The organism is Novosphingobium sp. AAP83, from assembly GCF_001295795.1.
In the GTDB taxonomy this organism is placed as follows: Bacteria; Pseudomonadota; Alphaproteobacteria; order Sphingomonadales; family Sphingomonadaceae; genus Novosphingobium.
Genome location: NZ_LJHY01000020.1, coordinates 113,283 through 170,953, shown reverse-complemented (window position 1 = coordinate 170,953; position 57,671 = coordinate 113,283). Strand labels below are relative to the sequence as shown.

The window sequence follows — 57,671 nt, the reverse complement described above, 5'->3', positions numbered from 1 at the left end:
CCATGTACTTTTCGATGGTTTCGATGGTGGCCGGATCGCGCCAGCTTAGCGGCAGGTGGACGATGCGCGAGGGGGTGGTGAAATCTTCAAGATCGCCCAGCCGTTCTTCAGCGGCAATCAAGGTGGCGAGCGCCGCGCTTTGCGTCATCGTCACGCCATCGAAGTGGAATTGCAGCGAGCGGATGCCGGGAACGATGTCGATCACGCCGGGCAGCGCGAGGCGTTCGAGTTCAGTCATCAAGGCCTGGACGCGGATGCGCAATTCGATGTCGAGCACGATCGGGCCGTATTCGACGAGGATATTGCGATCCCCCTGCTGGCGATAGACCGTGCGCGGGCGCTGCGGGCCTTCGGGGATTTCGCCAAGGATCGGGGTGAGCGTTTCGATGGGCCGCGCAGGACCGGTGCCGTGGCCTTCGCCACTTTCCAGCAAGCGGCGCTGGAAGGTATCGGCCATAGCGGCATCGACCGCGTTGACGGGCACGAAGCGCAGCTTGTCACCGGGGGCGAGTTGCCCGATTTTCCAGCGGTCTGCCGCGATGACCACGAACGGGCAGACGAAACCGCCGAGCGATGGGCCATCGGGGCCAAGGATGATCGGCATATCTCCGGTGAAATCGACCGCGCCGATGGCGTATGGGTTATCGTGGATGTTGGAGGGGTGCAGCCCTGCCTCGCCACCGTCCTTGCGCGCCCATTGCGGCTTGGGACCGATCAGGCGAACGCCGGTTCGGTTGCTGTTGTAATGGACCTGCCATTCTGCGGCGACGAAAGTATCGACATCTTCATCGGTGAAGAAATCGGGTGCGCCGTGCGGACCATAAAGGACACGCAAGGCCCATTCATTGGACAAGGCGGGAAGTGCCGCCGATGACAGCGCGGTTTCTGCACTATCACCAGCGAGGTGGATCGTATCGCCCGCGAGCAGACGGCGCGCGGCGTGGCCGCCGAATTGCCCCAGTTCAAAGGTGCTGCGGCTGCCGAGATAGGGCGCGATATCGAGCCCGCCTGCGAACAGGATATAGCCGCGCAAACCGCCGCCGACCAAACGGCCAAGCGCGAGGGTTTGACCGGCGGCAACATCAATCGCCACGCCCCGCGACAGGGGAACGCCATCGAGCGTTGCGCCAAAGTCCGCCCCGGTCAGGCAGATGCGGGTGGCGGTGTTGAAGGTGAGTGTGGGGCCGGTGATCGTGACTTCGAGGCCCGCCGTGCCTTCCGGATTGCCGAGCAGGCGGTTGCCGAGGCGGAACGACTGATCGTCCATCGGGCCGGATGGTGGGACACCGATGGACCAGAGACGCTGGCGGCCCGGCCAATCCTGCACGGTGGTGGCGGTGCCGCCGCTGATGATCTGGAAGCTGCGCGGCTGATAGACAATATCGGCCAGTGCGCGGGTGGAAACCTCGCCACTGGTGAAAGCGTGGCTGCGGACCACATCACGCAACCAGCGCAAATTGGTTTCGATGCCATCGATGCGCGATTGATCGAGCGCTGTTTGCATCGCCTGAACCGCAAGATCGCGCGTGGGGGCGTGGACGATCAGCTTGGCCAGCATCGGATCATACCACGCGCTGACCGTGCTACCCGCCATGCACCATGTTTCGGCTCGGATATCGGCGGGGAAATCCACAGCGGTCAGCGTGCCCGAGGTGGGGCGATAATCGAGCGCGGGGTCTTCAGCATAGAGCCGGACCTGCACCGAATGACCACGGGGTTCGGTGGGTGCGGTATCAAGGAAGCCGAACTCCCCTGCCCCGCCGCGCACCATCCATTCGACCAGATCGATGCCCGTGACCTCTTCGGTCACGCCATGTTCGACCTGAAGGCGGGTGTTCATTTCAAGGAAGAAGAATTCCTGCCGTTCGGAATCATAGAGGAATTCGACCGTGCCTGCGGACCGGTATTTTGCGGCCTGCCCCAAGCGGATGGCAGCGGCGATCAGATCCGCGCGTACCGTTGCAGGAAGCAAGGGCGCGGGCGCTTCTTCGACGACTTTCTGGTTGCGCCGTTGCAGCGAGCAATCGCGTTCGCCCAGCGCCACGACTTTGCCTTTGCCATCGCCGAAAACCTGCACTTCGATGTGGCGCGCGCTGCGGATGTAGCGTTCAAGGAAAACGCCCGCATCGCCAAAATTGCCAAGGCCCTGACGCGCGACCGTGGCGAAACCTTCGCGCACCGAAGCTTCATCTTCGCAGACGCGCATGCCGATGCCGCCGCCGCCAGCGGTGGCTTTGAGCATGATCGGGTAGCCGATGGCTTGTGCAGCATTTGCTGCTTCATCTTCATCGGTGAGCAGGTTGGTGCCCGGGGCCAACGGCACGCCATGTGCGGCGGCCAGTTCGCGCGCGCTGTGCTTCAGGCCGAAAGTGCGCATGTTTTCAGGCGTGGGGCCGATGAACACGATTCCGGCCTCGGCACAGGCTTCGGCAAATTCGGCGTTTTCGGCAAGGAAGCCGTAGCCCGGATGGATTGCGCCCGCGCCGGTTTTGCGCGCGGCATCAAGGATGGCAGCGACGTTGAGATAGCTCTCGGTCGCGCGGGCCGGGCCGATGCACACGGCTTCGTCAGCTTGCGAGACGTGGAGCGAATCCGTGTCAGCCTCGGAATAGACCGCAACGGAGCGCAGGCCCATAGCCTTCAAGGTGCGGATGATGCGCGTGGCGATGGCGCCACGGTTCGCGATCAGGACAGTATCAAAGCTCATGCGGTGACAATCATCCGGACGGGGGTGGGATTGAAGCCGTTGCAGGGGTTGTTGATCTGCGGGCAATTGGAGACGACGACGGTGACATCCATCTCGGCAAAGAGATCGACGGTGAGGCCGGGGGCGGAAATCCCGTCAACAATGCCAAGCGCGCCATCGGGTTCGACCGGCACGTTCATGAAGAAGTTGATGTTCGAGACGATATCGCGCTTGCCCCGGCCTTCGGTGAGGTTGGCTTCGAGGAAATTCTCGACGCAGGCATGTTCGGACTTGGTGTGATGACCATAACGCAAGGTATTGGATTCACACGAACATGCGCCGCCGATGGTATCGTGATAATCGACCGAGGTGGCCGCGATGGTCATCATCGCGCGGCCTTCGTTGGATCGCAGGACCGTGCCTTTGCGCAGGAACAGGTTGGCTTGTGCGGCGACGGTATCTTGCGCGCTGTAGCGTTCGGCATCGTCTGCCGTGGCATAGAGCAGGAAATCGACGGCCTGATTGCCTTCCAGATCGACGATGCGCAGGGTTTGGCCTGCGGCGATATGGTGCAGCCAAGGTGCGCGGGCGGGCACGATAACATCGTGGACAACAGTGCCGGCAAGTTCGGCGAGATGGGGATCGACGCTCATGGGAAAGCTTCCTTCTTAGCGGCGGAAATAGTCTTCGACGTTCAAGAAGGCGCGCAGGCCTTCGGGCGTGGCAGTGCGGATGGGATCATCTTCTGCCGTGACGGGGCCGCGCCATGCGGTGGCGCGCAGGGGTGTGACCGTCCACTGATCGCGCGGATCAAGCACGTGGGGGCAATTGGCGATGACCACGATCACATCCATCTCGGCGCGCAGAACGACTTGGCGACCGGGGGCATAGGGGCCGATTTGCGGGACGATTGCGCCGTCTTCCGCGATCTTGGCGGCTTTGAACAGGTTGACGCAAGGGTGGACATCGCGGCGCTGGAGGCCGTGTTTGGCAGTGCCCAGCAGGAAGCGGTCACGCCCGTTGGGATAAGCCCCGCTGTTGCTGCCATCGCCATATTTTGCAGCATTGGTTGCAGCATTCGAGGTGCCGCAGAAGGCATCATGCGTGGCTGCGGTGTCTTCGATCATGCTCATCATGACGCGGCCCATATCGGACAGGAGCAGCTTGCCCTGACCGAGATAGGCGTTCCACTGGACCTTCACCGTGTCAGCCACGTTGAGGCGTTCGGTGGGCATTTCGGCGTTGAACACGAGCAGCGAGGCGCAGGCATCGCCTTTGAGATCGATCAGGCGGAGGCGCGAGCCGCGCGAAAGGCGGCGGGTGGCATAGCCGCCTGCGGCAATGGTCTCTTCCCACACCAGATCGGCGGGCGCTGTGCCTTCGGGCAGATCGGCGGCAACGGGCGGCAGGACCGGCATGGCTTCGACCACGGTGCCTGCCATAGAGCGCGCATGATCGCGGGCGGCAAGAGGATCGGCGAGAGGTGCGCTCATGCGGCGGCTCCTTCGTTAAGATCGCCTGCGTCCGGCTCATAAAGCGGCGGCAGCAGGGCGGTGGTGGTGACGAGCTGGAGCTGGTGCACGCCACGCACCCGGCGCAGCGCATCGCACAGGGCCTTCAGGCGGACGGCGGGGCCTTGGACCAGCAGGACTTCGAGCGACTGATCATCTTCCAGAAAGACGTGCTGCGAGGAGATCACCTCTTTGAGGTATTCGGCCTGCGTCTGGGCGAGCTGGTGGCGTACGCGGCCGCGATCCCCGCGATAGACGATGGTGACCGTGCCGGCGAGCATCTCTTCGGGGCGGGTATAGGCTTCGTGTTCGGCCAGCGCGTGGCGGATCAATTCGGCGATCAATTGCGAACGCGATGGCAGGCCGCGCTCTTCGACCATGTTATCGAGCTGGCGGAACAGTTCGCCCGGAAGGCTCATCGAGAGCCGGGCAAGGCTTGCGGGTTCGGTACTCACGTCAGGCCCTCTCTTCGCTGGGTTCGGGTTCTGCATCTTTGCGCAGGGTCAGATCGTAGACCGCCGTGGCACCGAAGCGGTGCGGGGCGTGGGGATCGTGGCGGCGTTTATCGAGCGCGAGGACGCGGGTGCCGAGGCTGAACGCCTCGCGGATATCGTGGGTGACTATGATGATCGTGAGCGCATAATCGCGCCACAATTGCTTGATCAGCAGGTGCATATCGGCGCGGATGCCGGGATCGAGCGCGCCGAAGGGTTCATCGAGCAGGAGGATGCGCGGGCGCTTGATCAGGGCCTGCGCGATGGCGAGGCGCTGTTGCATGCCGCCCGATAGCTGCGCGGGAAATTGGTGCAGGGAATCGCCGAGGCCGACGGCTGTGAGCATCTGCGTGGCTTCTGCGATGGCGGCGCGGCGGGCGGAGCCGAACAGGCGGGCGGTGAGCGGCGCTTGTTGGCATTCGAGGCCGAACATCACATTGCCCAGCGCGGACAAGTGCGGGAACACCGAATAGCGCTGGAACACCACGCCGCGATCGGGACCGCATTCGGGGGCGAGCGGCGCTCCATCGAGCATGATGGAGCCGCGTGTGGGGCGTTCCTGGCCGAGGATGATGCGCAGCAGGCTACTTTTGCCTGCGCCCGAGGGGCCGATGATCGAAACGAAGGAGCCTGCCTCGATATCGAGATCGACCTTTTCGAGAACGACCTTGTCGCCATATTCGACCCAGACGTTTTGCAAGCTGAGGATGGGTGCGGGAATGGCGCTCAATGGTTTGCTCCATGGGCCCAAGGGAACGCGCGTTTGCTAAGTTTGGCGAGCGCGACGTCCATGATGATGGCGAGCAGCGCGATCCACGCGACGTAGGGGATGATCACGTCCATCGAGAGATAGCGGCGGACGAGGAAGATGCGGTAGCCAAGGCCGATGTCCGAAGCGATCGCTTCGGCCGAGATCAGGAACACCCATGCCGGGCCGAGCGAGAGGCGCACTGTCTGGATGAGGCGGGGCATGGCTTGCGGCAGGGCAACGCGGATCATGATCTGCCACGAACTGGCGCCGAGCGTTTGCGCCTTGATGATCTGTTCGGTGGGCAAGGCGGCCACGTGGGCGGCGATATCGCGCACCATGACGGGCGCAATGCCGATCACGATGAGCGCGACTTTGGCGGTTTCCCCAAGGCCCAGCGCGATGAACAGGATTGGCAGCAATGCGATGGGCGGGATGACAGCGATGCCGGTGACAAGCGGGCCGAAGGTGGCGCGCACCGGAGGCAGAACGCCGAGCACGAGGCCGACCACCAGCGCGGTGAACGTGGCGATGCCGAGGCCGAGGCCGAGCCGTTGCAGGCTGGCCATGGTATCGACCCAGAACACGAACTGACCGCTGAGCTGATCGGCCTGGAACATGAGCGTGGCCATGCCTTGCGCCATGCTGTTGGGCAGCGGCAGGATCTTGTCCATGGGGTTTGCGGCATGGCGCTGTGCCGCCAAGAACAGGTAGAGCAGCACCAGCAGCAGGATCGGCACAGCACCCAGAAGAATGCTGTTGTTCCGGCGCACGTGACGGTTGACCCAACGCATGATTGTGTTCGTACCTTAAGCTAAGCCAGTGGGCTTGCGCGGATCAGAGTTTGCCATCGGCGGCGAGCTTCATGAAGCTATCGTCGAAGCGCAGGGTGACGCGGGCGGGATCGCCCAGTGTTTTGCCACCGGGGAAGCCGATCCCCACCGCATCAGCCGATGCCGCGCCTTTGAACAGGCCCTTCGAGAAGCTGAAATCGCGCACGAGCGTCATCTTGGTGACGAGTTCGGGGGCGTTGGTGGCGGCAACGGCAGCCTTGGGGTCGGCGTAGAGGAACGTCGTTTTGAGCTGGCTGTCGAACATTTCGGGCGTTGCGCCGGAAAGCTTGGCCATAGCCGCGCGCGCCTCTGCTCCCTTGGCGTCTTGCTGCTGCATCAACGCGACGGTTTCATACCAGATGCCCGCCAGCGCTTTGCCCAGGTTGGGATTGGCTTTGAGTGTGGCGGTATCGACGACCATGAGATCGAGGATTTCGCCCGGAATATCGGCGGAGCTGAACACTTGCGTGACGCCCGCCTGCCCTTTCATCACCGAAAGCTGCGGGTTCCATGCGACGGCGGCGCTGACATCGGGGGCACCAAAAGCGGCGACGATATCAGCATCGGAGGTGTTGACGGTGGGTACGTCGGTTGATTTGAGGCCGACCGATTCAAGCCCGCGCGCCAGCAGATAATGCGATACTGAAAGTTCGACCAGATAGGTCTGTTTGCCCTTGATCGCTGCCAGCGAGTTTGCGCCTTTCAGCAAGATGCCGTCATTGCCATTCGAGTAATCGCCGACGATGATAGCGCTGGTATCTTTGCCGCCAGCAGCAGGGATTGTCAGCGCATCCATGTTGGTGACGGTGACGCCATCGAACTTGCCCGCGGTATACTGGTTGACCGATTCAACGTAATCATTGACCTGCACCAGATTGATCTTGATGTCGTATTTGTCGGACCACTTTTTCACGATCCCGGCCTGCTGTGCATAAGGCCATGGCATCCAGCCGGCGTAGATCGACCAGCCGATATTGAACTCTGTCTTGGGTTCGGCCTGAGGACTTGGTGAGGCCGAACAGCCCGCCAGCATGAGTGCTCCAGCCATCAGCACTGCGGTGCCGAATTTGCCAACAAGCTTGATCATGATTCGATCCCCTTTCGCATTGCAGCATCACCATACGCACCGCCCTTGTCTATCAAAATTATTACCACGGATAAAAAAAGTAATACCCATGAAGGTCGGGTTTCAGGCAAAGCGCAGCGCATGGCATCGGACAGAAGATGCATCTTTACGGGGCTTTCGCGCGCAGCAGCGCCGATATCGCCAGCAACACCGGCGTAAATTCTGGCCGAAACAATCCATGTTCGCAAATCGGCGTATTGACCCAAGAGTTCTGATCCCTTGCAGCCCCCGGTGAGACACCTGACCCCTGCCCGCACTATCCCACCGCGTTACGAAACCTTAGCGTTTCCGCCAATTTTGCAGTGCAACATGACTTTTACCCTCTGGTGAGCAGGTGCGAAATTATTACGCTTGACGCAATGTGTAATATCCATACCGTAAAGCACATCGCCACCGATGCGGCGAATGAGGGACTAAGCAAGACTTTACAGTGAGGGTTCGTGGATCGAAAACTGGCCTGCACGAGTGAATTTCCAGGGGATACTTCGCCGGTTTTGGTCGACGTTATTCAACCTGGCCGCAGGCTTTCGCTCTTCGACCTTTTCCGGGTTCACGGCAACGACACTGACCACCGGCAGTGTCAGATGATGCGCCACGCCACCAGCGTTGGCGGGACTGGAATATTCTGGCTGACAAGGTGCCAGCCCGGCTGAACAGCCAAGGGTTAGAGCACCACAGGGAAGGATGTCACTTAACGACAGGCTCACCATTCAAGGGAGTCGGAGTGACTATGAAACTGTTTCGAAACACGCTGCTGAGCGCAACCATGCTGATGGGTGTGAGCGCTGCTCCGGCTTTCGCGCAAGACACGGCCCCGCAAGCGGTAGATGATGGCAACGCAGGCGAGATTGTGGTGACCGCCACCCGCCGCGCCACTTCGCTGCAAGACGTGCCGATCAACATCAGCGCGGTTGGCACCGAACAGATCAATCGCCAGCGGCTGGATGACGTGCGCGATATCGGGGACTTCACGCCGGGCCTGACTATTGTCGACACTGGCCCTGGATCAACCGGCTCGATCGTGCTGCGCGGCCTGAACGCTTCGGACTCAACCGCGGGCGGTGCATCTTATGATAACGCTTTGGGCGTTTATCTTGGCGAAGTGCCGCTGTATTACGATTTCAAGTTGCTCGACATTGCACGTGTGGAAGTGCTGCTTGGCCCACAAGGCACGCTTTATGGCCTTGGCACGCTGGCCGGCGCGATCCGCAATATTCCCAATCGTCCGAACCTTGATGCTGTCGAGATGGAAGTGCATGGCCGCTTCTATGGCAAGAGCCAAAGCGGCGATGTCGGCATTCAGGCAGATGGCGTGATCTCGATCCCGATCATCAAGGATCACGTGGCGTTCCGCACCTCTACCGGCTATTACTTCGATCCGGGCTTTATCGATTACACGCTGCTATTGCAGGAACCGGGCGTTTCGCTGCCGCAACCGAGCGGCTCGGTTAGTGTAACCGACGCTGCTTATGCAGCCAACCTGACCCGTCGCAATGATCTCAACTTCGAAAAGACGCTTTCCAGCCGCAACCAGTTGCTGGTCCAGTTCAGCGAAGACCTGAAGGTAAACTTCACTTACGCCTATCAGGAAACCAAGACAGACGGCGGACAGTACAACAGCAACGGTGTGCTGGGCACCGGCCGTTATGAAAGCGCTTCGCGCTTTATCGAACCGGTTTCTCGCCGTGCACACCTCGGCAGCATGGAAATCAACGCCAATCTTGGAGGCATCGCCGATCTGGTCGCCACGACGGCCTACACTGATGTGCGCAGAGACGCGCAAGGCGACAACACCGACCTGTTGCTTGACCTTGACTATGATTACGAACTGTTCCCCGCGTTTTCGAGCTTCAACGAAAGCCAATCGACGCAAAAGCAGTTCAACCAGGAAATACGCTTCGTTTCGCGCCATGGTGGGCCATTTAACTGGGTATTGGGCGGGTTTTACAACGAGTTGAAGAGCCAGCGCGATTATCGCGAAATCTTGCCGAACCATCCTTTTGTCGACATCACGACGAACCCCGACGAAGTCGAATACGCATCCTTCAACCGGTCGAAGGTGATCGAAAAGGCCGTGTTTGGCGAAGGCACGTTCAGGATCGTTCCCGAATGGCAGGTTACCGCAGGTGCCCGTTACTATAACTACGATATAGACGTCGCTGGCCGGGCAGTGACTCCATTGCTGGGCGACCCCATAAGCCCCTATGATCTGCCGGCCGCGGGTGGAGCCGACAAAAACTCCGGTTGGGTTTGGAAGTTCAACACATCCTATAACTTCACGCCGGATATCATGCTCTATGCAACATACAGCAAAGGATATCGAATTGGCGGCCCGAACACCGTGGCACCTTGCGTATTGCCGCTTAAGCCACCTCCGTTCCAGAACGTGTGCGCCCTGCCAAACGAAGTGTCGTTTGGTCCAGACACGACTAAGAACCTTGAAGTTGGTGTTCGTGCGCAATTGTTTGATCGCAAATTGACGCTGAACCTCAACGCCTACACGATTGACTGGGAGGGTATCCAAGTCTCCTCGGCCACGATCAATGGTATCGTTGGCATCACGGTGAACGGCGGCAAGGCGAAGTCGGAAGGCGTGGAAGCTTCGTTCCAGATGCGCCCTGTCGACGGGCTTTCGATCCAGGGCACATATTCCTATAACAACGCTCGGCTGACCGAGGATGTGCCAGGCATCATCGCGGTTAACAGCCCTGCTGGCACTTACCCGAGCAGTCCGATACAGTTGAGCGCTTTGAAGGGAGATCGCCTGCCTGGTTCAACCCGGAACAGTGGAAGCCTGGGTGTAACCTACACCACGCCAGTTGCTGACGGGAACTTGGTCTTTGACTGGACGGGCACCTATCGCGGCGATGTTGTGACCCGCCTTGGTTGGGACCGCGCGTTTGGCGACAAGCTGCCGGGCTTTGTTCTGCACCGTACATCGTTCGCTTATGAAACGGACAAATACTCGGTCTCGTTGTTTGCCAACAACGTGTTCAATACATACGCCGTGGCGTCGGTCTCGAACGACCGCTCACGCGTCGGCCTAAATGATGGTGTGCGACTGCGGTACTATCGCCGTAACGTGATCAATCCGCGCACGGTCGGCATTGAAGCACGCATCAAATACTGAGCTAACGGAGGGGACGGGGCGCCATCCGGCTAAGGGATGGCGCCCCGAACCGTTTGAAGGATACCGGCTACACCTTTTTGAAAAGCAGGGTAAAACGACATGGCATCACTAACACGCCGGTTTGGGCCAGTTCGGCCAGTCGTTTTAAGCCTCGCGCTTTTGGCAGCCGGTGGTTTGGGCGTAAATGCAGCGCATGCTGCGACGCCAAAGATGTTTGCCGAGCGCTGGATTGATGGCACGAACGGGGCCGAGCCTGCCACGCAAGTGCAGGCCTTGGATGATGACACGTTCGTGATCCGGCAATCGGTGAAGACGAATTTTGAAGCGCCGTTTGTCTATCTGCTGTTTGGCCGCGACAAGGTTTTGCTGATCGATAGCGGGGCGCAAGACGGGCAAATCCGGCAGGCGGTGGACCGGTTGATCGACGATTGGCTGGTGAGAAACAAGCGCACGACGATCCCGCTGGTGGTGGCGCATAGCCATAGCCATGGGGATCATACTGCCGGTGATGCGGCTTTTCAGGAGCGTGCCAATACCACGGTTGTGGGGCTGAAACCGGCAGATGTTGCGGCGTTTTTCGGCATCGCCAAGTGGCCGGAACAGATTGGCCGGTTCGATCTGGGCGGGCGCGTGTTGCGTATCCTGCCGACACCGGGGCATCAGGCTGCTGCGATCATGGTCTATGATCCGAGGCTGAAAGTTCTGCTTTCGGGCGATACGCTTTATCCGGGCCGGCTTTACGTTCCGGTCAATTTCATGGGCGACAACCGTGCGAGCGTGAAGCGGCTGGCAGCGTTTGCGGCGCGGCACCCGATCCGCGCGGCGTTGGGCGCGCATATCGAGATGAGCCGCGCACCGGGCCATGATTACGAACATGAAGCCGCCGCCCATCCGAACGAACATCCGCTGGAACTGGGGCCGGAGCAGATTGCCGAATTGAAGGCGGGCTTGGCGGCCAAGCTCGACACCGCCGACCAGCAGCAGGTGCATGATCACTTCATTATCGTCACTGTGCCGCCGCGTGCGGAGTGAGGGCATAGATCATATCTATGGAAACTATTTCGCAATGCTATCTGGCGTGATGAGGTAGATTTCACCACGATAAGATCAGCATTTTGATTAACTTAAGCCTCTCAATGCAGCGGACAAATCCGAAGTACACGGGGCATATATCGCGAGAACAAGCGTATGGACGGAGTTCGCGTAGGCAACCGGTTGATCGGCACGCAAGCGCCGGTGACGATTGGTTGGGAAAACATCCCCCGGGTCGAAGGCGGGCCGATCAAGCAATTCGTCTTCACCTATTTCCAGCCGTTCGCTTTGTTCGCGATGGTAACGTTCTGGTATTACGCGCCAAATTCCATCGCCAAGGCCTCAACCGCGATCTGGATCGGCATCGGCTTCAAGGCGTTGTTGCTGGCGCTGGAATGGGTCAACCCGCGTTTCGAAAGCTGGCGGTTGACGTGGAAAGAGGCGATGACCGACCTGTTCTATGTCGGGCTCGGCTATACGCTCCTCGATCAGGTGGACAATTTTATCGGTAGCGGTGCGGTGATTGAAGCCGTGCGCAACAGTTATGACTGGGACAAACTTTCGTGGTTTACCGGACTGCCGCTGCTGGTGCAGGCCTTTGCGATCTCGATCATGTTCGATTTCGGGCAGTACTGGATGCATCGCGGGATGCACAACTGGTATCCGTTGTGGCTGCCGCATTCGGTGCACCACTACATCACGCAGTTGAACATCAACAAGGGCGCAGTGGGCAATCCGATCGAGCTGTTCCTGATCGGGCTTGGCATTGGCGGGTTCTTCGACTTCCTGCCCCGCGCAGCGCTTCTGGCAGGCGCTTTGGGCATGACCATCGGGATTTACCAGCACATCAACGTGCGCTTCAACACCCCGCGTTGGTGGCGGTTCCTGTTTAACACGACCGAGCACCACAGCCTGCACCATTCGCAGGACTTTGAAGCCACACGCAGCAATTACGCCGGAAGCTACATCTTCATCGACCGGATCTTTGGCACCTGCATCGATGGCGAGGCAGAGCTGTTGGGGATGGAAGGCGGACGCCGGATGACGGTGCGCGAGCAGATGCTGTTTCCATTCACCGAGGGCTGGAAATCATTGAAGGCCAAATACGGCAAAAGCCGCAGCGGTGATGATGGCTTCGGCCAGTCCGACGCAGTGCCTGCGGAATGACCGATCAGGCCACTTCGCGCAACTTTGCCGGGTTTGAACAGCCGCTCACCACACCATCAAACGGACACCGTGTGAACTTTCGCTTCATCGACTGGATCTGGAATGTCAGGGGAAGCGTTCCGCTTGAACCCCTGCAATCGAGCGACGAGGCCTTTAACCGGCTGGACCCGCTGTTCCGCGAATACGGGACATCGCATGAACGGACGGGTGATACGCTGACTTTCAGCAAGAAGGACCAGCCCGCACAAGACAAGATGTCGGTGTTTGATGCAGGTGTGCTGAAGATCGAACAGGGTGTGGCAGGTGCTGCGCTGCACTATCGCCTGTCGAGCCGGGCTTTGTTGTTCTGCTTCTGCTTGCCGCTGCTGTTCCTGTTTTTTGCCCAAGCCACGATTGCGATTGGCGAATATCGCAAGCCCGCGATGGAAGCCGCGGAAAAAGCCAAGGCTGCAAAGAAGAAAGAGCCGGTGGTGCGCGAGTTGCATCCGCTCGATACGTTCCTTGGTGCGCCCGCTCCAGAAGCACCCAAGAAGGATGGCGCTGCCAAGCGCGAAGACAAACAGCATTCGCCAAAGTCTGCTTATGTTTTTGCCGCGATGTTTGCCGCGCTTTATGTGATCGGACGCATTCTTGAGCAGTGGCTCGTACAGCGGCTGTTTCGCAAGGCGCTGCAGGGCGGATAGGGCTGGACGTCCTGTAATGATCCACTGTAAAGTCTGCCCGTAACCCGTAATAAGCTAATAAATCTGTTTTTTCTTCAAGTATTTGTGCAAGAACTGGGCCAAGGGGTGGTACGGATGCCCCCATGGCAGGAAAAACCGATCAGTCCGGAAATAAAGCCTTGCCGAAACCGCCCCGGCAAGGACCTACAATAGCGACCAATTCTGCAAGCGCGCTGACGGCGCGCAGTGCGCAAGCAGCCATGTCGATCATCGCCATCGGCGCGTCGGCGGGCGGGCTTGAGGCGGCATCCAAGCTGCTGGATGGCTTGCCAGCGACATCCGGCATGGCCTTCATCATCGTCCAACACCTTGACCCTACCCACAAAAGCATGATGGCCGAGCTGCTGGCAAAGCACAGCGCGATGACAATCATCGAAGCCTGCAATGGCGGCCAGCTTAGCCCCGATCACGTCTACATCATTCCACCGGGCCGGTTTCTTTCGGTTCGGGCAGGAGTATTGCATCTTACGCCCAAGCAAACACAGCACGGTACGCGTTTGCCATATGACTGCTTGCTGAAATCACTTGCCAAGATGCATGGCCCGCAAACCACGGCAATTGTCCTTACCGGAACGGGCGCAGATGGCAGTGGCGCCCTTGCAGCGCTGAAAGCGGCAGGCGGCCATGTGATCGCACAATTGCCCGAAGAAGCTGAATATGATGGTATGCCGCGCGCAGCGATTGCCACCGGTCTTGTCGACCAGATCCTGGCCTTGGCGGACATTCCTGCTGCATTGATTGGGCGGCAAGAAGCACCGTCAGGCAAAACAGACCCGAGCCGCGAACAACCCGTGGAGCAGGCCAACGCGCTTGCGGCAATCATTACCCTGTTGAAAGACCGGACCGCGCACGATTTCACGCAGTATAAGTCTGGCACAATGGCACGCCGCATAGAGCGCCGCATGGGGCTGCTGGCATTGGAGCGCAGCAACCTTGTCGCTTACCTTGAACTGTTGAATGACAATTCGGCCGAGTGCGATTTGCTCGTCAAGGATCTGCTGATCAACGTGACCAGTTTTTTCCGTGACCCCGGCGTATTCGAGGCGCTGGAGGCGAGCGCTATTCCCGAACTGATCGAACGACTGACCGATCATCAAGCGCTGCGGGTTTGGGTTGCAGGATGCAGCACCGGAGAGGAAGCCTATTCCATCGCGATGACGTGTCGCGATGCCATTGAGGCGTCCGGGCGTAATATCAAGTTGCAGGTTTTTGCATCCGATGTTGATGCCGATGCCATCGCCACCGCGCGTGACGGATTTTATCCGCATGACATTGCGAGCGCAGTTTCAGCAAAACGCCTGGCCCGCAATTTCAACAAGGACGATGCAGGATACCGCGTAACAGCCAGTTTGCGCGGCGATGTGGTGTTTACCGTGCAGGATTTGCTGTCCGATCCGCCGTTTTCGAAGATCGATCTCATTTCCTGCCGGAATTTGCTTATCTATCTTAACAACGAGGCGCAAACGCGGGTCATATCGCTGTTCCATTTTGCCTTGCGCGAAAGCGGCGTGCTGGTGCTGGGATCATCTGAGACAATCGGCAACAGCGAGGACCGGTTTGAGCCGGTGGCGGAATCCGAGCGCATCTACCGGCATATCGCCCGCAGCCGCAGCGCCGACGCACGGAATCCTTTGCGCTTTGGTGAAACCCTGCCTTCCATCGGCGCAAGTGACCGGATAACGCCATTAATCCGGCAAACCACATTGGCCGATATCTGCCGTACGGGCGTACTGACAACACTGGCTCCCACAGCCATCCTGATCAATCAAAGCCGCCATTGTGTTTATTCGATGGGGCCAGTCGAGCGTTATCTGCGCATTCCATCCGGCTATGCCACGCTGGATGTTCTGGCCATGGCAACACCAGCGTTGCGCACCAAACTGCGGTTGGCAATTGATGCGATCGGGCCGAAGCAGAAGCGCGTTGATGGCGGCAAAACGCGCCTGACCCATGATGGAGCGACGATCTGGTTCAGAATCGATGTGCAGGCCTTGAAAGGGGATCATGAAGACCTGATCCTCGTCTGTTTTATCGAAGAGCACACCGCGCCATCGGGCAAGGCATCTTCCGCAAGCCGGAGCAGTGCGCCGCGTGTGGCCGAGCTTGAACTGGAACTGGAGGCGACACGCGCTGAATTGCAGACGGCAATCCTGCATCAGGAGCGATCCAGCCAGGAGCAAAAGGCGATTAACGAGGAGGCTCTATCGGTCAACGAAGAGTTCCAATCGACAAACGAGGAATTGCTGACATCCAAGGAGGAGTTGCAATCGCTGAACGAAGAACTGACGGCACTGAACAGCCAATTGCAGGAGACGCTTGAGCGCCAGCGCCTGACATCAGACGATTTGCAGAACGTCTTGTATAGCACCAACGTGGGCACTCTGTTTCTTGATATGGAATTGAGGATCCGGTTTTATACACCCGCGATCAAATCGCTGTTTAGCATTATTGCAGGCGATATTGGCAGACCGCTTGCAGATTTGCAGCCGATTGCCGCCGATTATGAGCTGATACGAGATGCGCGCCAAGTGCTGATCGACGAAGCCTTGATCGAACGCGAAATTGAAGCACCGGATGACATTTACTATTCGCGCCGGATTTTCCCATACCGCGCGCACAACGACAAGGTTGAAGGTGTGGTGATCACCTTTGCCGATATCACCGACCGCAAGATAACAGCCAAAGCTCTGGAAACAGCAAAACTTGAAGCCGAGCGCGCCAATGTGGCCAAATCACGCTTTCTTTCAGCCGCGAGCCACGATTTGCGGCAACCGCTGCAATCGCTGACCTTGTTGCAAGAATTGCTGACCAGATCTGTGCAAGGGGAAAAACCGAAGCGTCTGCTGGCGCGATTGGAGCAAACGATTGGGTCGATGTCGGGAATGCTCAACGCCTTGCTTGACATCAATCAGATCGAGGCAGGCATTGTCGAGGCAGAGCACGTGCTATTTCCGGTGAACAGCGTGCTTAACAGCCTGCGCGAGGAGTTTACGCACCTTGCCCAATCGCGCAACCTTACGCTGCATATTCTGGATTCCGCTGCGATCATCAAGAGCGATCCCGCGCTGCTTTCGCAAATGATCCGCAACCTTTTGGGCAATGCGATCAAGTATACATTGCGGGGCAAGATCCTGCTCGGGTGCCGCCGCCGGGGCAACAGTTTGCGCATCGAGGTGTGGGACTCCGGGATCGGAATTGCGGCCGATCAACTCCATGCCATCTTTGATGAATTTCACCAGGTCGACAATGTCGCGCGGGAACGCAGCTTGGGACTTGGCCTTGGCCTTTCCATCGTTCAGCGGCTGGGCCGCCTGCTGGGGCATGACGTGGATGTGCGGTCAAAGCCGGACAAAGGTTCGGTGTTCACAGTGACCATTGCTGACCTTGTGACGGGCACGCCATTGACCGAAGATTGCGCGCCTACGGTGGAATCCGAAAGCGTTGCGCAGCAGCGCCCCTGCAAGATCCTGCTGGTTGACGATGATCCTGATGTTCTGGAATTGCTGGAGCAATTGCTCAAGGGTGAAGGGCATTCGGTGAAAAGCGCAACGAGCGCGGCAGAGGCGCTCGAAATTGTTGCGGGCGGCGCAATGCTCCCCGAAATCCTGCTTACGGATTATAGCTTGCCGGGGGGAACGTCCGGCCTTGAACTGGTGCAGCAATTGCGCGAGCGGCTATCCAGCGTTCTGCCTGCGATCATCCTGAGCGGCGATGTTTCGAGCGAAACACTGGCCAAAGTGGCTGCGCAAGATTGCATGCAACTGAGCAAACCTGTCAAACCGCGCGAACTTCTTGCCGCGATAGAACGGCTTTGCGCTGAGCATGGCTCGCTGCCGGTGTAGCAAGCCTGGCGAAGAGGGGCGCATGACACAAAAAAGGCCCGGTTCTTTCGAACCGGGCCTTTTTCAGTTTTGGCGCAAGCCTTTAGTCGTCAGACTTGAGGAATGCTGGCATGTGGTCAGGAGCTGGACCATCTTCACGGTCACGACGTGGACGGTCACCGCCCTCGCGACGTGGACCGCGATCACCGCCGCCGCGTGGGCCTCGGTCGTTGCCACGTGGGCCACGACGATCACCGCCACCACGATCAGGACGATCGCCGCGTGGTTCACGTGGTTCACGTGCCGGACGGGTATCTTCCAGTTCAGCACCGGTTTCCTGATCGACAACGCGCATCGACAGGCGAACCTTGCCGCGCGGATCGATTTCAAGAACCTTGACCTTTACGGCCTGGCCTTCCTTGACGACATCCTGCGGCTTTTCGACGCGCTCGTTCTTCATTTCGGAAACGTGGACGAGACCGTCCTTGCCGCCCATGAAGTTTACGAATGCGCCGAAATCGACGATGTTGACGACCTTGCCATCATAGATCTTGCCGACTTCGGCTTCTTCCACGATGCCGAGGATCCAGGCCTTGGCTGCCTCGATCTGGGCGGTGTCGGACGACGAAATCTTGATCAGGCCTTCATCATCAATGTCGACCTTGGCTCCGGTGGTGGCGACGATCTCGCGGATCACCTTGCCGCCGGTGCCGATGATGTCACGGATCTTCGACTTGTCGATCTGCAGCGATTCAATGCGCGGAGCATGTGCCGAAAGTTCGGTACGTGCTTCGCCCAAAGCCTTGGTCATCTCGGCCAGGATGTGCGCGCGGCCTTCCTTGGCCTGTTCAAGCGCCTTGGCCATGATCTCGCGCGTGATACCCGCGATCTTGATGTCCATCTGCATCGTGGTGATGCCGTTGGCCGACCCTGCAACCTTGAAGTCCATGTCGCCGAGGTGATCTTCGTCACCCAGAATGTCGGACAGAACAGCGAACTTGTCGCCTTCAAGGATCAGACCCATCGCGATGCCCGAAACCGGACGATCGATCGGAACGCCTGCGTCCATCATCGACAGACAGCCACCGCAGACGGTTGCCATTGACGACGAGCCGTTGGACTCGGTGATGTCTGACAACACGCGGATCGTGTAAGGGAACTCGTCCTTGGTTGGCAGCACAGGGTGCAGCGCACGCCATGCCAGCTTGCCATGGCCCACTTCACGACGGCCCGGAGCGCCAAAACGTCCAACTTCGCCAACCGAATAGGGCGGGAAGTTATAGTGCAGCATGAAGCGCTGATACGACAGGCCATCAAGACCGTCGATCATCTGCTCCGCATCCTTGGTGCCCAGCGTGGTGGTGCAGATTGCCTGCGTTTCACCGCGTGTGAACAGCGAAGAGCCGTGCGTGCGTGGCAGGAAGCCGACCATGGCTTCGATCGGGCGGACCTGCGTGGTGGTACGACCGTCGATGCGGGTGCCGTCCTTGAGGATGGCGCCGCGAACGATGTCCGCTTCGACCTTCTTCATGGTCTTCATCGCAACCATCTGCGTCTGCGGGGTTTCGTCCGAGAACGCAGCCTTCGCCTTTGCACGGGCATCATTGAGCGCGTTCGAGCGGGCCGATTTGTCGGTCAGCTTGTAAGCGGCCGCAACGTCCTTGCCGACGATGTCCTTGAGCTTCTTCTTGATGTCTGCGGTGTTGTCCGACAGATCAACGTCCCAAGGCTCCTTGGCAGCTTTTTCAGCCAGGCTGATGATTGCGCCGACGACCTTGCGGATTTCGTCATGGGCAAACATCACTGCGCCGAGCATTTCTTCCTCGGTCAGTTCCTTGGCTTCGGATTCCACCATCATCACGGCAGAATCTGTAGCAGCAACGACGAGGTCGAGGCGGCCTTCAGCGACTTGGCTGAATGATGGGTTGAGCTGGTATCCGCCTTCCTTGAAGCCGACGCGCGCAGCAGCAATCGGGCCCATGAACGGAACACCCGAGATGGTCAGCGCAGCCGAGGCAGCGATCATCGCAACGACATCTGGCTCAGTCTCACCGTCATAGCTGAGGACTTGGCAAATTACGTTGATTTCGTTGTAGAAACCTTCGGGGAACAGCGGGCGTACCGGACGGTCGATCAGACGGGAAACCAGCGTTTCCTTTTCTGTCGCGCCGCGCTCACGCTTGAAGAAGCCGCCGGGGATACGGCCGGCTGCCGAGAACTTTTCCTGATAGTGGACGGTCAGCGGGAAGAAATCCTGGCCTTCCTTGACAGACTTTGCAGCGGTAACCGCGCAAAGCACAACAGTTTCGCCATAGGTGGCGAGGACTGCGCCGTTTGCCTGACGGGCAACACGGCCGGTTTCCAGAGTGAGGGTTTTGCCGCCCCATTCCAGCGATACGGTTTTGACGTCGAACATTTAGCTTCCTTCAGCCCGCCGCCCAATTGCGCGCGGGTTTTTGCTGCCGGGGTTTCCCGTCCCGGTCCGGTGTGGGGCGCTTATCGTGCCCCGAAGGCGTCCTGCCGAATTGCGAAGACGCCTAATTTCTTGGTCGCATCGCGAAAAGCGAAAACTGGTTCCCACTTTTCGCGCGATGCTCCCTAAACGCAAAAGCGGCCCGCTAGGGGCCGCTCCGCGTGTTTACTTACGAAGACCAAGCTTCTGGATGAGTGCGTTATACCGCGGCACATCTTTCTTCTTGAGATAATCAAGTAGCGAACGACGCTTGTTGACCATCATCAGCAGGCCGCGACGCGAGTGATTGTCCTTGTGGTTGGACTTGAAATGCTCGGTCAGACTGTGGATACGGCTGGTCAAGATCGCGACCTGAACTTCCGGCGAACCGGTATCGTTTTCGGCGCGAGCGTGGTTGGCAATGACTTCTTGCTTCTTTTCAGCGGTAATCGACATAAATTTACTCCGCGACATCGGCGATGTTAAAACCTCGGGTGACAGTCAGGCTACCGCCTGAAAGCTCAACCAGCGCGACAGGCACATTGCCAAGTCGTCCCCAGTAAAGCCCGTCATCAAAGGGCAATCCCGCAAGAACGCGGCCCTGACGGACCGCCCTTGCCTGTTCGGGATCGAGGTTAAGAGCCGGGATGTCGACCAGCCCTGCCTCTAACGGCAAGAGTACGTGTTCAAGGGTCGCGCCTTGGCCGACCGCGTTCAATTTGTCCAGCGAAATCGCTTGGGCCAAATCAAACGGCCCGGCCCGCAAACGGCGCAGCATGGTAACATGGCCCACGGTGCCAAGGCTGCGGGCAATATCGCGCGCTAGGCTTCGGATATAAGTGCCTTTGGAGACGTGTGCGGTGAGCGTTGCTGATTGCAGCGCGCCTGCCTCACCCTCGGTACCATCAAGGGTGAGTGTATGGATCGTGACGGCGCGGGACTTGATTTCGAATTCCTGCCCTGCCCGCGCCAGATCATAGGCGCGTGCGCCGTCGATCATCAGGGCGGAATAGGCAGGCGGCACTTGTTCGATGGGGCCGGTGAAGCTGGCCAGTGCGGCTTCGAGATTGTTTAGCGTAGGCCGCACTTCGCTTTGCGCGATGACTTTGCCTTCAAGATCGAGCGTATCAGTCTCGACGCCAAAGCCGATGGTAAAGCTGTAGACCTTGCTGGCATCAAGCATTCGCCCGCAGAGCTTCGTCGCCTCGCCAATGCCGATGGGCAGGACGCCGGTGGCCAGCGGATCAAGCGTGCCGCCGTGGCCGACTTTGACTTTGCCAAAACCCGCCTGCCGCAAGTTGCGCTTTACCGCCGCTACGCCTTGGGTTGATCCAAGCCCCAGCGGCTTATCGAGAATGATCCAGCCATCAACCATCGGGGTTACATCGGCTCCGGACCGGCGACAGTTGATGCCAGTAGTGCAAGGTGTTCGGCCATCCATTGGACGGGCGGGCCAACAACGCGCTCGATCAGGCGAAGTTGAGGGAAGATATAGGGCAGGATCACGAGGATCGCGAAGACGACGAGCAGGCCATAGCGCTCCACTTTGGCATAAGCGTGTGCGAGTGGCGCGGGCAGGATGCCCATCACGATGCGCGAGCCATCAAACGGCGGGATCGGCAGCAGATTGAACGTGCCGAGGAACAGGTTGACGAGCAGGAAATTGCGCAAGTTATCGGCGAAGAACAGCACGGGCAAACCCGGCTCTACCGAAGCATCGGTTGCCCGCACCAGAAGCCCGAGCGCGATGGCGGCGACTGCTGCAAGGATGAAGTTCACCCCCGGCCCCGCTGCTGCCACCGCAACCATGCCCCAACGCGGATTGCGCAAGCGGCGGAAATCGACCGGCACCGGCTTGGCCCAACCGAACACCGGAGCACCTGTCAGTTTCAGAAGGCCCGGCAGGATGATTGTGCCAAACAGATCGACATGGCGCAGCGGGTTAAGGCTTAGTCGCTTGGCATCGGCGGCCGTGGGATCACCCAGCGCGCGCGCCATCCAGCCATGCGCGACTTCGTGGAAGACAATCGCAAGGATCATCGGGATCGCCACTGTGGCAATCGACCAGATCATGCCTTCGGGGTTCATTGCATAGCCTCGCTAAAATGTTTTCGGCAGAGCGCAACGTAGCGGTCGTTTCCGCCAATCTCGGTCTGCGCACCGGCACGAACGGCTGCGCCGCTTTCATCCACGCGCAAGTTCATCGTGGCCTTGCGGCCGCAATGGCAAACGGCTTTGAGTTCGACGAGCGAGTCCGCGATGCCGAGCAAGGCTCCGGCACCTTCGAACAATTCGCCCTGAAAATCGGTGCGCAGGCCATAGCACAGCACCGGAATGCTACCCTCGTCCGCGACGCGCGCCAATTGCCAGACTTGCGCTTTCGACAGGAACTGCGCTTCATCGACGAGCACGCAAGACAACGGCTCTACGGCACTGGCGGAGTGCACGCTTTCCCACAAATCTGTTGTGCGATCAAACCGGTACGCCTCTGCGTGAAGGCCGATGCGGCTTTCAATCGCCCGATCTCCGCCCCGATCATCAATCGATGCCGTCCATAACATCGTCGCCATGCCCCGCTCGCGGTAATTGAATTCCGCCTGGAGCAGGTTGGTTGATTTGCCTGCGTTCATGCTGGCGTAGTAAAAGTAGAGCTTGGCCATTACCCTCATTGCCATAATGCCGTTGCCCGGGAATGCCATAGGGTGTCAGCGATTATTCGACGTGGAGCAGCGCATGAACCGACCAATGACAGGACGTGTGATGTCCGCGATGGGCGTCCTGCTCCTCATTCTGCCAGCATTGTCTGCGTCCGCGCAGGCGCCTGCAATCGTAGGCCAGCTGCAATATACGCTCGATCCAAGCTTGAGCAGAGTGAACGCGCGCGTAGGTTTCTTTGGCATTGCGAGCAAGACAGCGCGCTTCCCCAAAGTGAGCGGCAGGATCGTGCTGGCCCCCAAGCGCCTCGACACGATCCAACTCAATGTCGATCTGGATGCGACAGCTTTGGAGGCTGGGGATTCTGTCACCCTGGAACGGCTGCGCGGGCCGGACTTCTTTGATGTAGAACACCATCCGAAAGTCCATTTCATCGGACGCGGTTTGAGAATGACCGGACCTGTGACCGCGCAGATCAGCGGAAGTCTGACGGCAAAGGATATCACCCATCCGGTTCTGCTTAGCGTGAGTTTTGCCAAGCCTCCCGCTGCAGCAACGGGCAAAGAGCCCATCCAGTTTACAGCGCAAACCAAGATTGACCGCACCGAGTTCGGAATGAACGCCTATCGTTTTATCGTGGCCAAGACGGTAACGATCACCATCAACGCAGCAATGGTGCCGCGTTAAGCCTCGCCCAGATCGCGCTTGACCTTTGGATCGGCCAGCAGGGATTCAATACGGGTGGCCATATCGAAGCTTTCATCGGGCAAAAACTTCACTTTGGGCGCGAACTTCAGGCGCAGCCGCTGGGCCACCTCGCGCTGGAAAAACGCGGTGTTGGTGCGCAAGGCTTTGAGCACGATTTCCTCGTCCTCACCCAGAAGCGCCTTCACGAATACCGAGGCGTGTTGCAGATCGGGCGACATGCGCACTTCAGTGACCGAAACCGTGTGGGAGCGCAGTACATCATCATGGACGACCTGCCGCATCAGCAGTTCTGACAGGATGTGGCGCACTTGTTCGCCCACTTTCAGCAGGCGGACGGAACGGCTTTCGGGGGTGGTCTGTTTGGCCAAGTCTAACTCATTTTCGCTAAGATACGGGCAATCGAGCGCACGTTGCGCGCGGTGCCGCGTGTGCCGAGACGGCGTTCGATGAAAGCGCCGGTCAGCTTGCTTTCGCCAACGCCATTGGCAAAATCGATATAGATGCTGCGGTTGCCGATGGCCATTTTTTCCATGCCGCGCATCGCCTGATCGGCGGCAAGTTTATCGAACGCGGATTGATCAGGCTGCGTGCCGAGGAACATGGTGTGCACCAGATTGTCCGCGCCGATGCCGGTGAAGGGGTTGCCTTCGATGGCCTCTGCCATAGCCTCGCGATTGCGGACGGCGACGAAGCTGTCGAAATCGAAGCGGTCGAGCATGACGTGGGCGAACAAGTCTTCGAGGCCATCCAGAGGGCGGTCATCGTATTCGAACAGCAGATTGCCGCTGGCGACCACGGTTTCGAGGCCGGTCAGCCCTTCGCGCTCGAACGCATGGCGCAAGTCCGCCATCGTCAAGCGATTGCCGCCGACATTGATGGAACCGAACAGGGCGACGTAGCGGGTCATTCTTGCATTTTCCGGCGAAAGTGTTATTGTTGGTGAACCACAACGGTTGAAATATCCATTTCACCAACCCGGAGCCCGGACGCTGCTACGTCCGGGCTCTTTTGGTATCGGGGATGCCGCTGCTACAGCATCCCCTCACCGGTTTACTTGCGACTAAGCTCAATAAGCTTGATCACCAGACCGACGAAACCGACCACGAGTGTCGCCACGCCGAGAACCAGAACCACAACTGTATCTACATCCACAAAAATCACCTTCCCTTCTGTCGCTGGTAGCGACCCCGGAAAGGGTGTTGCGGAGTGCCCCCGTCGCGCTTCCGCACGACGAGGGTTTCAGAACCTTACAAAGTGCGGTCGCGCATTTCGACTTCGAAGACTTCGAGCTGATCGCCAGCCTTGATGTCGTTCGTGTCGGTCAGCAGAACGCCGCATTCCAGACCGCCGCGCACTTCGGCCACATCGTCCTTGAAGCGACGCAGCGACGAAATGGTGGTGCGGCTGACGATGACATCGTTGCGCGTGAGACGGGCATGAAGGCCCTTGCGGATGACGCCTTCGACAACGAGCAGACCTGCTGCCTTGTCCTTCTTGCCCGCTGGGAACACTTCCTTGACCTCGGCACGGCCAACGACCGTTTCGATGGCTTCGGGACCGAGTTCACCGGCCATTTCCGAACGGATATCGTCGGTGAGCTGATAGATCACGTCAAAGTACTTCATGCGTACTTTGTTGCGTTCGATCAGTTCGCGCGCCTTGGCGTTCGGCCGGACGTTGAAGCCGACAATCGGCGCACCGCTGGCCTGCGCCAGATTGACGTCGCTTTCGGTGATCGCACCCACGCCTGAGGACAGGATGCGCACCTTGATCTCGTCAGTCGAGATCTTGTTGAGTGCGTTGACAATGGCTTCGACCGAACCCTGCACATCACCGCGCACGACCAGTGCATACTCGATCACAGCGTTCTTGGTGGCGAGCGCAGAGAACATGTTTTCAAGGTTGACTGGAGCCTGCACGGTACGCTTCGCGGTTGCCATTTCCTGACGGTAGGCCGCCACTTCACGCGCACGGGCTTCGCTTTCCACCACGGTCAATGTGTCACCAGCCATTGGCACACCGCCAAGGCCGAGCACTTCGACCGGGAGCGATGGTCCGGCTTCCTTGATCTGACGGCCCTTGTCATCAAGCATTGCGCGAACGCGGCCTGATTGCGTGCCGACCACGAGGATATCGCCAACCTTGAGCGTGCCGCGATTGATCAGGACGGTGGCCAGTGGCCCCTTGCCCTTATCAAGCTTGGCTTCGATCACGGTGGCATCGGCGGCACGATCAGGGTTTGCGCCCAGTTCGAGCAATTCTGCCTGAAGCAGGATCTTCTCGATCAGTTCATCAAGGCCCGCACCGGTCTTGGCCGAAAGCTCGACGTCCTGAACGTCACCCGACATGGCTTCCACAAGGATTTCATGTTCGAGCAAGCGTTCGCGGATTTTCTGCGGGTTGAATTCGGGCTTGTCCGACTTGGTGATCGCAACGATCATCGGCACGCCAGCGGCCTTGGTGTGATTGATCGCCTCAATCGTCTGCGGCATCAGGCCATCGTCGCCCGCCACCACAAGGATGACGATGTCAGTGACATTGGCACCGCGCATACGCATTTCGGTGAAGGCTTCATGGCCCGGCGTATCAAGGAAGGTGATGTGATCACCGCCCTTGGTCTTGATCTGGTATGCGCCGATATGCTGCGTGATCCCGCCAGCTTCGCCGCGCACCACATCGGTGCCGCGCAGGGCATCGAGCAGCGAGGTCTTGCCGTGATCGACGTGGCCCATGATCGCAACGACCGGTGGACGCGGTGCGAGCGATTCATTGTCATCAACATCGGTGGTAGTGTCGATGTCCGCATCGCTATCGCTAACGCGCTCAATGTTATGGCCGAATTCGGTGACGAGCAGTTCGGCAGTGTCCTGATCGATGGTCTGGTTGATGGTGACCATCATGCCCATCTTGAACAAGGCCTTGATCAGGTCAGCGGCCTTTTCAGCCATACGGTTGGCCAATTCCTGCACGGTGATCGCGTCAGGCACGATAACATCGCGCACCTGCTTTTCGCGCGGCTGTGACTGGCCTGCAAAGTGGGCGCGCTTTTCCTTTTCGCGCGCACGCTTGAGCGCTGCGAGACTGCGGGCGCGTGCGCCTTCATCGTCGTTCAGCGCGCGGGTTACGGTCAACTTGCCGCCACGACGGTCTTCGACCTTGCGATCACGCGGCGCACCGGCAGGCTTTTTGGCCGCAGGTTCTGGACGCTTGGCGGGTGCTGTGGATGCAACCGGGGTAAAGCGGCGCGGAGCGGGTATGGCGGCAGGTTCAGCCGCCTTGGGCGCTTCTTCGGCAGCTTTGGCAGCGGGCTCAGGTGCTTTGGCCACTTCCGGCTCTGCCACGGGCGTTGGGGCAGGAGCAGGAGCGGTGACTTCGGCCGTTGCCACTTCAGGTGCGGCTGGAGGCGCAGGCGCAACAACAGGCTCGGGCGCAGGTGCTGCGACCACGGGCTCAGCAGGACGCGCTGCTTCTTCGCTACGGCGCCGCTCTTCTTCAAGAGCGCGCAGGCGGGCTTCCTGTTCGCGGCGATTGTTCGCCTCAGCCGAAGCAAGACGCGCCTCTTCCGCTTCGCGCAGCAGACGCGTTTGCATTTCCTGCCGGGTTTCGCGGCTGGCAGCGGGCGGCGGCGGGGGAGGCGGAGGAGGTGGCGGCGCGGCGACGGGAGCTGGCGCGGGCGCAGCGACAACAGGCGCGGCAACGGGTGCCGCTTCGCCCGGGCGGCCCACCAGCTTGCGCCGCTTCACTTCGACCACCACTTTGTTGGTGCGGCCGTGGCTAAAGGTCTGCTTGACCTCGCCAGCCTCTACCGCGGTCTTCAGGCCCAGTGGCCTGCGGCCCAAAGTAGGCTTTTTGTCGCTATCGCTCATTTAACTCAGTCGCCCTTCGTATCAATATCGTCGTCAGCCGCCATGCCGTCATCCGGCAGCGCAGCATCATCGGTCTCGTGCCCGAGAAAGTGCATCAAACGCTTCAGTGGCCCGGCGACTCGTTCGGTCGCAATCGGATCAGTAAGCGCCAAGTGTACGACGTTGTCGCGGCCCAATGCCACAGACAACGCCGCTCGGTCCAGCGGCAAGATTGTGCCTTTAAGCCCTGAGCCCTCGGCCCCCTCGCCCACACGCCACGCTTGCGCCAGTTTGTTTGGCCCGTCGGTGCCAGCATCGGATGCATGGCCGAGGAACGTCACCGCGCCAGAACGCGCACCTTGGGCGATACGTTCAGTTCCGAGCAGGACGTTGCCTGCGCGCAGTTCGATGCCCAACCGGTCTGTCAACGTGCGACGCAGCGCCAATTCGGTGCGTTCGCCAAGGTCATCGGAAATGCTGAGCTTCGCGCCCTTGAACGCGCGCGCCAACGCACCCTTAAGTTTGCTATTCGCAATGGCTTTTTCAAGGTCTGCGCGAGAAACACCGATCCAGGCGCCGCGCCCGGGGGCACGCGCCTGAACATCGGGCAGCACATCACCATCGGGCGAGATCGCGAGGCGGATCAAGTCCCCCCGCGTATCATGACGCCCGGTCAGCACGCACTTGCGCTCCGGCGGAGTCTTATCCGCCGGGATGCGATCAGCAATGTCGGAGCTTAGCGCTTCATTGTGAGGGTTCCGCATGGGCGGCCTCCTCAGCTTGTGGTTCTTCGTCGAACCAGTGGGCGCGGGCTGCCATGATGATTTCGTTGCCCTGCTCTTCGCTCAGGCCATATTCGCCAAGGACGCCGCCCTTGTCTTCGGTACGCTCAGACCGCTCGGTCCGCTCACGCGGGGCCTTGTCGTTGCGGCGGCGCTGCTCAACGCGCTTCTTCGCGATAAGTTCGTCAGTCGCAAGATCGGCCAGATCATCGAGCGTCTTGATGCTTGCCTTGCCGAGTGTGACCAGCATGGCTTCGGTGAGGTGCGGAATGTCCGCCAAGGCATCTTCAACGCCCAGATCACGGCGCTGCGTGCGCAGCGCTTCTTCGCGGCGCTCGATAGCTTCGGTCGCACGGCTTTGCAGTTCCTGGCCGAGCTCTTCGTCGAAGCCTTCGATGGCGGCGAGTTCAGAGATATCGATGTAGGCCACTTCGTCCAGCTCGCTGAAGCCTTCAGCTACCAGCAATTGCGACAAGGTTTCATCAACGTCGAGCTCTTCTTCGAACATCTTCGAGCGCTCGGCGAATTCCTTCTGGCGCTTTTCCGAAGCTTCCGCCTCGGTCATGATGTCGATCGCAGAACCGGTCAGCGACGAGGCCAAGCGCACGTTCTGGCCGCGACGGCCAATGGCGAGCGAAAGCTGATCGTCAGGCACGACGACTTCGATGCGGCTTTCTTCTTCATCGATCACCACGCGGCTGACGGTGGCTGGCTGAAGCGCGTTGACCACGAAAGTCGCGGTGTCTTCGCTCCAGGGGATGATGTCGATCTTTTCGCCCTGCAATTCCTGCACAACGGCCTGAACGCGGCTTCCTTTCATGCCGACGCAGGCGCCGACCGGATCGATGCTGCTATCGCGGCTGATCACGCCGATCTTGGCGCGGCTGCCGGGATCGCGCGCGGCGGCCATAATGGTGATGATGCCATCATAGATTTCGGGGACTTCCTGCGCGAACAGCTTTTTCATGAATTCGGGGTGCGCGCGAGAAAGGAAAATCTGCGGACCGCGGTTCTGTCGCTCAACCTTCATGATCAGCGCGCGGACGCGTTCACCAACACGCGGCACTTCGCGCGGAATCTGCTGATCGCGGCGGATCACGCCTTCGGCGCGACCGAGGTTGACGATCACGTGGCCGAACTCGACCGACTTGATCACCCCGGTGATAACTTCGCCTGCGCGGTCCTTGAACTCGTCATACTGGCGGTCACGTTCTGCATCGCGGACCTTCTGGAAGATCACCTGCTTTGCCGATTGCGCATCGATACGGCCAAGATCAACCGGCGGCAGCGGATCGACGATAAAATCGCCAACTTGCGCGCCCGGTTGCAGCTTTTCACCCTGCTTGAGATCGACCTGCTTGAAGTAGTCTTCCACCACTTCCACCACTTCGACCACGCGCCACAAGCGCAGATCGCCCGTGCGCGGATCAAGCTTTGCGCGAATATCGTTTTCGGCACCGTAACGGTTGCGCGCAGACTTTTGAATTGCTTCTTCCATCGCCTCGATGACGATCGACTTGTCGATCATCTTCTCGGTGGCAACCGCGTTGGCGATTGCAAGCAGTTCTGCACGATTGGCGGAAATCGCACTGGCCATGGGTCAGTCTTCCTGTTCTTCTGGGATTTCACCCGGCTCGTCATCGAAGCCGAGAATTTCTTCGTCAATACCGCTGGTATCCAGCGGGCGGGAAGCGGCGATGAGCTTGTCGGTCAGGACAAGCTTGGCATATTGCACATCGGCCAGCGGAAAGCTCACGCGGCCGGACTTGCGTTCGTCCAGCGTGACCACATCATCTTCAAGGCCGACCAATTCGCCGTTGAGCGACTTGCGGTTGCCTTCGATCGGATTGAGCATCGTAATGCGCACTTCGTGGCCCGCCCACGCGAGATAATCCTTCACGCGCGTTAACGGACGATCAATACCGGGCGATGACACTTCAAGGCGATACGCCTCAACAATCAGGTTCTCACCAGCATCTTCGAGTTCATCGAACCGGTCAGAGACACGGCGCGAAAGCGCAGCGCAATCTTCGATTACCAACTGGCCGGTTTCGGGGCGTTCCGCCATAATCTGGAGCGTATGCTCTTCATCACCGATCTCGCCGCCCTTGAACAAGCGCACGCGCACGAGATCAAAGCCGAGTGCCTTGACCTCGGGTTCGATAACCTCGGTAATTCGCGCGATATCCGCCATGCAATCTCCAGTGGCCGATCAAAGGCAAAAGCGGTGCCGAGCCGGGACCATCTGGTTCCAGCCTGACCTTGCTTTCACAATGTCGGGATGAGCGCCAACTACGCGTGATTCCGGCAATTTGCAAGCCGCAATCGACGATGATGCCGACATGCATATTTTTCAAACCAACCTTTGGTAAATTTCACTAATAATCGGCATTTGTGCACCTGCATTTTTTGATCCGAAAAACCGAAAACGCCCAATTTGCGCCATTTCCACAGTTTGGCACGGCCTGTGCAATGAACGGGGCAAGAGCCAATCGGCCTCAAAACACATTCAAACCAATCCAGACACAAGGACATTTCCCATGACGACCATCGCCCAACGCCTCACCGCTGCCGCCACCGCATTTGCGCTTAGCCTCGCCCTTATTACCGGCACGGTCCACACCCCACCCCCAACCGGCACCCCCGCCGCCATGCAGGAGATGATCTGATGTCACAGCTTCGTTTTGATGATTCGGCGGTGCGCCCCATGGAAAAAACACGCGGTTTTCGGCTCGATAAAACCCGTGGCAAAATCATGGGCGTTTGCGCCGGGATCGCCAATTATTTCGGCATCGATACGACGCTGGTGCGGGTCGCTTTCGGCCTTGCCGCAATCCTCGGTTTTGGTTCGGCGATTATCGTTTACCTGTTGATCGGCCTCATCGCGGATTGATGCTTCTGCCTGCCCTGCCCCTTGGCCCCGCCCGATAACGGCGGGGCTTGGACGGCTTGGTTCAGCCAGCCTTGGCAAAGGGCGAGAAGTCGGTGCCGGTATCGAAAACCTCGGTGCCTTCGCGTTTCTTCAGCCAGCCGACGACGGCATAGGTAACCGGCGTGAGCGCCGCTTCCCACACCACTTTCATCAGCCAGTTGGTGGCCATCACGGTCAAGACCTGATCTGTCGTCCAAATGCCAAGAAAGGCAACGGGATAGAAGATCAAGCTATCAATCGCCTGCCCGAACACGGTTGAGCCAATGGTGCGCGACCACAGATGCTTGCCCGCCGTCAAAATTTTCATTTTGGCAAGGACGAACGAATTGACGAATTCGCCCGCCCAGAATGCGGTTACCGAGGCCAGCACAATCCGCCAAGTCGATCCGAACACGCTTTCATATGCGGCTTGGCCCTCCCAGCCCGGCGCGGGCGGCATGGCGACCACGATGAAGCTCATGAAGGCCATGAAGATCAGCGCAAAAAAGCCCATCCAGACACACCGCCGTGCGTTGGAATAGCCGTAAACCTCGGTCAACACATCGCCAATCACATAGGAAACCGGGAAAAACAGAATACCCGCCCCGAATGTGAACCCGCCGACTTGCGCCAGTTTGGCCGCGCCGATCAGGTTCGACAGCAGCAAGATCGCCACAAATGCGGCCATCACATAGTCGAAATACCGGAAATGGCGGCGGGCGCTGTCGACTCCGTCGATACGCGAAATTTGGGGATCGTTCATGACTCCCTTGCTAACGTGGTTTGCAGCCAACGAAAAGCATGCTTAAGGGAAATCCGCGTGCGCCCGTAGCTCATCTGGATAGAGCGCGAGACTTCTAATCTTGAGGCAGCAGGTTCGAGTCCTGCCGGGCGCACCATTTTAAAAACTTTAAAATTCAGCCGCTTCCATTATTGCCCGACCCCCATATGCTGGGCATCGTAAAAATTTGCAGCTTCTAACGTCCTCGCGTGAGCGTCGAGGCGATAGATCTCGGTGCAACTATCGGACAGTGAAAGGCAAATATTGGGACTTTTCCGCCATTTGCGGGTTGATCTCGGAACGTCGTAAAATGCCAGCAGCTGACACTACTTTATGCTGGCTTTGCGAATGGCGGCTATTCAAGTTCCGCTTTCTGAAACCGAAATGCGAAAGTGAGACCTGATCGGTTGTCAGGGAGCTGTATTTGCCAGAACCGATGATAGTGGCGGTCGGTCACCAGTTTCGAACCGCGCACCCCCAAGGCTATGAGGGCGGCGGCTCGAAACTCACGCGCTATTGGTTAGCCTCCGAAACTTTCGCCCGGTCAGAAATCGAAACCGACAGAGGCGCCGACGACCCGTGTCGTAAGGCCTGAAACAGGTCGGCCGCGCGCGCTGATATCATCCTGGCCGCCAAAAGTGATTGGCAGGTAGGAAGCCGGCTCGCGATTCTGGGTAAGGTTTCGCACGAACAGCGAAGCCGTCCAGCGTTCATCGACATTCCTGACACCAAGGCGCAGGTTGATCGTCTCGCCAGCAGGAAACACGAACCGGTTGGTATCCTGATTCGAGAGCCGGATGGCACTTTTGTAAATGATGTTGGTGTTGAAAAATGCCTCGGTCCTGTCGTTGATCGGCTGGACGTAGTCGGCCGAGAGCACGAATTTGTGGCGCGGCGCGCTGAGCAGCTGTTCACGGCTGAGGTCCGATCCGTCGTCGCCTATGAAGCCTTCCGGATAGACTGCGTGGTTGAACTGATAGCCGGCGTTGACCGACAGTCGTTCGGTCAACTGGCCAAACGCGCTCACTTCAAACCCGTAGGATTCGATGTCTCCTATGTTACGGATTTGCGAAATCAATTCACCGCCGACAAGGATGCTTTCCTGCCCCTGGAAATTCGCAACATTCATGTAGAACACGTTACCGGCCAGTTGCAGCCCGCCTAGGTTACCTTTGGCACCGATTTCGAAGGCCGAATTTTCTTCGGGATTGAGCGGAATGAAGGGCGCGCCAGGCTGGCCCGGAAAGCCAAGCGCCGACGGTTTGTATCCGCGCGAATAGGACGTGTAGATATTGAGATCGGAATTGGGCTTGTAACTGAAGCCAATACGCCCCGACAGGTTGCTTTCGCTGATGTTGCCGAATGCAGAAGGCGTGACACTGTTCAGGCCGTACGTGCTGTCGTTCTTGTACGATGTAATGCGCAGACCGCCGAACGCCTCAATCTGTTCCGACAGGTCCACCGTCACGTCGGCAAAGCCGGCCAGAGTACGGTTGTCGGACGTTTCGGACACGAAGGTGACCGGAACCACACAGAATCCGCCATCGCCAGTGCAGACGCTGAAGCCAACCCGCTGTCCCGGTGCAGTCACGCCAAAGGGCAGCGCGGGGTTGAGCGGGGTCTGGGCCGAGCTGAATTGGTTCAGGAACCCGCCGAAAATCACGTCGAAGCCATTGCCCTCGTAAGCGAAGCGCAGTTCCTGGCTGAATTGGTCGTAGTTTTCCTGCAGGTTTTCATTGCGTGCGGAAAGTCCAAAAGCGCGCGTCGAAAAATTGCGCCCGAAAACGTCGATCCTGAGATCACGATACGACGATACCGAAGTGACAGAGAGCCGGTCGGAAAGCTTGTAGCCGATCACCGCTGTCAGGCTGAGTGCAGCGCTGTTTTCCTCTGATTGGACATCTTCGCAATAAAACCGCCCGCGGGGCGTGATCCGGTCACGCGTAACGCCACATGCGGCGAGATCGGCAAGCGAAGCCTGGCCGAGGGTCACTCCCGGTTCATCGGTAGGCGCGGTGCTGCGCGGCGCAAGGGTCGGCGAGAAAAAGCTGACGCCATCTTCGATTGTCTTGCCATAGTCGGCGATGAGATCGATCGTCAGCCGGTCAGTAGGCTCGAACCGCAGCCGCCCGCGAATGGCATATTCGCGCCGGTTGTCATCCAGGTTGAGGAAGGTGTTGGTGCGCAGGCCCACTTCCTGCCGGTAGAACCCGGCCACCCGCAGCGCGGCATTGGTGCCCAGCGGCACGTTAAGCCCGCCGCGCATGACGATTTCGGTATTCTCGGAACCGGCCGTACCGTCATCGGCATAGTCGACATTGAAGTTGGCCTGAACCTCACCAAGCTTGGGCGCTCTTGTGGTGACGCTGACCACGCCCGCAGATGCACCTTGGCCGAATAGCGTTCCTTGTGGACCGCGCAACACTTCCACCTGTGCGACATCATGCAGGATCGGGAATGTGACGTTACCGGCAGCCGCCTGATCGACGACGAGTGCGACCGAGGGCGAAACGCTGGGGTTGAAGGCTTGCGTACGAATTCCGCGGATGCCCGCACCGCCATTAATGTTGCCACCGAAACTGGCGCTGACTTCGAGTGTCGGCGTGATGCGGCTGAGATCGCTCAGGGTGTATATCTGGTCGCGTGCGAGCTGTTCAGCGGTAGCTACAGAAACCGCGATCGGCACTTCGGTCAAGGATTCCTGACGAAGGCGTGCTGTGACGACAATAGCATTGAGTTCACTGCTTGTATCTTCAGTTTGCGCGGATGAGGCTGATTGCGCAACATTTTGGGCAACAGCAGGGGTGGCCGTAACCGCCAATACGATTACGGAGCTTGTTAGCAACAGTTTTGACATCGTTTATCCTCTCCCAGTTATGGCTTTGAGGCTTTCAGGCCTCGGCATTATTCTCCTGAGCAATCAATCGCTCCAAAACACGCCGGGCGCGTGTCCCGCCTTGATCGATACCGAGCGAGACGGGTTTTTCTTTCCAGAAGTCTTTGCCCTTTACGTTGTTGTAAGCGGCCTCAATCATCGGCTTGTCTTCGACATCGAAGGCGTCGCCGAAGAGCGTCAGAAGCATGGCATCTGCTTCGGGGTTCTCGAGATCGTGAAAGCGCGTGGACGACCAGAAGTAGTGGCTGGAATGTTCGTCCGCCGGGGTCAGGATGTGCGCTTGCGGCACTTCAAATCCGGCCTGACGATCAGCCCCATGCGGCGTTACGCCAATGTTCAACCGCATGGTTGCCGGGGCATTCCACCGCATATCGAGCCAATGATCGACTTTGGCTTCGGGCGGGAACATGGCTTGCGCCACAGATGGAGGCGCAATATCCGGCATCCACCAGTTGGAATGCAGAGTATCGCCATCTGTCTTTACAGAATGGTCTCCGGCAAAAATGACACCTTGGCCTGCAAAAGTGCCCTTATGGACAAATTCGATATGGGAAAGATCAAGCAGGTTGTCGGTCCCATATTCGTAATTTGCATGCAGGAGCGTGTAGCCGCGTACGGAACGGCTGTACGGTGTGTTGGGGATGAAGCTGAAATCAGGGAGGAGAGCCGGATCTGAGGTTCCGGCAACGCCACCCCACAGCCAGACAATGCCATCTTTTTCGGCAACGTCGAAAATAGGAATATCGGCCCCTGCGGGGATACGTTCGCCAAAAGGATTATGTACACACCGACCTTCAGGCGAAAACGTCAGGCCGTGATACCCACAAACAACATTGTCACCATCGCGTGTGCCCTTAGATAAGGGCGCGAACCGGTGTGGGCAACGATCCAGAATTGCCGCGACCTTGCCATCAGCGAGGCGGTAAAAAAATATCAGCTTGTCCGTAATGCGGCGTGAAAGACCGGCTTGACCGACTTCATCAGCCCATCCCGCCATATACCAAGCGCACTGCAACCAGGTCATTGATCCTCTTCCCCCTATTTGTGTACCCAAGGTACATATATGGGGGTGTCAGGCAGGTCAAGTTAGCCGTGTATTGCCAATCCGGGTAAAACCAGCGCCAGCGTTGCTGATATTCTACATTTTATTGCTGCGTCGTCGGTGGAGGGCGAATCCAGTCCGATAAGTGCGCGCTCGTACAATCCGGCGCGGATGGCGTGAACAAGCTGATCAGCAACATCGAGGCTATCGATATTCCTGCGAACGTCCCGGCCTTTGCGATTCTCGAGAATCTGAGCAATCGAGCTGACGACGACGGCATGGCCTTCATGATAAAATCCGGCGGCTCCGCGAGGGTCACTGCTGGCTGAGCCAACTACAGCGCGATAAAGCGACAAGGCTCCGGGTTGCAGATAAAACTGCAAAACGCCGCAAAGCACGCGCTGGAGTGCCTCTGCGAGCGGCATAGAGAGCGGAATCGCTGTACCAAATCCCAACTCCGCCATGGCCGATCGCGCTTCGGCTCCGATCGCTGCGGCAATCAGTCCGGTTCGATCACCAAAATACTTGACCAGCGTGGCTTTGGATCCGCCTGCTTGCCGCAAGACCTCGTTGATGTTGAAGCGATCTACGCCGACGGCCATGATCTGTGCGCGGGCATGTTCAACCATGGCATCACATCGCGCCGTTGCAGCATGACGCTTAGCCGAAGCTCCTGGAGATGAGAGGCTGGGGCGGGTTGATTTATCGTCCGCGGGGACAGCATTCTGGTGCGCAAACTGGATTGAATCTGACATTGGTTTTCGCAGGCCCGGGCATTGTGTGTTCAAATGCGTTCGCATTTGCAGGGGTTATACTCAAGCTTTCGTCGCATGCGCCGCAGAAAAGTGCCTCAAGTGCCAAAAGCTCTCAATCAGGGGCCGGTATTGGCGTAGACCGACGTTCCCGGCATTGCATCTGAACCGCTAGATCGGTCGACAGCTGCCTCTTCGGTCTCTCGCTATTCTCCGCCATTTGGGTGCATTTTGTGGCTTACGCAGCCCTATGCACCAAGATTTCCCAATGATTTGAGTGCCCTTCGCTTTCATGCGGGCGCACCAAGATCTAGCCGACGGATGGATCTGGACAATGGGATATGTGTTGGCGGGCCGTCTTTAGAATGCCGGGTTACGGGCAATCGACTTTAGCAGCACGCCATTCCCGATAACTTCAAAGGGGTGTCGGCAGTCAGCCAATTCCCGCTATTAGAGCCTCGATCCGCGAACTGCTGGTTGCGACAGAAACCTCCATTCGCAGACCATCGGAAAGTTTACAGAAGACTGGTGTTGACGGAGACCGGCCATGACCCCCGAAGTTTTTTGTCGAAAAATTCATCCGTTGTAGAGCCCGCATTGTGCGCAGACCAACACGTTACTTTGATCATTAATCCGCCGCTGAACTCACTACAGACGCTCTTGCATCATCATCTCGCGCAGCCGATAGGCAAGCTCTTCGATGCGATACGGCTTTGCGATGATCTCGCTGCCCGCGAGATTTTCTGGCAGTATATTGGATTGATCGTAGCCGGCGCTGAATGCGAACGGGAAGGCGAACGATCTCATCCTTGATTGTCCCTCGCTTCAGGGAAACTTTGTGTCGATAGCTTTGAAGTGGTTGCGCTTTGCCGCCAGCACGGCAAGAGCAAGGCAACGGATTGTTTGAGGGGAATTTTTGCGGCTCTCGGGTTTATCGGATTGCGCAGAACATTGTTGGAGCGAAAATGTCCAACACCAGATGCCAACACCGCGCCCCGCGCGCTGTATTGATCCGCACTACTTGCAAGCCAGCGGTCTGCCCTCAGATCAAGTGGACGGACGCCCCAGCCGCTCCTTGCGTCTAACCTTCTGGCGGCAAGAGCGCCATCGCAAACAGGCAAGGACGCCGCATCAATTCAGGTAGAGCGCCCGCAAACGCGAAATTTCCGCCTTCGTCACGCCCAGTTCTTTGGCGAGATAGACTTCTACACTGCCATAATCGCGATCAATCACTTCGAACAGTTGCGCCAGATGCGATGCGCCCTTTGCTGTGTAAAGCGGCTCTGCCTTTGGCCCGCCGGGCTTTTTCAGCGATGCGACATAGTAGGGCACAATCGGATTGCCCGGCCAGTCTGCGGGATCAAGCGCAGGCATTTCAAACTGCGGGCGGCGCAGTTCTGTGGAGAGATGATAGTCCTCAAGGATGGTCTTGCGATCAACGCCCAAAGCGCTGAGTACCAGAGCCGTAGCAATGCCCGTGCGGTCCTGCCCCGCAGAGCAATTGTAAAGAACCGGCCCTTCCGCCTTGATCAAAGAGCGAAAAATCGCTTTCAACTGCGGACTGATCATCAGCCCCATGCCCGAATACATATATTCGCCGCCATTCTTGCCAAGCCCAGCCATCAGGGGCTTGAGCGAATAATCGTTGCTGATGAACGTCGCATCGGTCCGATCATCGAGCATCGTTGGCGCAATCATCCGTTCATCGGTGGAGCGCAGATCGACAATCGTGACGATCTTGAGATTGGCCAGTGTCGCGTAATCGGCCTCGGTCAGCAGTGGCATCGCGCCGGAACGGAATATCCGCCCCCACACAACCTGCTTGCCATCCGCACCGGCATAACCACCGACATCGCGGAAGTTCGATCCTTGCTCTAGCGGCAGAACCCGCTCTGCCACGCGCCGCACCGAACCATCACCGCCATCGCGCAGAGTGTAATAACGGCGTTGCCCTGCGGTCGCGGCCAATACGATCCGGCGGGACCGGTCCGCCTTGGCAATCACCTCGGCCGCCGCATCTGCACCAGCCGGATCGCTTGAGGCCGAGATGGTAACCGGATCAGCATCGCTCCATTCGATGGCAATGTGCCCGGCATCGATGCGCGTAATCGCCGCCCGGTCGATCGCTGCTGATGGGGTGGCAGAAGCGATGACGAGGAGCGATGCTGTGGCGGCGATTATGGTGCGCATGATGGCTTCCTCTTGGTTTTCGGTCAGAAGTTAAAACGCATGCCGAACAGATAGCGTGAACCGATACGCTCCACCTCGGTCGGCTGCTCTAACGTGTCCTGATAGGCGACATATGTTTCATTGGTAAGGTTAGCAGCATCGGCAAACAGAGTGAAGTTATCAGTCACCTGATAGCGCAACGACACATCAAGGTTGCCATAGGACTTGCGCGATTCCCCGCTGCCAAATCCGCCCAGGCTGTCAAGCCAGTCAGAGCGCCATTGATAACTGGCGCGGGCCGAGAAGCCATACTTTTCATAGTAGAGCGAGGCGTTCCAGATTGTGCCTGACAGGCCTTGGAAATCGACGCCCTTTTGCTGTGCGCCATTCACAACTTGAGTATCAAACTGGCCGTCCAGCAAGGTAAGGTTACCTTGGAAGCCGAACCCATCCATCGGTGAAGGCAAGAAGGTAAACTGCTGCTGGTACGTCATCTCAACACCATAAAGCGTACCGTTTTGACCGTTAAAGGTCGATGTCAGCAAGTAACCTGAACGGTCCCTGCCCGGAGTGTCAAACACGTTGCTGCCAACCACTTGAGCATTTTGGTAGAACACATTGTCGACCCAGCGATGGAAACCGGCGATGGAAACCAAGCCGTTACCTGGCAGATAATATTCAAAGCTACCGTCAATGCCCCAAGTATATTCGGCCTCCAGACCCGGATTGCCGCCCGTGATTGTGCCCGGCGATGCTGTGTCGTTGATCGAGGAGCCGACCCGAATTGCACCATAAGCAGGACGTGAAACACCGCGCTGGCCCGAAAGGCGCATGACAACATCTTCCCCCATCGAGAAGCGCGCATTGATGCTTGGGAACAAATCCGTGCGGTTTTGCTTCACCGAAATCGGTGTTTGGGTTGTGCCAATCAACGCCGTACCGCTGTTGATCAAGCGGTAATGTTCCAAGCGCAAGCCACCGGTCAGCAACAAGTTATCGAGCTCGGCCGACGCCATGACGTAACCGGCCATGGTCTTTTCCAATTGGCGGTAACGGTCAGTAACCGGAATATCATTGTCTGGGTTGTAAAGCCCAGCCGCAGTGAGGGCGGGCAACAGACTATCAAGCGCGCTGCGCATCGCCCGGTTATCGATATAGTTCAATGTGAAGCCGAGTGGGAAATCGGTGACCCAAGGACGGTTTGTCACAAAGCTGTTTACGTCAAATGGCTGCCCTACCCGGCTGCCCAGCGCGCCGATAGCAGCCACGTTGGAGAACGAGAAATTGTTGCCCGAAATCGTACGGTCCGCATAAAGCCCGCCCGCCGAAAGCGTTAGCCTATCCATCTTCTTGCTGACATCAAGCTTCACCGTATAGCTGTCAGAGACGGTCGCTTGGCGCGCGGCAATGGCGATCGAACCGGCGTTGTTCAGCGAAGTCTGGTTGAACGCCGTCAAAGCCGTGGTGCCACGGGCTGGCCGTCCACCGACCTGCACAGTGTTGAACAGCGACACAACGGGGAAGCGCGGGTCCGACCGTTGATACGTCAACGACGGTGAGTTCAGACCCGATGTGCTCGCCTGCACCAATGGCAGGTACGATGTGTTTTCGGTGCGGGCGTAGTTGAGGCGAATGTTCGCAGTAAAGCCATTGTCGGTGGCATAATCGCCGCCGATGGCACCAATCATGTTGCGGTTGCGGTATTCGCCATAATTGAACGAGCCACGCATTGGCACGCCAACCAGATTGCCGTTGTCGAGATTGCGCGTGCCGCTGGCTGCACGATCAAGCCGCAATTCATATTGGTTGCGCTGTTCGTCATCGTTAAATTCGGTGAAGATCGCCTTGGCCCAGATTTTCTGGCCAGCAACGGGTTCATACTCAACGCCGCCGAACAGGCCATTGCTCCAGCGTTCAATCTCATACTGGCGGATGTCAATTTCGGTCGGGCCGAAGGTCGTGTCATTCGCGTCTGAAGGTGCATCATATGCACCAACTTCACGGTTATCCGTGATCTGCTTGCGCCGATAATGTGATCCGCCCAGCACGATGCCAACCACATCATTGGCCCAGCTGACACGCAGCGATGCTTGACGCTGTTCGCCCTTGCCCAAGTTCATGAAACCATAGCCAAGATCGCCAACGACATGCAGGCCCTTGCGTTCCAGTGGCGACCATGTGCGCAGATCGACATTGGCCACAATGGCGTCTGCCGGAATTTCTGGCGTCAGCGACTTATTGATCACCATCGAGGACAAGATCACCGCAGGCACCGCGTCAAAACGGAACGCGCGCGTATCGCCGCCTTCGTCCACGCCGATCATCGGCACGCCATCAATCATCACCGACGTCCAACGGTTGGGTGCGCCACGGATCTGGATGTAGCGCTCCTGCCCCTGATCACGTTGCACCGCGACAGCAGGCAGGCGCGAAAGAGCAGCGGCGCTGTTCTGATCGGGAAAACGGCCTACAGCGTCTGCGGCAGCCACATCAACCAAGTTGATCGCAATCCGCTTCTCGCGGATCGAAGCGGCCTGAGATTCAGCGATAGCGCCTGTCACGATTATAACATCATTGGCCTCGGCGGCATCGGATTCAACCGCTGCATCGGCGGCTGGAGCACTTTGCGCGAATGCTGGAACTGCGCCGAACGCCGCGATGGCTAAGGCTGCCATGGCGCAACCGGTCGAAAAACGATGAATCATGTAACAGACCCCCTGTCATCGGCCATTCCGGCCATAAGAGGGCGCTAAGGGAGTAATGCGTCAGCAGACGGACAGTTTGGAGACTCTAGAATTACTGTATGAAAGCGACAAGACAGCGCGCGCATGTTCATGACGGCATAACGCAAGCATGCATTATGCCGCCGCCGCTCACATCAACGCCCAACCGGCGATTGTCCCGAACCAGAAACGCACCCTCTTTCTTCAAAGTGCGATTGCTGACGAACAGATCGCCGAACAGGCCTATATAGGTGTAAAAAACCTCGACAAACATGACGGCACTATTGGCATTTGCAGTGATCTTTACTGGACCATGGCCAAGGCCTGCGATCACATCACCATTCAACCCATTACGGTCATTATCATTGCCATAGCCGGATTGGCGCGCAAGGTTGCCATAGCAGCGTTGCCAGCGGATGACCTGTTTGCCCGTCGCGGTATCGCGCTCAAGGCTCGTCAAGATGACTTTGCCCTGGGTTTGGAAGTTGTATCCCGCAGATTGTTCCTGCACGCCGCGCATCACCTCTTTGATGTCGGTCTCGTTCACGGTCGGCGTCACATTGACGTTGTCGGTCTGGCCGATCCGCGAAGCGTTGTCAGCAAGCGATAGCGCAACTTCGCTCATCTTCATGTCAACAGCGGTGAAATGGGCCAGTTCGATGCCGTAGCACGCGACCGACAGCATGAGCGGAGCAGCGAGCGCAAATTCGACAAAGGCAACACCCGAAGTGTCGGCGAGCAGGTTTCGCCATGCGCGTCCATGGGCGGCAAGGGCGATGCGTTTCAGCATACTTTGGGCCGCGCTGAATAATTGCCGCTTTGCTTGCCAAAAGGCTGGTTGCGCTTCACCGCCGTGGCGCTGATCTCTCTGGTCGACCAGTCCAGCGGAACCATGGGCATGGCAAAAACAGGTTCGTAGGTTACATTCACGGTGTAAACGATCACGTCATTCGCGCCGCCATTGCCCTCATCCCCCAAATCTTCATCCCACGCATCGTTGCCGTTAAGATCGGTATAGGCCTCGCCCAGCGAACATTCGCCATCACCGTTCACGTCATCGAGTTCTTCGCCGCGATTGGCGTTATTGAAATCAAAATAGTTTTTGCGCGTGGCAGAAACCCTCGCAGCGGGAAGGATCTCCCATACCGCCTTTTTAACGATGTTGTCTGCGGCTTGGGTGCTGACTGTCTCCAAGGTGGAATCGCGTGCCGCCTTTTCCACCGCGCCATCCAGCACCGATTTGGCATAGACCATCTGGCCAAGATCCAGGCTGCCAGCAATGATCATCAGAAACACCGGAGCGATCATTGCAAACTCCAATGCGGTCGCTCCCGCACAGTCGCGCAACAGCGCAGGCTGCAAATCGTGGCGCTTCTCCGCGCCTTGCTTGATCCGGAATTTGATGCCAGCGGGGCGCATCATTGATACACCCGCAACTCGCCAACGCTCTTGGCGATATCCTGGAACGCAGTATTCAACTGCGTCGCATTGGTCGCAAGAAATGAGCTGTTGCTCGATGCGCAATAGTTCAAATCGGTGGTAAGGGATGATGCAAAGGCAATAACCCAGACGCGAAGGCCTTTGGCCTTGGCAGCATCACACAGCGCCCGGAAACGGGCTGTGTGGCGCGCAGCCTGATTGCTGTAGCCATCATCGGTGATCCGGCGGTCATGCCATTCGATACCGTAAGTTGACTGGATAGCGTAGTTCGGCTCCATCATGCCGTCGGTCATGAAGATGATATGCCGAGCCACTTTGGCCCCGTTGTTGGGCGCAGTATTGACCAGCTCTTGCCAAGGGCCTTCCGGCGAATTGAGCCGCAGCCCCCACAACATGCCAAGATCATGATAGGTTGAACCGGCAGCAATCAATGAATCAGCATAACTGTAAAAGCTGGATTGCTCCATTTCCTGAAGCAACTGCGCTCTGTGCGGACAGAACGATTGAGCCTTTGTTCCGCGTGTCGTTTCGGAAAGGTTGGTCAACCCGTTCGACGAATTCAAGCGATGATACGCCAACTCCGGCCACATCGGTCCCCACTTGGTGGCCGGATCGCCCGCCTGTGGCAGCTTGTCGATATTCAAGTCTTCAGCGTCGGACGGGGACATGCCCAACAAGCTGGAATAACTCACACTGCCAGTTGCAACGGAGTCCCGCTCTTCGATGCAACCATTCCAAGAGTAGCTGATCGGCGCACCATTGGTGCCGTTGTTTACCGTTGTAGGCAGGAACTTTTTGTAATCGGCCGTGTTGAAGGTGATTTGCTTGTATGCCCAGTTGCTGAATTCCTGACGGGTCCGCGTTTCCAAAATGGCCTCGGATGTTGCGTAACGATAGGTCAGGAAATTGCGCGTCACAAAATAAGCAAAGATGCGCCATGGCCGCCCGTTGCTGCTTAACCGCTGACAGGTGTATCGCGTGCTAAGTTGCGGCTGCGTCGTCGTGGTTGTGACAACTTGCCGCGCCGCATTGCTGGTCGTGCTGCTGCTTTCGGTCGAAGATCCGTTGTTCGACCACCCCGTGTCTGAAGGACGTGCCGAATTACAACTGCTTTGCGAGGAATAATTGTCGGCGCTGTACGGCGATGTGGGGCCAGACATTTCCGCGCTATAGTTTTCCGAACTTGTGTAAACCGGATCATTCCAGCCCACAAAAACCTGCTCGTTAATTGTCCGGAACACCGGCTCACGCGATTGGATTGGCCATTGATCGGCCAGAAAATCCGGGTTGCGGTCGTGGATCAAGCGTCCCACGTTTACTGACGAGCTATAGGGCACAAAGGAATAGCGGATGCGCGCGTTGGAACCGGAAGCTTCCATCGCCAGCGTATCGTAAAAGTTCTTCATCGCGGCGCGCAAGGCCTGAATGCGTGTTTGCGATGTACCTGAAAGCGTGGCTCCCATCGAGCCTGTGGTATCCAGAACCATCGTTATATCGCTGTTGCCAACACCCAAGGTCGCCTGACAGCTTACCGATATGTCGAAAGAGTCGAAGCCCGCGACACCCATCACAGCCATCTTTACCGATGTCCTGGCAGCTCCAGAAACGAAGTTGCCCTCATCCGGCGAGCTTGTCGTGAAGGTGGTGCCAGTTGCTCCAACATCGCCTTGCACAAAGTTCGTGTTGAAATAGGCACTGGCCACGGCCATCTCATCGGTACCATAACCAGCATTGGTCACTGCGCGGCGGCCAGCCAATGTCCCGGCATCACAGGCAGTTTGCAAACGGTTGCGCGCTTTGTAGACGCGGCTCATATCGAGGCCGCTCCCCACCATTGCCAAGATGACTGGCAAAGCAATCGCGGCAAGCGGCAAAATGCTGCCTGTCGAATTGAGATAAAGGCGATGGAGCCACCCGTTCACTTGTTACCTAACTTTCGTTTTTCACATACCCCCAAAAGCATCAGGACAGGTTTACAATTTAACAGGAAATCAGGTTTCACTTTCGCTAACCAAATTATCAAGCCTATGATATTTGGTTAAAATATTTGCAGATGCCGTTTACAAAGAACCCGCAGCCCACAGCCCCCGCCGTTTTGCAAACCACGGCGTCATCCGGCGGACCGCTTCTTCAATCAAGGGCGTTGAAACCGCGAAACTAAAGCGGATGAAACGATGGCCATTCACCGGATCAAAATCGATCCCGGGCGCAATGCAAACACCGGTATCGCGCAGAAGTTCTGTGCAAAATGCCAGACTATCCTGCGTAAATTCGCTGGCATCGGCATAGATATAGAAGGCCCCATCGGGCGGCGCGATATTGCCGAGCCCCAATTTCGGCAAGGCATCGAGCAAAATGGCGCGGTTGCGGGCATATGTTTCAAGATGCCCTTCCAATTCGTCCCGGCACTCAAAAGCGATCAGCCCTGCCTTTTGTGCCAGAACAGGCGGGGTCAGGAACATGCTGCCCATCCGTGCGCGCGCCGGCGCAATCAATGCGGGCGGCACCACCAGCCAGCCCAGCCGCCAACCAGCCATGCTGAAATACTTGGAAAACGAATTCACAATCACGGCTTGGGGCCAGTATTCCAGCATCGACGCCGCACGTGCGCCATAGCTAAGGCCGTGATAAATCTCGTCCGACACCACACGGATGCCCTTGCGCTGGCAAACTTCGGCAATCGCTGCCAGTTCGTCGGTTGCAATGATCGTTCCGGTGGGATTGGCGGGGCTGGCAATGATCAGCCCGTCCGGCGCAGGATCCAGCGCATCGATCGCCGCCGCAGTTACCTGAAAGCGCGCGTCGGCTCCGCAATCCATTTCGACAGGTTCAAGATACATCGCCTTTAACGTGTTGCGATAAGCAACATAGCCCGGCCGCGCCAAAGCGACCCGCGCACCGGGACGGAACAGGCACGAAAGCGCCATGACAAAGGCAGGCGATGCCCCGCACGTCAGGATCACTTGTTCGGGGTCCACTTTCACGCCGTAGCTATCGGCATAATGGCGCGCGATCCGGCTCTTCAGCGGCACACTTTCCCAATATCCCATCGCTTCGTTATCAAGCACCGTATGGGCAAGTGCGATTGCACGGGCGGGCGCTCCGGTCGAAGGCTGGCCGAACTCCATGTGGATAACGCTTTGCCCCGCCGCCTCCAGATCGTGGGCGAGGCGGCTAACGGCGATGGCGTGGAACGCGTCTACGGTTGCAATCATCGCGTGGTGCTAGTTGCCGGGGAAACAAGTTGCAAGACTGCGTGATGCCCGCCACACAAAGCCATGGAACAGCGGCTAAAACTGAAAATCCAGCTCTATTGCGGCAATGAAATCGCCATGGGGCCGGGCAAGGCCGATCTGCTGAGCGCGATCGCGTTGCATGGCTCAATCTCGGCTGCTGCCCGCGCCATGGACATGAGCTACCGCCGGGCTTGGCTACTGACCGATGCGATGAACCGCTGCTGGCGTGAAGCATTGGTCGAAACCAGCCCCGGCAGCGCCAAAGGTGGCGGGGCAAAGCTTACACCGATGGGCGAGCAAGTGCTCTCACACTATCGGGCATTGCAGGAGCGGATTGCGGGATCATCCGATTGCGGCGATTACGCAGCGCTTGCCAATGCGCTTTTGCCAGCCCCGAAAGGCAGGCAGAAAGATGGAATGCTTATAGCGCTTTTCGACCAATCTGGGTCAACCGATCAAACCGACCGCGTATAGGATACCCGCCCATAGTCCGATTGAAAGCGCCACCGGCAATGCCATGCGCACCCATGCCGGGGCTTTGTGCGCCTTGAAAGAATAGGCCACTTCCGAACCTGCATCCAGTTCGTCGAAGCGGGTCAGCTTGTCCTGCAACGAGTGTACAGGGGATGCGATGGGCACATCCACCGGATTGGCCACACGCGGACCATTTCCCGCTGGTCTACCCGCAGGCGCAAGCGAAAGTGCGCTTGAAACATTCATTTCTGCTGAAAAAGACTGAGACTGGGTTTGCGGCTGGGCTTGCGTCTGGGACATGATGACACCTCGAATGAAGTATAAACACCAAATCCTTAACCCAACCTCAATAGCCATTGGGTCAAACTCCTAGCCGCGGCGCGCAGTCGCAATCGGTTCGCCCAAAACGGGATAGCCGAGCCCGTCCGGGATCATCAACCAACGCTCTCCATTACGTATTTCAACGTAAGGGCTAATCACGTCAATCGGAAATACTTCCGCATTGGCACAAGCTGCCTCATACGTATCGAACAAGGCCAGACGTTCAAGATTGCGACGGGTGGGAAAGATCACTCTGATCTTGCCGTGTTCTGCAAGTTCGAGCGCTTCGGCAGCACTGGCCCAGAACAGATGCCGGTTTTCAGTCGCGTCCACTTCAATATCAACAGCGCCTGTCCCCAGATCGGCCAGGAAAAAGTGCGTGTCAAAAATCCGTTCTGTGCGGTGCCGTGGCCACCAGCGCGCAAACGGCACCAACCGGTCCGGCGCCAATGTCCAGCCAAAAGCGTCAAGGACCGGAGCAAGATCGCCTGTTTCCAGCAACATTTGGCGGGCCTGCGCGGCGATCATGCCGTCAACTGTGCCTTCGATACCCACAACAAGCCCGGTTTCCTCAAGCGTCTCACGCACAGCCGCGACACGCGCCGCGCCTAGATCAAGGTCACCACCCAACTTCGCTGCCAGTTCGCAGTCGGCAGGATCGATTTTTCCTCCGGGAAAAACTGTCGCCCCGCCAGCAAATGCCAAACTGGCGTTGCGCTCAACCATCAACAGTTGGGCTGGCCCGCCGGCAGCATTTCGCCGGTAAATGACAACTGTTGCCGCAGGCACTGTATTGGCCAGCACGTATTCCTGTTCAGGATCATAAGTTTCCATAGCGGCTACCATGTCCCCAAGAACGGCGCTTGCCAAGCCCGCATGGGATGTCGGATTGTTTTACAATCAGTGTTAAACCTCGTGTTACAACATTTAAGCCTGGCCCGATTTCAAAGGCTTTTGCAGGTTTGGCACGCATCGTGCTTATTGTTGCTTGTCCCGAAGAGTTTAATCTTCTCGAGGCGGAGCCAGTCCCCCCGGTCTTTCTGGCTCCGCCTCTCCCGGGCCTCCCGACAAAACGGCAGCAACGAAAAACGCGACCGACACAAAGTCGATCGCGTTTATGCAATTCAAGTCATCGTGGTTCAGATCAGGCCGACTTTACGTCGGACTCTTCCATCAAGGTCTGGAGTTCGCCCGCTTGGAACATCTCCATCATGATATCGGACCCGCCGACAAATTCACCCTTTACATAAAGCTGGGGGATCGTTGGCCAATCCGAAAAAGCCTTGATGCCACCACGGATTTCCATGTCCTGCAACACATCGACGCTGGCATATTCAACGCCCAGATGCTCGAGGATGGCGATCGCCTTGCTGGAAAAACCGCACTGCGGAAACAGCGGTGAGCCCTTCATGAACAGGACGACGTCGTTGCCGTTGACGATTTCGGCGATACGTTCTTCGGTGGTGCTAGACATTGGGGATCTTGTTCCTTTCGCGCCGCTCTCAATTGGGAACGGCGGTGGTCAGTTGCAAGGCATGAAGCACGCCGCCCATGCGGCCACCCAGCGCTTCGTAAACCAGTTTGTGCTGCTTTACACGGGAAAGGCCTGCAAAGCTTGGTGAGACGACACGCGCCGCGTAATGGTCACCATCTCCGGCAAGATCGGTAATCTCTACTTCTGCGTCGGGCAAGGCCGCGCGGATCATGGCTGAGATTTCGTCAGCGGCCATCGCCATCAGGATTCACCCATCAATTGCCGACGCGCTTCGACCGATTTGGCATCCAACGCCAAACGGATTTCCGCTTCGTCAATTTCAACACCGGCGGAAGTCAGATCGCCAAGCAGCTTGCGAACCACGTCTTCGTCACCAGCCTCTTCGAAATCGGCCTGAACAACGGATTTGGCGTATCCCTCGGTCTCGGCTCCATCAAGACCCATACGTTCAGCTGCCCAAACACCCAAAAGGCGATTGCGGCGGGCATGGACGCGGAACATCATTTCTTCGTCACGGGCGAACTTGGCTTCAAAAGCCTTCTCGCGGTCGTCGAAAGTGGTCATGGGCCAGTGAATCCTTCAAATGAGGCTTTCCATAGGCGATAGTCAGCCCGCGCCCGCGCTGCAAGGGACCTGCGAAAGAATTGCAGGTCCTGCAACACAAATTCATATCATGGCTGGCCGCGCCGGATATCAAGCAGGACCCCGCCCTGCCCCGAAATGTCACAAGAAAAGCGGTCCCCACTGCGAAATGCACCAGCGATTCGATAGCCATCGCCATTGCGGGCGGCATCGAAAACTTCATCGACTTCGCCACTGCGTGATGCTTCATCGACACAGCGCTCTACGGCGTCATTCATGTTGCGCGTCACTTGCGGTGCAAAACCACCTGGCCCGCCATTGGGGCGCCAATCATTTCGCGCATCGGGACCACTTTGAACCGCATCATCGCGATACGGGGCGTTCGGTTCGCGGCTGTCCGGATCACGGTAATCCTGATCACGATTGGCGTTGCGGTTCTGCGATTTGCTGGCCGCGCTGGCAATCGCTGCGATCCCGCCGAGGATGAGTAGCCCGGCCAGTACATCACCGCCATCAATCCCGCGATCTCCGCGCCAATGCCGCCCGCCGCCCCAACCGGGCCGTGCCTGGGCCTCTGTTGCAAGCGGCAACATTGCCGTTGCCATTCCCGCCAACGCAATGGCCACTTTTGCAAATTTGCCGATCATATCTGTCACCCCAGCCCAAGATGGTTATAGGACTAGGCGGTTCAGGCTTTCAAACACCTGAACTGCCTTGCCCGCCTCGCGTCCAACGCCATTACAGGCCGCGAATGCCGCTATAGTCGATGTCGACAACCCGACCGCGCTCCACCCGGCAGCGGAATGAACCCGCGTCATAACCGCGCAAGGAATTGTTCCAACCGCGATAGTCGCCATTCCAACCGCGCCCGTAATCACGATCACCACGGCGCCAATCGCGTCCGTTGGCGTTGACCGCAATGCGGCCCCGCACTTCATAGCCCCAGCGCGTTTCGCGGATATTGCGAATGTCGGTCACATCGGCGCGGCCATAGCTATAGCGCGATGCCGTCCGCTCGGCGGTCCGCACACAGCGTTCGATTGCGCCGCGTACGTTGTCCCGCCCGTAAAAGCCGTTGCGGCCACGACCATCGTTCCAGCCATTGCCAAAGCGATCATCATCCCAACGGTTGTTGTTACCCGCCGCCGCTGCGATTGCGGCAATGCCGCCAATCACCAGCGCGCCTGCGATAATGTCGCCTCCGTCAATGCCACCGCGATGATCGCGCGCCATGGCAGGGGTTACCGAAGACACCGCAACCGCAGCGGCGGCGACTGTTCCGACGAGGGCTTTGGTAAACGTCTTCATGAGTTTCGTCCTTCCCATCTGGCAGGGCTATTCCCGCCACAAGTGAAGGTTTGCCTGATTCGCCTTGATAGAACGCTGAACCGGCACGACAGCTATCATTCATAAAAATGGCTGATTACATGAACAGCGCTAGAGAGCGTCCGCTTCGGTGTGAAGCCCGGTCCAATAGGCGAGGAACGAGAGCACATCAGCGCCCGAACTGATCACTTTGTCGACCGGCTTGCCAGCGCCATGCCCTGCCCGCGTCTCCACACGCAGCAGATGGGGCCGGTCACCGATCTGGGCCGCTTGCAGCGCCGCGACATATTTGAAGCTGTGCGCGGGAACGACACGGTCATCATTGTCAGCGGTCGTCACCAGAATGGCGGGGTAGGATTTGCCACCGACGATATTGTGATAAGGCGAATAGGCGCGCAACGTGCGCCAATCCGCCTCGCGGTCGGGCCGTCCATAATCGTCGACCCAGAACCTGCCCGAGGTGAACCGGTCAAACCGCAGCATGTCCATCACGCCCACATCAGGATTGGCCGCCGCGAACAGATCGGGCCGCTGGTTGACCACCGCGCCGACCAGCAAGCCACCGTTAGAAGCGCCCTGAATGGCCAGTGCCCCCTGCGCGGCAATGCCTTCGCGGATCAGGTATTCGCCCGCCGCGATAAAATCATCAAAGCTGTTCTGTTTGTTCTCGCCGCTGCCAGCCTTATGCCAATTGCGCCCGAATTCTCCCCCGCCGCGGATATTGGCCAGCGCGAACGCGCCGCCTGCCTCCAGCCACGCCATGCGCACCGGCGAATAGCCCGGCGTTAGCGAGATATCGAATCCACCATAGCCGTAAAGCAGCGTCGGCAGCGCGGTTCCGGCCTTGGCGGCAGAGCGTTTGCGCACCACGTACATTGGAACTTGCGTACCATCTTTCGATGTAAAGCGGCGCTGCTCCACCTCGAAATCTGCCGGATCGAAGGTCATCTTCGGTTCAGCAAACGGCGTCACCGCGCCTGTGCGCAAATCCATGCGATAAATCGCGGGCGGCGTGGCAAAGCTGCTGAACTGGTAGAATGTCTCAGGATCGCCGGGGCGCCCGCCAAAACCACTGGCGGTGCCGATACCGTTCAACGTGATTGCCTTGCCCGGACGCCCGCGACTATCGGTCATCACCGCCACGCTTTGCCCGTCCTGCAAATAGGATAGCAAGAAGCGGTCGCCGATCATCCGCGCGCCTTCAAGCTTGTTGCCCCGTTGCGGCACCACCACTTTCCAGCCAGCCTTGGGCCGAGCCAGATCGATGCTGACAAGATGGAATTCAGGAGCGCCAAGGTCAGTCAAGAACCACAGCTTGTTGCCGATCCCGGCCACCATGCGCCAATGATCGGTGATTTCGGGCACCAATGGCATCGCCTTCCAGACACCGCCCCGCCGCCCCTCCAACTGGATCAGATGGACCGCGTTGCGCTTGTCCGTGCTGACTTCGCTGACGATCACCGCCCAGCGTCCATCGCTGGAGACTTGCGCCTTGTGGCTCCATTCGGGGTGATCGGGCGTTGCGAAGACCTGCTGATCTTCGCTCTGCCCAGTGCCGACGCGGTGATACCACACCGCCTTGTTGAAACGGGGAGCGCGCGGATCTTCACCCGCCTTGGGTTCCGGAAAGCGCGAATAGAGGAAGCCCTCATCGCCAATCCACGCGATTTCGGTGTCGTTGGCCCATGACAGCCGCTCGTCCAGCATTTTGCCTGAAGCAACCTCAACCACGCGCAAGGTGCGCCAATCGCTCCCGGCTTCCTGTTCGGCCAAGGCTAGGAAGCGGCCCGATGGTGATGGCTCCCACTGCGCCAATGCCAGCGATCCGTCTGCGCTCCAGGTGTTGGGGTCAACCAGCATGCGCTGTTCGCCGTTCACGCCCTTGCGCACCCACAATGCCGATTGGTTTTGCAGGCCAGCATTGCGCAAATAGAAGTAGCGGCTCCCGGCTTTGCGCGGCAGGCCATAGCGTTCATAATCGAACAAGCTGCGGATGCGCGCAGCAAAGTGATCGCGGCCCGGCAGGTTGCCGAGGTAATCGGCGGACAGCGCGTTCTGACGGGTGATCCATTTGGCCACATCGGCATCTTTTCCCGGATCAGCTTCGAGCCAACGGAAAGGATCGGCTACGCGTTCACCGAAAGGTTGCTCTACCAAACCTTCGCTGCGGGTTATGGGATAAGCGCTGCGCGGCAAAATCATGCGCGTTGATGGCGCTGGCGATGCACTGCCGCTCGACACCGATGCCGCCCTGATTTCCGCATCGTTTTCAGCACGCAGTGGCGTGGCTGCCAGCAGTAGCGACAGCACCGCAATCGCGCCCATGGCGCGTCGCCTTATCAGAACCTGCTCCCACATCATTATTGCCGTTCTCATAGCACCTTAAAACGGGTGCTGCGAGATGAATTGAAGGTCAGTCTTCGGGTTTCAAACCCGTCCAGTGCGCCAGGAAAGCGTAAACGTCTGCGGATTCCTCAATCATCTTGGAAACCGGCGTTCCCGCGCCGTGCCCTGCGCGCGTTTCGATGCGGATCAGGTGCGGTTTTGGCCCGATGTCCGCCGCTTGCAAGGCAGCGGCATATTTGAAGCTGTGGCCGGGCACCACGCGGTCATCAGTGTCTGCCGTCGTCGTCAGGATCGCGGGATAGGCCTTGCCTGCTTGCACGTTGTGATAGGGCGAATAGGAGCGCAGCCGCCGCCAATCGGCTTCCTTTTCGGGGAAGCCATAATCGAACACCCATTCGCGGCCCGCGGTGAACTTGTCAAAGCGCAGCATGTCCATCACGCCGACGGCGGGGTGTGCGGCGGAAAACAGATCAGGCCGCTGGTTGACCACCGCGCCCACCAGCAGGCCGCCGTTGGAGCCACCCTCGACCGCCAGCCCGTCCTTGGCCGTCACGCCATTGGCCTTGAGCCATTCACCGCCTGCGATGAAATCGTCAAACACGTTCTGCTTGGTCGCGCCCTTGCCGCCAAGGTGCCACGCCTCGCCATATTCGCCGCCGCCGCGAATGTTGGCCACGGCATAGGCCCCACCCGCCTCCAGCCACGCCATGCGCGCCGCCGAGAAAGCCGGAAGGATCGAGATGTTGAAGCCGCCATAGCCATAGAGGATCGTCGGCAGTGGACCGCTCAAATCCTTGCGGCGGACGACGAACATCGGAATTCTGGTGCCGTCCTTCGAAGGATAGAACACCTGCCGCGTTTCGAAGCGCGCGGGATCGAACGTCAGCCTGGGCGCTTCCCACACACTGGTCGAGGCAGGGTTGGCCGCATCGAAGCTGTAGACCGTGGCAGGCTGGGTGAAGCCGCTGAACACGAAGTGGCCTTGTGCGTCCCCCGGTTCACCCTGCACCCCGCCCACGCTGCCAATGCCGGGCAGCGCCAGCGTTCCGGCGGGTTTGCCGTCAAGGCTGGCAAGGCGCAGTTCGGCCTTCACATCGCGCAGATAATTGAGCACCAGCTTATCACCGACGATGCTGGCGCCATCAAGCACGGCTTCGTCTTCCGGTACAACGATCATGATCGCGGGTTCCGCGCCGGACAGGTCAACCCTAACCACCTGTTTGCGCGGTGCATCCTTGCTGGTCATGAACCAAAGGGTATCGCCGATGCCGTCAATCAGGCTCCATTCGTCCTTGAGCAGCGTGACGAGCGGGCGCACGGTCCAACCGCCCTTGCCGAGCGCCACGACGCCCACCGCATTGCCCTTTTCGCTGCCGGTGCTGGTCGAGATGACCATCCAGCGCTGATCATGGGTGACGGCGGCGGCGTGATAGAGGCGCGGGTTATCGGGCGTGGCATAGACCAGCTTGTCCGCCGACTGGTCCGTGCCGATCTGGTGATACCACACCGACTGGTTGGAACTGACCGCCTGAAACGCCTCACCCGCCTTGGGCGCGGGGAAGCGCGAATAGACCACGCCGCCGCTTCCCGCCCATGCCAGCGCCGAAAACTTCACGTGCTCCAGCGTTTCGGGCAGGACGGTGCCAGTGGCGACATCGAGGAATTTGACGGTACGCCAATCTGATCCGCCATCCTGCACGGTATAGGCAAGCCGCGTGCCGTCCTTCGAAGGCTGCCAATCGTCAAGCGCGGTCGCGCCATCCTTGGCCCATGTGTTCGGATCGATCAGCACACGCCGTTCACCGCTGCCATCGGCATTGCGGACATAAAGCACCGACTGGTTTTGCAGGCCCGAATTGTGGCGGAAGAACAGGAGGTTGCCTGCCTTGACGGGGATGCCGAAGCGTTCGAAATCGAACAGCGTTTTCAGCCGCGCTTCAAAAGCCGGACGCTCTGGCAACTTGGCAAGGTAACCGGCGGTAAAGCGGCTTTGCGCCTCGACCCACGCGGCTACCTTCTTGTCCTCGCGCACATCAGCCTCAAGCCAGCGATAGGGATCGGCCACTTTCTGCCCGAACGCCGTTTCAACCACGCTGCCACGTTCTGTAGCGGGATAGTCCATCACAGCGTCCCCGCTCTGCGCAAAGGCTGGCGCGACAAGAAGCGTGGCAGCCGACGCTGCAAGCAAGGTGCGGATCGATGGCATGGGCGCGCTTTCGGACGAGTCATTCTGGTTGCGGCAGAAACTAGCAACCATTCATATTCGCACAAGCGAACCTGAACAGGTTTACACAGTTTACACTGTTCAGAGAAAGTTTGTGAGGCCCCGGCGATAGCGGGAAAAGCGGCTATGCGGGAGAGGTTTGGCGGGGCGTTGTGTGGCTGCATGGCAGGGAGTGTAGGGTTTCACACCGGTGTAGGACAGGGTCATTTTGGTCCTGTCAGGTGGTGCTATTGCGATAGCGCATAGGCGCCGGCCTTCGCCGGAATGGCATGTGATTGGGGTGAGCTCTGACGTGGTTGGGGTGGTTTCTGGCGTCTTCCCAGCGAAGGCCGGGATCTATTTGGTTTGCGCTTGCGGTCAACGCCACAGCACAACACCCCCCCATATGAAAAACGGGCGGTGGCATTGCTGCCCCGCCCGTTGTTCTTATTCGGTATGAACCGAAGCGCTGTTATGCGGCTTCGTATTCGTCTTCGTCAGCGGTCAATACCGGACCTGAGTCCTGACCCTTGGCCGAAGTGTCGCGGTCAACCAGTTCGATCACGGCAATCGGAGCGGCGTCCGAAGCTCGGTAGCCGGCCTTGATGATGCGGGTGTAGCCGCCGTTACGGTCAGCATAGCGTTCAGCCAGAACGGTGAACAGCTTGGTGAGCTGGGTATCGTCCCCCAAGCGGGTGTGGGCGAGACGGCGGTTTGAAAGGCCGCCCTTCTTGCCCAGCGTGATCAGCTTTTCGAGGTAAGGACGCAGTTCGCGTGCCTTTGGCGTGGTCGTGGTGATCTGCTCATGCTTGATCAAAGCTGCCGCCATGTTGCGGAGCATCGCCATACGGTGAGACGTGGTACGACCCAGCTTACGCTGGCCAATTTTATGACGCATCGGTATTTCCTTCAGTTCGTAGGGGGGCCGTGCGAGGTACCCCGATCCAGGCGGCTGTTAAGGGTTGCCGCCAAATCACCCGAAAATCGGGGCGTCCCGAAGAACGCCCCGTTTGTAATTAACCCAGCAGCTCTTGTTCGAGCTTCTTGGCCATTTCTTCGATGTTTTCTGGCGGCCAGCCAGGGATGTCCATGCCGAGGCGCAGACCCATCGAGGAGAGAACTTCCTTGATCTCGTTGAGCGACTTGCGGCCGAAGTTCGGCGTGCGCAGCATCTCGGCTTCGGTCTTTTGGACCAGATCGCCAATATAGATGATGTTATCGTTCTTGAGGCAGTTGGCCGAGCGGACTGACAGCTCCAATTCGTCAACCTTCTTGAGAAGGTAACGGTTGAGCTGGTTGGCATCGCTTTCTTCAGGCGCATGGGTGGCAATGCCGCCCGAGACCGAAGGAACGTGGCCAACAGGAACCTGATCATCGAAGTGGACGAACAGCGACAACTGGTCCTGAAGGATGCGCGCGGCATAAGCCACAGCGTCTTCAGGAGTTACCGTGCCATCGGTTTCGACGGTGAGGTTGAGCTTGTCGTAGTCAAGCTCTTGTCCGATGCGGGCGTTATCGACCTTGTAGGACACCTGACGGACCGGCGAATAGAGCGAGTCAACCGGGATAAGACCGATTGGTGCATCGACCGGCCGGTTAGCAACAGCAGGGACATAGCCCTTGCCGGTATCCACCGTCAGTTCCATGTTGAAGGTTGCGCCTTCATCAAGGTTGCAGATAACGAGATCCTTGTTGAGGACTTCGATATCGCCGGTAACTGCAATGTCGCCAGCCTTGACTTCGCCCGGGCCGGTTGCCGAAAGCTGGAGACGCTTGGGGCCTTCGCCCTGCATCTTCAATGCGATCTGCTTCACGTTCAGAACGATGTCAGTCACATCTTCACGCACGCCGGCAAGCGACGAGAATTCGTGAAGGACGTTCTCGATCTTGATCGAGGTAACGGCTGCGCCCTGCAGCGATGACAGCAACACGCGGCGAAGTGCGTTGCCGAGGGTGAGACCAAAGCCACGCTCAAGCGGTTCGGCGACAAATGTCACGCGGCGCTTGGGATCGTTGCCCGGTTTGATCTCGAGATTGTTGGGCTTCTTCAGTTCCTGCCAGTTCTTGATGTTGACAGTCATGGAATTCCCCTGGGGTTTGTGCGGGCTGTGCCGGACATCGGACGAATTATCCGTATCCGGTCGAGGTTTTGGGTGGATGACAGCGCCGGTACCAGCGCTGTCATCCACCAAAGGCAAATTAGACGCGACGACGCTTCGAAGGACGAACGCCGTTGTGCGGGATCGAGGTCACGTCACGGATGGCCGTGATGGTGAAACCGACCGCTTGCAGTGCACGAAGCGCGCTTTCACGACCCGAACCGGGGCCTTTGACCTCGACTTCGAGCGTGCGGACGCCGTGTTCGGCAGCCTTCTTGCCAGCGTCGTCAGCAGCAACCTGTGCAGCGTACGGCGTTGACTTACGGCTACCCTTGAAGCCCATCATGCCAGCCGAGGACCACGAAATCGCGTTGCCCTGTGCGTCGGTGATGGTCACCATGGTGTTGTTGAAGCTGGCGTTTACGTGCGCAACGCCGCTTGTGATGTTTTTACGCTCGCGGCGCTTAATGCGCTGTGGTTCGCGTGCCATTGATCTCTATCCTCGATAATCTGGGTCGGAAGAAAGCCTTTGCAGGTCTTACTTCTTCTTGCCGGCGATCGGCTTGGCCTTACCCTTGCGGGTGCGGGCGTTGGTGTGCGTGCGCTGACCGCGGACCGGGAGGCCCTTACGGTGACGCAGACCACGATAGCAGGCGAGGTCCATCAGGCGCTTGATGTTCATCGCAACTTCGCGACGAAGATCACCTTCCACGTTATGATCGGCATCGATCGTTTCGCGGATTTGCAGGACTTCGGCATCCGACAGGTCTTGCACACGACGGCTGTGGTCAATGCCCAGCTTGTCAGCGATCAACTTGGCCTTGTGAGGTCCGATACCATGGATGTAGGTGAGCGCGATAATCACGCGCTTATTTGTGGGGATGTTTACCCCGGCAATACGAGCCACTTGCTTCTCCGTTTTGCTCCACAGGGTGAAAACGACTCGCGTCGCTGACCCTATCTCATCGCGAAAAACACTCTGCCAATCGAGAAAATCCCCGCAATCACAAGGCTTTCACCTTGATTGCAATGAACCTTCGCGGTTTAGAGTGAAAGGCGCGCTTAGGCGGTTTGAAACCTGGCGTCAACAGCAGCGCAATGACATATGATGGCATAAACGCCCGGATCGGACGTTGCCTTGTGTCAGTGTTGGGCTTGGTTAC

General features: G+C 58.4%; 52 protein-coding genes and 1 tRNA gene (1 of these 53 only partly in view). 10 read left to right on the top strand and 43 right to left on the bottom strand.

Going from position 1 to position 57,671, the window contains the following annotated elements; translation table 11 throughout:
- The 8 genes in view from uca to IP81_RS20210 are tightly spaced (at most 43 nt apart) and all read right to left on the bottom strand, a layout consistent with a single transcriptional unit that may run on beyond the window.
- On the bottom strand, nt 1–2,707 hold the 5' portion of the coding sequence (uca, locus tag IP81_RS11330; RefSeq protein ID WP_054108101.1) for an urea carboxylase. Its footprint begins 887 nt before the window's first position; only the first 2,707 of its 3,594 coding nucleotides appear in the window; the start codon lies at nt 2,705–2,707; its stop codon lies beyond the left edge, outside the window.
- Nucleotides 2,704–3,339 (bottom strand): urea amidolyase associated protein UAAP2, encoded by a 636-nt coding sequence (locus IP81_RS11325; RefSeq protein ID WP_054108100.1) that lies wholly within the window; start codon nt 3,337–3,339, stop codon nt 2,704–2,706. Before IP81_RS11325 ends, uca begins: the two co-directional genes overlap by 4 nt.
- Nucleotides 3,340–3,354: 15 nt before the next feature.
- On the bottom strand, nt 3,355–4,179 hold the full coding sequence (locus IP81_RS11320) for an urea amidolyase associated protein UAAP1 (protein WP_054108099.1): 825 nt from the start codon (nt 4,177–4,179) through the stop codon (nt 3,355–3,357).
- Entirely contained in the window at nt 4,176–4,616 is a 441-nt protein-coding gene (locus IP81_RS11315; protein ID WP_369800733.1) for a CopG family ribbon-helix-helix protein, read from the bottom strand. The genes IP81_RS11320 and IP81_RS11315 overlap by 4 nt, the downstream gene beginning before the upstream one ends.
- Before the next feature lie 37 nt (nt 4,617–4,653).
- On the bottom strand, nt 4,654–5,421 hold the full coding sequence (locus IP81_RS11310) for an ABC transporter ATP-binding protein (protein ID WP_231626473.1): 768 nt from the start codon (nt 5,419–5,421) through the stop codon (nt 4,654–4,656).
- Entirely contained in the window at nt 5,418–6,233 is an 816-nt protein-coding gene (locus IP81_RS11305; protein WP_054108097.1) for an ABC transporter permease, read from the bottom strand. The genes IP81_RS11310 and IP81_RS11305 overlap by 4 nt, the downstream gene beginning before the upstream one ends.
- 43 nt (nt 6,234–6,276) lie before the next feature.
- The gene (locus IP81_RS11300) at nt 6,277–7,359 is read right to left on the bottom strand and encodes a putative urea ABC transporter substrate-binding protein (RefSeq protein WP_054108096.1); all 1,083 of its coding nucleotides are present in this window, start codon (nt 7,357–7,359) and stop codon (nt 6,277–6,279) included.
- A complete protein-coding gene (locus tag IP81_RS20210) occupies nt 7,356–7,604 on the bottom strand; it encodes a hypothetical protein (protein ID WP_157573177.1) in 249 nt (82 codons plus the stop codon). The genes IP81_RS11300 and IP81_RS20210 overlap by 4 nt, the downstream gene beginning before the upstream one ends.
- Before the next feature lie 524 nt (nt 7,605–8,128).
- Between IP81_RS20210 and IP81_RS11295 the strand changes: the two genes are divergently transcribed.
- The 5 genes from IP81_RS11295 (at nt 8,129) to IP81_RS11275 (ending at nt 17,291) form a co-directional block, all read left to right on the top strand.
- Nucleotides 8,129–10,528, top strand: a complete 2,400-nt coding sequence (locus IP81_RS11295; protein ID WP_054108095.1) for a TonB-dependent receptor — start codon at nt 8,129–8,131, stop codon at nt 10,526–10,528.
- A gap of 99 nt (nt 10,529–10,627) precedes the next feature.
- Nucleotides 10,628–11,560 carry an MBL fold metallo-hydrolase gene (locus tag IP81_RS11290; protein WP_054108094.1) on the top strand — a complete coding sequence of 311 codons (933 nt, stop codon included), beginning with the start codon at nt 10,628–10,630 and terminating at the stop codon, nt 11,558–11,560.
- Nucleotides 11,561–11,716: 156 nt separating this feature from the next.
- Nucleotides 11,717–12,727, top strand: a complete 1,011-nt coding sequence (locus tag IP81_RS11285) for a sterol desaturase family protein (protein WP_054108093.1) — start codon at nt 11,717–11,719, stop codon at nt 12,725–12,727.
- Nucleotides 12,724–13,410: a hypothetical protein gene (locus tag IP81_RS11280; RefSeq protein ID WP_369800732.1), complete on the top strand. Its 687-nt coding sequence runs from the start codon at nt 12,724–12,726 to the stop codon at nt 13,408–13,410. The genes IP81_RS11285 and IP81_RS11280 overlap by 4 nt, the downstream gene beginning before the upstream one ends.
- Nucleotides 13,411–13,568: 158 nt before the next feature.
- Nucleotides 13,569–17,291 (top strand): chemotaxis protein CheB, encoded by a 3,723-nt coding sequence (locus IP81_RS11275; RefSeq protein ID WP_231626470.1) that lies wholly within the window; start codon nt 13,569–13,571, stop codon nt 17,289–17,291.
- Nucleotides 17,292–17,373: 82 nt separating this feature from the next.
- On the opposite strand, the gene pnp is transcribed toward IP81_RS11275, so the two are convergent.
- From pnp to IP81_RS11250, 5 genes are all read right to left on the bottom strand, one after another.
- Nucleotides 17,374–19,686 (bottom strand): polyribonucleotide nucleotidyltransferase, encoded by a 2,313-nt coding sequence (gene pnp / locus IP81_RS11270; protein WP_054108091.1) that lies wholly within the window; start codon nt 19,684–19,686, stop codon nt 17,374–17,376.
- A 222-nt stretch (nt 19,687–19,908) separates the two neighbouring features.
- Nucleotides 19,909–20,178, bottom strand: a complete 270-nt coding sequence (gene rpsO / locus IP81_RS11265; protein WP_054108090.1) for a 30S ribosomal protein S15 — start codon at nt 20,176–20,178, stop codon at nt 19,909–19,911.
- A 4-nt stretch (nt 20,179–20,182) separates the two neighbouring features.
- Nucleotides 20,183–21,097 (bottom strand): tRNA pseudouridine(55) synthase TruB, encoded by a 915-nt coding sequence (gene truB / locus IP81_RS11260; protein ID WP_054108089.1) that lies wholly within the window; start codon nt 21,095–21,097, stop codon nt 20,183–20,185.
- Between the two features lie 5 nt (nt 21,098–21,102).
- The gene (locus tag IP81_RS11255; protein WP_054108088.1) at nt 21,103–21,810 is read right to left on the bottom strand and encodes a site-2 protease family protein; all 708 of its coding nucleotides are present in this window, start codon (nt 21,808–21,810) and stop codon (nt 21,103–21,105) included.
- The gene (locus IP81_RS11250) at nt 21,807–22,382 is read right to left on the bottom strand and encodes a thymidine kinase (RefSeq protein WP_054108130.1); all 576 of its coding nucleotides are present in this window, start codon (nt 22,380–22,382) and stop codon (nt 21,807–21,809) included. Before IP81_RS11250 ends, IP81_RS11255 begins: the two co-directional genes overlap by 4 nt.
- Between IP81_RS11250 and IP81_RS11245 the strand changes: the two genes are divergently transcribed.
- Nucleotides 22,375–23,064: a YceI family protein gene (locus IP81_RS11245; protein WP_157573176.1), complete on the top strand. Its 690-nt coding sequence runs from the start codon at nt 22,375–22,377 to the stop codon at nt 23,062–23,064. The genes IP81_RS11250 and IP81_RS11245 overlap by 8 nt on opposite strands.
- Here IP81_RS11245 and rbfA read toward each other — a convergent pair.
- The 6 genes from rbfA to rimP all read right to left on the bottom strand — a co-directional run bounded on the left by rbfA (nt 23,061) and on the right by rimP (nt 29,906).
- Nucleotides 23,061–23,453, bottom strand: coding sequence for a 30S ribosome-binding factor RbfA (gene rbfA / locus IP81_RS11240; protein ID WP_054108086.1), 393 nt, complete (start codon nt 23,451–23,453; stop codon nt 23,061–23,063). The genes IP81_RS11245 and rbfA overlap by 4 nt on opposite strands.
- Nucleotides 23,454–23,455: 2 nt before the next feature.
- Entirely contained in the window at nt 23,456–23,992 is a 537-nt protein-coding gene (locus IP81_RS11235) for a DUF1697 domain-containing protein (protein ID WP_054108085.1), read from the bottom strand.
- 340 nt (nt 23,993–24,332) lie between these two features.
- The gene (gene infB, locus IP81_RS11230; protein ID WP_054108084.1) at nt 24,333–26,951 is read right to left on the bottom strand and encodes a translation initiation factor IF-2; all 2,619 of its coding nucleotides are present in this window, start codon (nt 26,949–26,951) and stop codon (nt 24,333–24,335) included.
- Nucleotides 26,952–26,956: 5 nt separating this feature from the next.
- On the bottom strand, nt 26,957–27,694 hold the full coding sequence (locus tag IP81_RS11225; RefSeq protein WP_054108083.1) for a DUF448 domain-containing protein: 738 nt from the start codon (nt 27,692–27,694) through the stop codon (nt 26,957–26,959).
- Nucleotides 27,675–29,309, bottom strand: coding sequence for a transcription termination factor NusA (gene nusA, locus IP81_RS11220; RefSeq protein ID WP_054108082.1), 1,635 nt, complete (start codon nt 29,307–29,309; stop codon nt 27,675–27,677). Before nusA ends, IP81_RS11225 begins: the two co-directional genes overlap by 20 nt.
- Before the next feature lie 3 nt (nt 29,310–29,312).
- The gene (gene rimP, locus IP81_RS11215; protein ID WP_054108081.1) at nt 29,313–29,906 is read right to left on the bottom strand and encodes a ribosome maturation protein RimP; all 594 of its coding nucleotides are present in this window, start codon (nt 29,904–29,906) and stop codon (nt 29,313–29,315) included.
- A gap of 346 nt (nt 29,907–30,252) precedes the next feature.
- On the opposite strand from rimP, the gene IP81_RS21500 reads away from it, so the two are divergent.
- Both IP81_RS21500 and IP81_RS11210 read left to right on the top strand, forming a co-directional pair.
- Entirely contained in the window at nt 30,253–30,381 is a 129-nt protein-coding gene (locus tag IP81_RS21500) for a hypothetical protein (RefSeq protein WP_255352423.1), read from the top strand.
- The gene (locus IP81_RS11210) at nt 30,381–30,605 is read left to right on the top strand and encodes a PspC domain-containing protein (RefSeq protein ID WP_054108080.1); all 225 of its coding nucleotides are present in this window, start codon (nt 30,381–30,383) and stop codon (nt 30,603–30,605) included. The genes IP81_RS21500 and IP81_RS11210 overlap by 1 nt, the downstream gene beginning before the upstream one ends.
- A gap of 61 nt (nt 30,606–30,666) precedes the next feature.
- Here the strand turns inward: IP81_RS11210 and IP81_RS11205 are convergent, their stop codons facing one another.
- A complete protein-coding gene (locus IP81_RS11205; protein WP_054108079.1) occupies nt 30,667–31,386 on the bottom strand; it encodes a queuosine precursor transporter in 720 nt (239 codons plus the stop codon).
- A gap of 59 nt (nt 31,387–31,445) precedes the next feature.
- Here IP81_RS11205 and IP81_RS11200 point away from each other — a divergent pair.
- A tRNA-Arg gene (locus IP81_RS11200) sits at nt 31,446–31,522 on the top strand.
- Between the two features lie 426 nt (nt 31,523–31,948).
- Here the strand turns inward: IP81_RS11200 and IP81_RS11195 are convergent.
- From IP81_RS11195 to IP81_RS11155, 10 genes are all read right to left on the bottom strand, one after another.
- A complete protein-coding gene (locus IP81_RS11195; RefSeq protein ID WP_082356111.1) occupies nt 31,949–34,261 on the bottom strand; it encodes a TonB-dependent receptor in 2,313 nt (770 codons plus the stop codon).
- 34 nt (nt 34,262–34,295) lie between these two features.
- Complete coding sequence (locus IP81_RS11190; protein ID WP_054108077.1) at nt 34,296–35,324, bottom strand: aromatic ring-hydroxylating dioxygenase subunit alpha; 1,029 nt, start codon at nt 35,322–35,324, stop codon at nt 34,296–34,298.
- A 62-nt stretch (nt 35,325–35,386) separates the two neighbouring features.
- A complete protein-coding gene (locus IP81_RS11185) occupies nt 35,387–35,971 on the bottom strand; it encodes a TetR/AcrR family transcriptional regulator (protein WP_054108076.1) in 585 nt (194 codons plus the stop codon).
- 771 nt (nt 35,972–36,742) lie between these two features.
- Nucleotides 36,743–36,901, bottom strand: coding sequence for a hypothetical protein (locus IP81_RS20205; protein WP_157573175.1), 159 nt, complete (start codon nt 36,899–36,901; stop codon nt 36,743–36,745).
- A gap of 324 nt (nt 36,902–37,225) precedes the next feature.
- Nucleotides 37,226–38,284, bottom strand: a complete 1,059-nt coding sequence (locus IP81_RS11180; RefSeq protein ID WP_054108075.1) for a tyrosine-protein phosphatase — start codon at nt 38,282–38,284, stop codon at nt 37,226–37,228.
- Between the two features lie 23 nt (nt 38,285–38,307).
- Nucleotides 38,308–40,968 (bottom strand): TonB-dependent receptor, encoded by a 2,661-nt coding sequence (locus IP81_RS11175; RefSeq protein WP_054108074.1) that lies wholly within the window; start codon nt 40,966–40,968, stop codon nt 38,308–38,310.
- Between the two features lie 127 nt (nt 40,969–41,095).
- Nucleotides 41,096–41,776 (bottom strand): TadE/TadG family type IV pilus assembly protein, encoded by a 681-nt coding sequence (locus IP81_RS11170; protein WP_054108073.1) that lies wholly within the window; start codon nt 41,774–41,776, stop codon nt 41,096–41,098.
- Nucleotides 41,770–42,408, bottom strand: a complete 639-nt coding sequence (locus IP81_RS11165) for a TadE/TadG family type IV pilus assembly protein (protein WP_231626467.1) — start codon at nt 42,406–42,408, stop codon at nt 41,770–41,772. The genes IP81_RS11170 and IP81_RS11165 overlap by 7 nt, the downstream gene beginning before the upstream one ends.
- Nucleotides 42,405–44,348, bottom strand: coding sequence for a TadE/TadG family type IV pilus assembly protein (locus IP81_RS11160; protein WP_054108072.1), 1,944 nt, complete (start codon nt 44,346–44,348; stop codon nt 42,405–42,407). The genes IP81_RS11165 and IP81_RS11160 overlap by 4 nt, the downstream gene beginning before the upstream one ends.
- Nucleotides 44,349–44,486: 138 nt before the next feature.
- Nucleotides 44,487–45,641, bottom strand: coding sequence for a pyridoxal phosphate-dependent aminotransferase (locus tag IP81_RS11155; protein WP_054108071.1), 1,155 nt, complete (start codon nt 45,639–45,641; stop codon nt 44,487–44,489).
- 63 nt (nt 45,642–45,704) lie between these two features.
- Here IP81_RS11155 and IP81_RS11150 point away from each other — a divergent pair, with 63 nt between their 5' ends.
- Entirely contained in the window at nt 45,705–46,136 is a 432-nt protein-coding gene (locus tag IP81_RS11150; protein ID WP_054108070.1) for a winged helix-turn-helix domain-containing protein, read from the top strand.
- On the opposite strand, the gene IP81_RS11145 is transcribed toward IP81_RS11150, so the two are convergent.
- The 13 genes from IP81_RS11145 to rpsM all read right to left on the bottom strand — a co-directional run bounded on the left by IP81_RS11145 (nt 46,110) and on the right by rpsM (nt 57,415).
- Entirely contained in the window at nt 46,110–46,493 is a 384-nt protein-coding gene (locus tag IP81_RS11145; protein WP_197274601.1) for a hypothetical protein, read from the bottom strand. The genes IP81_RS11150 and IP81_RS11145 overlap by 27 nt on opposite strands.
- 12 nt (nt 46,494–46,505) lie before the next feature.
- Nucleotides 46,506–47,291 (bottom strand): NUDIX domain-containing protein, encoded by a 786-nt coding sequence (locus IP81_RS11140; protein WP_054108068.1) that lies wholly within the window; start codon nt 47,289–47,291, stop codon nt 46,506–46,508.
- A 310-nt stretch (nt 47,292–47,601) separates the two neighbouring features.
- Nucleotides 47,602–47,931, bottom strand: a complete 330-nt coding sequence (gene grxD, locus IP81_RS11135; protein WP_054108067.1) for a Grx4 family monothiol glutaredoxin — start codon at nt 47,929–47,931, stop codon at nt 47,602–47,604.
- Between the two features lie 28 nt (nt 47,932–47,959).
- Nucleotides 47,960–48,193 (bottom strand): BolA family protein, encoded by a 234-nt coding sequence (locus tag IP81_RS11130; protein WP_054108066.1) that lies wholly within the window; start codon nt 48,191–48,193, stop codon nt 47,960–47,962.
- Nucleotides 48,193–48,516 carry a DUF1476 domain-containing protein gene (locus IP81_RS11125; RefSeq protein WP_054108065.1) on the bottom strand — a complete coding sequence of 108 codons (324 nt, stop codon included), beginning with the start codon at nt 48,514–48,516 and terminating at the stop codon, nt 48,193–48,195. The genes IP81_RS11130 and IP81_RS11125 overlap by 1 nt, the downstream gene beginning before the upstream one ends.
- A 107-nt stretch (nt 48,517–48,623) precedes the next feature.
- Nucleotides 48,624–49,181, bottom strand: coding sequence for a hypothetical protein (locus IP81_RS11120; RefSeq protein WP_054108064.1), 558 nt, complete (start codon nt 49,179–49,181; stop codon nt 48,624–48,626).
- Nucleotides 49,182–49,272: 91 nt separating this feature from the next.
- Nucleotides 49,273–49,842, bottom strand: a complete 570-nt coding sequence (locus IP81_RS11115) for a hypothetical protein (RefSeq protein ID WP_054108063.1) — start codon at nt 49,840–49,842, stop codon at nt 49,273–49,275.
- A gap of 129 nt (nt 49,843–49,971) precedes the next feature.
- Nucleotides 49,972–52,185, bottom strand: coding sequence for a prolyl oligopeptidase family protein (locus IP81_RS11110; RefSeq protein ID WP_197274600.1), 2,214 nt, complete (start codon nt 52,183–52,185; stop codon nt 49,972–49,974).
- Nucleotides 52,186–52,273: 88 nt separating this feature from the next.
- The gene (locus tag IP81_RS11105) at nt 52,274–54,412 is read right to left on the bottom strand and encodes a prolyl oligopeptidase family protein (protein WP_054108127.1); all 2,139 of its coding nucleotides are present in this window, start codon (nt 54,410–54,412) and stop codon (nt 52,274–52,276) included.
- Between the two features lie 469 nt (nt 54,413–54,881).
- Nucleotides 54,882–55,307, bottom strand: a complete 426-nt coding sequence (rplQ, locus tag IP81_RS11100; protein WP_054108062.1) for a 50S ribosomal protein L17 — start codon at nt 55,305–55,307, stop codon at nt 54,882–54,884.
- Between the two features lie 118 nt (nt 55,308–55,425).
- Nucleotides 55,426–56,490 carry a DNA-directed RNA polymerase subunit alpha gene (locus tag IP81_RS11095; RefSeq protein WP_054108061.1) on the bottom strand — a complete coding sequence of 355 codons (1,065 nt, stop codon included), beginning with the start codon at nt 56,488–56,490 and terminating at the stop codon, nt 55,426–55,428.
- Nucleotides 56,491–56,608: 118 nt separating this feature from the next.
- The gene (gene rpsK, locus IP81_RS11090) at nt 56,609–56,998 is read right to left on the bottom strand and encodes a 30S ribosomal protein S11 (protein ID WP_054108060.1); all 390 of its coding nucleotides are present in this window, start codon (nt 56,996–56,998) and stop codon (nt 56,609–56,611) included.
- A gap of 48 nt (nt 56,999–57,046) precedes the next feature.
- A complete protein-coding gene (gene rpsM, locus IP81_RS11085; RefSeq protein WP_054108059.1) occupies nt 57,047–57,415 on the bottom strand; it encodes a 30S ribosomal protein S13 in 369 nt (122 codons plus the stop codon).
- Between the last annotated feature and the right edge of the window lie 256 nt (nt 57,416–57,671).

Coding starts and splice junctions, on each gene's coding strand:
- rplQ (WP_054108062.1), bottom strand. CDS start 55,307: ATGCGTCATAAAATTGGCCAGCGTAAGCTGGGTCGTACCACGTCTCAC.
- IP81_RS11095 (WP_054108061.1), bottom strand. CDS start 56,490: ATGACTGTCAACATCAAGAACTGGCAGGAACTGAAGAAGCCCAACAAT.
- IP81_RS11325 (WP_054108100.1), bottom strand. CDS start 3,339: ATGAGCGTCGATCCCCATCTCGCCGAACTTGCCGGCACTGTTGTCCAC.
- IP81_RS11300 (WP_054108096.1), bottom strand. CDS start 7,359: ATGATCAAGCTTGTTGGCAAATTCGGCACCGCAGTGCTGATGGCTGGA.
- grxD (WP_054108067.1), bottom strand. CDS start 47,931: ATGTCTAGCACCACCGAAGAACGTATCGCCGAAATCGTCAACGGCAAC.
- IP81_RS11250 (WP_054108130.1), bottom strand. CDS start 22,382: ATGGCCAAGCTCTACTTTTACTACGCCAGCATGAACGCAGGCAAATCA.
- IP81_RS11165 (WP_231626467.1), bottom strand. CDS start 42,408: ATGATGCGCCCCGCTGGCATCAAATTCCGGATCAAGCAAGGCGCGGAG.
- rpsK (WP_054108060.1), bottom strand. CDS start 56,998: ATGGCACGCGAACCACAGCGCATTAAGCGCCGCGAGCGTAAAAACATC.
- IP81_RS11190 (WP_054108077.1), bottom strand. CDS start 35,324: ATGACCTGGTTGCAGTGCGCTTGGTATATGGCGGGATGGGCTGATGAA.
- infB (WP_054108084.1), bottom strand. CDS start 26,951: ATGAGCGATAGCGACAAAAAGCCTACTTTGGGCCGCAGGCCACTGGGC.
- IP81_RS11295 (WP_054108095.1), top strand. CDS start 8,129: ATGAAACTGTTTCGAAACACGCTGCTGAGCGCAACCATGCTGATGGGT.
- IP81_RS11180 (WP_054108075.1), bottom strand. CDS start 38,284: ATGCGCACCATAATCGCCGCCACAGCATCGCTCCTCGTCATCGCTTCT.
- IP81_RS11110 (WP_197274600.1), bottom strand. CDS start 52,185: ATGGGCGCGATTGCGGTGCTGTCGCTACTGCTGGCAGCCACGCCACTG.
- pnp (WP_054108091.1), bottom strand. CDS start 19,686: ATGTTCGACGTCAAAACCGTATCGCTGGAATGGGGCGGCAAAACCCTC.
- IP81_RS11235 (WP_054108085.1), bottom strand. CDS start 23,992: ATGACCCGCTACGTCGCCCTGTTCGGTTCCATCAATGTCGGCGGCAAT.
- IP81_RS11115 (WP_054108063.1), bottom strand. CDS start 49,842: ATGAAGACGTTTACCAAAGCCCTCGTCGGAACAGTCGCCGCCGCTGCG.
- IP81_RS11195 (WP_082356111.1), bottom strand. CDS start 34,261: ATGTCAAAACTGTTGCTAACAAGCTCCGTAATCGTATTGGCGGTTACG.
- rpsO (WP_054108090.1), bottom strand. CDS start 20,178: ATGTCGATTACCGCTGAAAAGAAGCAAGAAGTCATTGCCAACCACGCT.
- IP81_RS11255 (WP_054108088.1), bottom strand. CDS start 21,810: ATGAACCCCGAAGGCATGATCTGGTCGATTGCCACAGTGGCGATCCCG.
- IP81_RS11140 (WP_054108068.1), bottom strand. CDS start 47,291: ATGGAAACTTATGATCCTGAACAGGAATACGTGCTGGCCAATACAGTG.
- IP81_RS11155 (WP_054108071.1), bottom strand. CDS start 45,641: ATGATTGCAACCGTAGACGCGTTCCACGCCATCGCCGTTAGCCGCCTC.
- IP81_RS11320 (WP_054108099.1), bottom strand. CDS start 4,179: ATGAGCGCACCTCTCGCCGATCCTCTTGCCGCCCGCGATCATGCGCGC.
- IP81_RS21500 (WP_255352423.1), top strand. CDS start 30,253: ATGACGACCATCGCCCAACGCCTCACCGCTGCCGCCACCGCATTTGCG.
- rimP (WP_054108081.1), bottom strand. CDS start 29,906: ATGGCGGATATCGCGCGAATTACCGAGGTTATCGAACCCGAGGTCAAG.
- IP81_RS11170 (WP_054108073.1), bottom strand. CDS start 41,776: ATGCTGAAACGCATCGCCCTTGCCGCCCATGGACGCGCATGGCGAAAC.
- IP81_RS11150 (WP_054108070.1), top strand. CDS start 45,705: ATGGAACAGCGGCTAAAACTGAAAATCCAGCTCTATTGCGGCAATGAA.
- truB (WP_054108089.1), bottom strand. CDS start 21,097: ATGGTTGATGGCTGGATCATTCTCGATAAGCCGCTGGGGCTTGGATCA.
- IP81_RS11315 (WP_369800733.1), bottom strand. CDS start 4,616: ATGAGCCTTCCGGGCGAACTGTTCCGCCAGCTCGATAACATGGTCGAA.
- IP81_RS11130 (WP_054108066.1), bottom strand. CDS start 48,193: ATGGCGATGGCCGCTGACGAAATCTCAGCCATGATCCGCGCGGCCTTG.
- IP81_RS11175 (WP_054108074.1), bottom strand. CDS start 40,968: ATGATTCATCGTTTTTCGACCGGTTGCGCCATGGCAGCCTTAGCCATC.
- IP81_RS11125 (WP_054108065.1), bottom strand. CDS start 48,516: ATGACCACTTTCGACGACCGCGAGAAGGCTTTTGAAGCCAAGTTCGCC.
- IP81_RS11210 (WP_054108080.1), top strand. CDS start 30,381: ATGTCACAGCTTCGTTTTGATGATTCGGCGGTGCGCCCCATGGAAAAA.
- IP81_RS11225 (WP_054108083.1), bottom strand. CDS start 27,694: ATGCGGAACCCTCACAATGAAGCGCTAAGCTCCGACATTGCTGATCGC.
- IP81_RS11305 (WP_054108097.1), bottom strand. CDS start 6,233: ATGCGTTGGGTCAACCGTCACGTGCGCCGGAACAACAGCATTCTTCTG.
- IP81_RS11280 (WP_369800732.1), top strand. CDS start 12,724: ATGACCGATCAGGCCACTTCGCGCAACTTTGCCGGGTTTGAACAGCCG.
- IP81_RS11145 (WP_197274601.1), bottom strand. CDS start 46,493: ATGGCTATTGAGGTTGGGTTAAGGATTTGGTGTTTATACTTCATTCGA.
- IP81_RS11105 (WP_054108127.1), bottom strand. CDS start 54,412: ATGCCATCGATCCGCACCTTGCTTGCAGCGTCGGCTGCCACGCTTCTT.
- IP81_RS11205 (WP_054108079.1), bottom strand. CDS start 31,386: ATGAACGATCCCCAAATTTCGCGTATCGACGGAGTCGACAGCGCCCGC.
- IP81_RS11120 (WP_054108064.1), bottom strand. CDS start 49,181: ATGATCGGCAAATTTGCAAAAGTGGCCATTGCGTTGGCGGGAATGGCA.
- IP81_RS11185 (WP_054108076.1), bottom strand. CDS start 35,971: ATGGTTGAACATGCCCGCGCACAGATCATGGCCGTCGGCGTAGATCGC.
- IP81_RS11290 (WP_054108094.1), top strand. CDS start 10,628: ATGGCATCACTAACACGCCGGTTTGGGCCAGTTCGGCCAGTCGTTTTA.
- IP81_RS11285 (WP_054108093.1), top strand. CDS start 11,717: ATGGACGGAGTTCGCGTAGGCAACCGGTTGATCGGCACGCAAGCGCCG.
- IP81_RS20205 (WP_157573175.1), bottom strand. CDS start 36,901: ATGAGATCGTTCGCCTTCCCGTTCGCATTCAGCGCCGGCTACGATCAA.
- nusA (WP_054108082.1), bottom strand. CDS start 29,309: ATGGCCAGTGCGATTTCCGCCAATCGTGCAGAACTGCTTGCAATCGCC.